The 56220-nt window shown below is 73.5% G+C and carries 52 protein-coding genes and 1 riboswitch (2 of these 53 running past the window's edge); of the genes, 29 read left to right on the forward strand and 23 right to left on the reverse strand.

Features of this window, described 5'->3' with window-relative positions:
- Nucleotides 1-379, reverse strand: partial view of a hypothetical protein gene (locus AVL61_RS05195; protein ID WP_058873298.1) — the 5' end (the start) only. It extends 494 nt beyond the left edge of the window; 379 of the gene's 873 nt are visible here — the first part of the coding sequence; the start codon lies at nucleotides 377-379; the stop codon falls past the left edge of the window.
- Nucleotides 380-538: 159 nt separating this feature from the next.
- Between AVL61_RS05195 and AVL61_RS05200 the strand changes: the two genes are divergently transcribed.
- The 4 genes from AVL61_RS05200 to AVL61_RS05215 all read left to right on the forward strand — a co-directional run bounded on the left by AVL61_RS05200 (nucleotide 539) and on the right by AVL61_RS05215 (nucleotide 4517).
- Nucleotides 539-1084, forward strand: coding sequence for a peptidylprolyl isomerase (locus AVL61_RS05200; RefSeq protein WP_058873299.1), 546 nt, complete (start codon nucleotides 539-541; stop codon nucleotides 1082-1084).
- A gap of 138 nt (nucleotides 1085-1222) precedes the next feature.
- Nucleotides 1223-2023 (forward strand): rhomboid family intramembrane serine protease, encoded by an 801-nt coding sequence (locus AVL61_RS05205; RefSeq protein ID WP_058873300.1) that lies wholly within the window; start codon nucleotides 1223-1225, stop codon nucleotides 2021-2023.
- A 356-nt stretch (nucleotides 2024-2379) separates the two neighbouring features.
- Nucleotides 2380-3072 carry a response regulator transcription factor gene (locus AVL61_RS05210; protein WP_058873301.1) on the forward strand — a complete coding sequence of 231 codons (693 nt, stop codon included), beginning with the start codon at nucleotides 2380-2382 and terminating at the stop codon, nucleotides 3070-3072.
- Between the two features lie 35 nt (nucleotides 3073-3107).
- Nucleotides 3108-4517, forward strand: coding sequence for a sensor histidine kinase (locus tag AVL61_RS05215; protein ID WP_058873302.1), 1410 nt, complete (start codon nucleotides 3108-3110; stop codon nucleotides 4515-4517).
- Nucleotides 4518-5085: 568 nt separating this feature from the next.
- Here AVL61_RS05215 and AVL61_RS05220 read toward each other — a convergent pair.
- The 3 genes from AVL61_RS05220 to AVL61_RS17320 form a co-directional block, all read right to left on the reverse strand.
- Complete coding sequence (locus AVL61_RS05220; RefSeq protein WP_058873303.1) at nucleotides 5086-5886, reverse strand: GntR family transcriptional regulator; 801 nt, start codon at nucleotides 5884-5886, stop codon at nucleotides 5086-5088.
- A complete protein-coding gene (locus tag AVL61_RS05225; RefSeq protein ID WP_058873304.1) occupies nucleotides 5883-6884 on the reverse strand; it encodes a zinc-binding dehydrogenase in 1002 nt (333 codons plus the stop codon). Before AVL61_RS05225 ends, AVL61_RS05220 begins: the two co-directional genes overlap by 4 nt.
- A gap of 86 nt (nucleotides 6885-6970) precedes the next feature.
- Nucleotides 6971-7816, reverse strand: a complete 846-nt coding sequence (locus AVL61_RS17320) for an MSMEG_6728 family protein (protein WP_082696976.1) — start codon at nucleotides 7814-7816, stop codon at nucleotides 6971-6973.
- A gap of 82 nt (nucleotides 7817-7898) precedes the next feature.
- Here AVL61_RS17320 and AVL61_RS05235 point away from each other — a divergent pair, with 82 nt between their 5' ends.
- On the forward strand, nucleotides 7899-9299 hold the full coding sequence (locus tag AVL61_RS05235; protein WP_058873305.1) for an MFS transporter: 1401 nt from the start codon (nucleotides 7899-7901) through the stop codon (nucleotides 9297-9299).
- A 101-nt stretch (nucleotides 9300-9400) separates the two neighbouring features.
- Here the strand turns inward: AVL61_RS05235 and AVL61_RS05240 are convergent, their stop codons facing one another.
- The 4 genes from AVL61_RS05240 to AVL61_RS05255 form a co-directional block, all read right to left on the reverse strand.
- On the reverse strand, nucleotides 9401-11074 hold the full coding sequence (locus AVL61_RS05240) for a thiamine pyrophosphate-dependent enzyme (RefSeq protein WP_058873306.1): 1674 nt from the start codon (nucleotides 11072-11074) through the stop codon (nucleotides 9401-9403).
- A 277-nt stretch (nucleotides 11075-11351) separates the two neighbouring features.
- Entirely contained in the window at nucleotides 11352-12767 is a 1416-nt protein-coding gene (locus tag AVL61_RS05245; RefSeq protein ID WP_058873307.1) for a sugar porter family MFS transporter, read from the reverse strand.
- Nucleotides 12768-12936: 169 nt separating this feature from the next.
- Entirely contained in the window at nucleotides 12937-14130 is a 1194-nt protein-coding gene (locus tag AVL61_RS05250; RefSeq protein WP_058873308.1) for an ROK family transcriptional regulator, read from the reverse strand.
- A 104-nt stretch (nucleotides 14131-14234) separates the two neighbouring features.
- Nucleotides 14235-14567 (reverse strand): glutaredoxin domain-containing protein, encoded by a 333-nt coding sequence (locus AVL61_RS05255; RefSeq protein ID WP_197412643.1) that lies wholly within the window; start codon nucleotides 14565-14567, stop codon nucleotides 14235-14237.
- Nucleotides 14568-14993: 426 nt separating this feature from the next.
- On the opposite strand from AVL61_RS05255, the gene AVL61_RS05260 reads away from it, so the two are divergent.
- Nucleotides 14994-15827 carry a phosphatase PAP2 family protein gene (locus AVL61_RS05260; protein WP_231738281.1) on the forward strand — a complete coding sequence of 278 codons (834 nt, stop codon included), beginning with the start codon at nucleotides 14994-14996 and terminating at the stop codon, nucleotides 15825-15827.
- A 121-nt stretch (nucleotides 15828-15948) separates the two neighbouring features.
- On the opposite strand, the gene AVL61_RS05265 is transcribed toward AVL61_RS05260, so the two are convergent.
- The 3 genes from AVL61_RS05265 to AVL61_RS05275 all read right to left on the reverse strand — a co-directional run bounded on the left by AVL61_RS05265 (nucleotide 15949) and on the right by AVL61_RS05275 (nucleotide 20207).
- The gene (locus AVL61_RS05265) at nucleotides 15949-18180 is read right to left on the reverse strand and encodes an MMPL family transporter (RefSeq protein ID WP_058873310.1); all 2232 of its coding nucleotides are present in this window, start codon (nucleotides 18178-18180) and stop codon (nucleotides 15949-15951) included.
- Nucleotides 18181-18306: 126 nt separating this feature from the next.
- Nucleotides 18307-18696, reverse strand: a complete 390-nt coding sequence (locus tag AVL61_RS05270; RefSeq protein WP_058873311.1) for a universal stress protein — start codon at nucleotides 18694-18696, stop codon at nucleotides 18307-18309.
- 47 nt (nucleotides 18697-18743) lie between these two features.
- Nucleotides 18744-20207, reverse strand: a complete 1464-nt coding sequence (locus tag AVL61_RS05275; protein ID WP_058873312.1) for an APC family permease — start codon at nucleotides 20205-20207, stop codon at nucleotides 18744-18746.
- A 127-nt stretch (nucleotides 20208-20334) separates the two neighbouring features.
- On the opposite strand from AVL61_RS05275, the gene AVL61_RS05280 reads away from it, so the two are divergent.
- Nucleotides 20335-21414, forward strand: a complete 1080-nt coding sequence (locus tag AVL61_RS05280) for a nitronate monooxygenase (RefSeq protein ID WP_058873313.1) — start codon at nucleotides 20335-20337, stop codon at nucleotides 21412-21414.
- A 22-nt stretch (nucleotides 21415-21436) separates the two neighbouring features.
- On the opposite strand, the gene AVL61_RS05285 is transcribed toward AVL61_RS05280, so the two are convergent.
- From AVL61_RS05285 to AVL61_RS05295, 3 genes are all read right to left on the reverse strand, one after another.
- On the reverse strand, nucleotides 21437-22963 hold the full coding sequence (locus AVL61_RS05285) for a peptide MFS transporter (protein WP_058873383.1): 1527 nt from the start codon (nucleotides 22961-22963) through the stop codon (nucleotides 21437-21439).
- A gap of 256 nt (nucleotides 22964-23219) precedes the next feature.
- On the reverse strand, nucleotides 23220-24059 hold the full coding sequence (locus AVL61_RS05290; RefSeq protein WP_058873314.1) for an aldo/keto reductase: 840 nt from the start codon (nucleotides 24057-24059) through the stop codon (nucleotides 23220-23222).
- Nucleotides 24060-24264: 205 nt separating this feature from the next.
- Complete coding sequence (locus AVL61_RS05295; RefSeq protein WP_058873315.1) at nucleotides 24265-25104, reverse strand: SIR2 family NAD-dependent protein deacylase; 840 nt, start codon at nucleotides 25102-25104, stop codon at nucleotides 24265-24267.
- Nucleotides 25105-25216: 112 nt separating this feature from the next.
- On the opposite strand from AVL61_RS05295, the gene AVL61_RS05300 reads away from it, so the two are divergent.
- The 8 genes from AVL61_RS05300 (at nucleotide 25217) to AVL61_RS05335 (ending at nucleotide 32278) form a co-directional block, all read left to right on the forward strand.
- Nucleotides 25217-25603 carry a hypothetical protein gene (locus AVL61_RS05300; protein ID WP_058873316.1) on the forward strand — a complete coding sequence of 129 codons (387 nt, stop codon included), beginning with the start codon at nucleotides 25217-25219 and terminating at the stop codon, nucleotides 25601-25603.
- Between the two features lie 90 nt (nucleotides 25604-25693).
- Nucleotides 25694-28624, forward strand: a complete 2931-nt coding sequence (locus tag AVL61_RS05305) for a DUF4040 family protein (RefSeq protein WP_082696977.1) — start codon at nucleotides 25694-25696, stop codon at nucleotides 28622-28624.
- Nucleotides 28624-29079, forward strand: a complete 456-nt coding sequence (locus tag AVL61_RS17325) for a sodium:proton antiporter (RefSeq protein ID WP_082696978.1) — start codon at nucleotides 28624-28626, stop codon at nucleotides 29077-29079. Before AVL61_RS05305 ends, AVL61_RS17325 begins: the two co-directional genes overlap by 1 nt.
- A complete protein-coding gene (locus tag AVL61_RS05315; RefSeq protein ID WP_058873317.1) occupies nucleotides 29076-30581 on the forward strand; it encodes a monovalent cation/H+ antiporter subunit D family protein in 1506 nt (501 codons plus the stop codon). The genes AVL61_RS17325 and AVL61_RS05315 overlap by 4 nt, the downstream gene beginning before the upstream one ends.
- Nucleotides 30578-30955 (forward strand): Na+/H+ antiporter subunit E, encoded by a 378-nt coding sequence (locus AVL61_RS05320; protein WP_058873318.1) that lies wholly within the window; start codon nucleotides 30578-30580, stop codon nucleotides 30953-30955. Before AVL61_RS05315 ends, AVL61_RS05320 begins: the two co-directional genes overlap by 4 nt.
- A complete protein-coding gene (locus AVL61_RS05325) occupies nucleotides 30952-31209 on the forward strand; it encodes an MrpF/PhaF family protein (protein WP_058873319.1) in 258 nt (85 codons plus the stop codon). Before AVL61_RS05320 ends, AVL61_RS05325 begins: the two co-directional genes overlap by 4 nt.
- A gap of 2 nt (nucleotides 31210-31211) precedes the next feature.
- Nucleotides 31212-31604 (forward strand): cation:proton antiporter, encoded by a 393-nt coding sequence (locus AVL61_RS05330; protein WP_231738282.1) that lies wholly within the window; start codon nucleotides 31212-31214, stop codon nucleotides 31602-31604.
- Complete coding sequence (locus tag AVL61_RS05335; RefSeq protein ID WP_058873320.1) at nucleotides 31601-32278, forward strand: MOSC domain-containing protein; 678 nt, start codon at nucleotides 31601-31603, stop codon at nucleotides 32276-32278. Before AVL61_RS05330 ends, AVL61_RS05335 begins: the two co-directional genes overlap by 4 nt.
- A gap of 48 nt (nucleotides 32279-32326) precedes the next feature.
- Here the strand turns inward: AVL61_RS05335 and AVL61_RS05340 are convergent, their stop codons facing one another.
- A complete protein-coding gene (locus AVL61_RS05340; RefSeq protein WP_058873321.1) occupies nucleotides 32327-33079 on the reverse strand; it encodes a hypothetical protein in 753 nt (250 codons plus the stop codon).
- A 74-nt stretch (nucleotides 33080-33153) separates the two neighbouring features.
- On the opposite strand from AVL61_RS05340, the gene AVL61_RS05345 reads away from it, so the two are divergent.
- The 4 genes from AVL61_RS05345 (at nucleotide 33154) to AVL61_RS05360 (ending at nucleotide 36970) form a co-directional block, all read left to right on the forward strand.
- Nucleotides 33154-33639, forward strand: coding sequence for a MarR family winged helix-turn-helix transcriptional regulator (locus tag AVL61_RS05345; RefSeq protein WP_058873322.1), 486 nt, complete (start codon nucleotides 33154-33156; stop codon nucleotides 33637-33639).
- A gap of 64 nt (nucleotides 33640-33703) precedes the next feature.
- A complete protein-coding gene (locus tag AVL61_RS05350; protein ID WP_082696980.1) occupies nucleotides 33704-34189 on the forward strand; it encodes a DoxX family protein in 486 nt (161 codons plus the stop codon).
- A gap of 360 nt (nucleotides 34190-34549) precedes the next feature.
- Nucleotides 34550-36397, forward strand: coding sequence for an ABC transporter ATP-binding protein (locus AVL61_RS05355; RefSeq protein ID WP_408669410.1), 1848 nt, complete (start codon nucleotides 34550-34552; stop codon nucleotides 36395-36397).
- Between the two features lie 3 nt (nucleotides 36398-36400).
- On the forward strand, nucleotides 36401-36970 hold the full coding sequence (locus AVL61_RS05360; protein WP_058873324.1) for a DUF421 domain-containing protein: 570 nt from the start codon (nucleotides 36401-36403) through the stop codon (nucleotides 36968-36970).
- 165 nt (nucleotides 36971-37135) lie between these two features.
- On the opposite strand, the gene AVL61_RS05365 is transcribed toward AVL61_RS05360, so the two are convergent.
- The gene (locus tag AVL61_RS05365; RefSeq protein WP_058873325.1) at nucleotides 37136-38143 is read right to left on the reverse strand and encodes an AsnC family protein; all 1008 of its coding nucleotides are present in this window, start codon (nucleotides 38141-38143) and stop codon (nucleotides 37136-37138) included.
- Between the two features lie 124 nt (nucleotides 38144-38267).
- Between AVL61_RS05365 and AVL61_RS05370 the strand changes: the two genes are divergently transcribed.
- From AVL61_RS05370 to AVL61_RS05380, 3 genes are read left to right on the forward strand one after another with little or no spacing between them, the layout of a single operon-like run.
- Entirely contained in the window at nucleotides 38268-39023 is a 756-nt protein-coding gene (locus AVL61_RS05370) for a DUF5058 family protein (protein ID WP_058873326.1), read from the forward strand.
- 32 nt (nucleotides 39024-39055) lie between these two features.
- On the forward strand, nucleotides 39056-39805 hold the full coding sequence (locus AVL61_RS05375) for a hypothetical protein (protein ID WP_058873327.1): 750 nt from the start codon (nucleotides 39056-39058) through the stop codon (nucleotides 39803-39805).
- Nucleotides 39806-39834: 29 nt separating this feature from the next.
- On the forward strand, nucleotides 39835-41061 hold the full coding sequence (locus tag AVL61_RS05380; RefSeq protein ID WP_058873328.1) for an amidohydrolase: 1227 nt from the start codon (nucleotides 39835-39837) through the stop codon (nucleotides 41059-41061).
- 100 nt (nucleotides 41062-41161) lie between these two features.
- Here AVL61_RS05380 and AVL61_RS05385 read toward each other — a convergent pair whose 3' ends face one another.
- The 7 genes from AVL61_RS05385 to AVL61_RS05415 all read right to left on the reverse strand — a co-directional run bounded on the left by AVL61_RS05385 (nucleotide 41162) and on the right by AVL61_RS05415 (nucleotide 49702).
- Nucleotides 41162-42592, reverse strand: a complete 1431-nt coding sequence (locus AVL61_RS05385) for an L-serine ammonia-lyase (RefSeq protein ID WP_058873329.1) — start codon at nucleotides 42590-42592, stop codon at nucleotides 41162-41164.
- A gap of 123 nt (nucleotides 42593-42715) precedes the next feature.
- Entirely contained in the window at nucleotides 42716-44086 is a 1371-nt protein-coding gene (glyA, locus tag AVL61_RS05390; protein ID WP_058873330.1) for a serine hydroxymethyltransferase, read from the reverse strand.
- Complete coding sequence (gcvH, locus tag AVL61_RS05395; RefSeq protein WP_058873331.1) at nucleotides 44083-44460, reverse strand: glycine cleavage system protein GcvH; 378 nt, start codon at nucleotides 44458-44460, stop codon at nucleotides 44083-44085. The genes glyA and gcvH overlap by 4 nt, the downstream gene beginning before the upstream one ends.
- 64 nt (nucleotides 44461-44524) lie before the next feature.
- Complete coding sequence (gene gcvT / locus AVL61_RS05400; RefSeq protein WP_058873332.1) at nucleotides 44525-45646, reverse strand: glycine cleavage system aminomethyltransferase GcvT; 1122 nt, start codon at nucleotides 45644-45646, stop codon at nucleotides 44525-44527.
- 52 nt (nucleotides 45647-45698) lie between these two features.
- Nucleotides 45699-48569 (reverse strand): aminomethyl-transferring glycine dehydrogenase, encoded by a 2871-nt coding sequence (gcvP, locus tag AVL61_RS05405; protein ID WP_058873333.1) that lies wholly within the window; start codon nucleotides 48567-48569, stop codon nucleotides 45699-45701.
- A 150-nt stretch (nucleotides 48570-48719) separates the two neighbouring features.
- Nucleotides 48720-48822: riboswitch (glycine riboswitch) on the reverse strand.
- 68 nt (nucleotides 48823-48890) lie between these two features.
- Nucleotides 48891-49127: a DUF6953 family protein gene (locus AVL61_RS05410; protein ID WP_058873334.1), complete on the reverse strand. Its 237-nt coding sequence runs from the start codon at nucleotides 49125-49127 to the stop codon at nucleotides 48891-48893.
- A 47-nt stretch (nucleotides 49128-49174) separates the two neighbouring features.
- Entirely contained in the window at nucleotides 49175-49702 is a 528-nt protein-coding gene (locus tag AVL61_RS05415) for a 2'-5' RNA ligase family protein (protein ID WP_058873335.1), read from the reverse strand.
- A gap of 118 nt (nucleotides 49703-49820) precedes the next feature.
- On the opposite strand from AVL61_RS05415, the gene AVL61_RS05420 reads away from it, so the two are divergent.
- The 7 genes from AVL61_RS05420 to AVL61_RS05450 all read left to right on the forward strand — a co-directional run.
- Nucleotides 49821-50930 carry an ABC transporter ATP-binding protein gene (locus AVL61_RS05420; protein WP_058873336.1) on the forward strand — a complete coding sequence of 370 codons (1110 nt, stop codon included), beginning with the start codon at nucleotides 49821-49823 and terminating at the stop codon, nucleotides 50928-50930.
- Nucleotides 50927-51601 carry an ABC transporter permease gene (locus tag AVL61_RS05425; protein ID WP_058873337.1) on the forward strand — a complete coding sequence of 225 codons (675 nt, stop codon included), beginning with the start codon at nucleotides 50927-50929 and terminating at the stop codon, nucleotides 51599-51601. The genes AVL61_RS05420 and AVL61_RS05425 overlap by 4 nt, the downstream gene beginning before the upstream one ends.
- Entirely contained in the window at nucleotides 51598-52269 is a 672-nt protein-coding gene (locus tag AVL61_RS05430; RefSeq protein WP_058873338.1) for an ABC transporter permease, read from the forward strand. Before AVL61_RS05425 ends, AVL61_RS05430 begins: the two co-directional genes overlap by 4 nt.
- A 41-nt stretch (nucleotides 52270-52310) precedes the next feature.
- Entirely contained in the window at nucleotides 52311-53249 is a 939-nt protein-coding gene (locus AVL61_RS05435; protein ID WP_058873339.1) for an ABC transporter substrate-binding protein, read from the forward strand.
- Between the two features lie 504 nt (nucleotides 53250-53753).
- Nucleotides 53754-55652: an amylosucrase gene (locus AVL61_RS05440; RefSeq protein ID WP_058873340.1), complete on the forward strand. Its 1899-nt coding sequence runs from the start codon at nucleotides 53754-53756 to the stop codon at nucleotides 55650-55652.
- 4 nt (nucleotides 55653-55656) lie between these two features.
- Nucleotides 55657-55974: a DMT family transporter gene (locus AVL61_RS05445; RefSeq protein WP_058873341.1), complete on the forward strand. Its 318-nt coding sequence runs from the start codon at nucleotides 55657-55659 to the stop codon at nucleotides 55972-55974.
- Nucleotides 55964-56220 carry the 5' portion of a DMT family transporter gene (locus tag AVL61_RS05450; protein ID WP_058873342.1) on the forward strand. Its footprint extends 124 nt past the window's final position, so the window shows 257 of its 381 coding nt (coding positions 1-257); the start codon lies at nucleotides 55964-55966; the stop codon falls past the right edge of the window. The genes AVL61_RS05445 and AVL61_RS05450 overlap by 11 nt, the downstream gene beginning before the upstream one ends.

A 56220-nucleotide genomic window follows, 5' to 3' on the forward strand; every position in this document is an offset into this window, starting at 1 on the left:
CGGCGAGCAGGGCGGCGGCACCGGCGTACTTCGCCTGCATCGCGGTGCGGCTCTCGGAGGCCCGGTCGGCGGCCTTCGCGGCCACGGGGCCCGCGGTCTTCGCGGCCTTCGCCGCGACCGGAGCGGTCACCGCGGCAGCCTTCAGCTTCGCGGAGCCGGAGAGCTCGTGGGCGCGGCCCAGTCCCTCCTGCACCTTCGGGCCGGCGGTCGCGACACCGCCGGCGAGGGCCGCGGCGCCCGCCTCGACACCGTGCTGGAGCCGGGGCGCGAGGTCACCGATCTCCTTGGACGCCCACTTGCCGGCGTCCAGGACCCTGCTCTCCGCGGCCTTCTGCGCCGCGACGGCCTTCTTCTCGCTCTTGGACTTCTTGAAGCTCATGAATCCATCCCTCCTCGGGTCGTGACAATCCTTTGTCAGCATACGGGCAGAGCCGTTCCGGCAGGAGGGTGCGCCGCGCAATCCCGGGCCTTTTCACTGTGCGCTGAACCCTGGGACCCCGCCGGGGACGGCCTCCGGGCACCGTGCAAGAATGAGCCCATGACTTCTGCCATTCCCACCGCCAAGGCGACCATCCACACGAACCACGGCGACATCGTCGTGAACCTGTTCGGCAACCACGCCCCGAAGACCGTCAAGAACTTCATCGGCCTCTCGGACGGCACCCAGGAGTGGAGCGACCCGCGCACCGGCGAGAAGCAGACCGGGCCCCTGTACCAGGACGTGGTCTTCCACCGCATCATCCGCGACTTCATGATCCAGGGCGGGGACCCCCTGGGCCAGGGCATCGGCGGACCGGGCTACGAGTTCGACGACGAGATCCACCCCGAGCTGAACTTCAACGAGCCCTACATCCTGGCGATGGCCAACGCCGGCAAGCGCAACGGCAAGGGCACCAACGGGTCCCAGTTCTTCATCACCACCGCCCCCACCACCTGGCTGCAGGGCAAGCACACCATCTTCGGCGAGGTGGCCGACGACGCGTCCCGGAAGGTCGTCGACGAGCTCAACGACGTCCGCACCGGCGCCATGGACCGTCCGGTCGAGGACTGCGTGATCACCTCGATCGACGTCGAGCAGCTCTAGATCCGAGCGACGTCCCCGTCCCGGCGCCGCCGGGACGGGGACCAGCGGCGCAGGCCCGTCCGGAGCGATCCGGGCGGGCCTGCGCCGTTCCCGTCCCGTCCAGCGACCCGGGCCCGGACCGGCCCAGGAGGAGTTCCAGTGAGCGGCGAGCGACCGCAGTACGGCGCGTCCACCGGGGGCGAGACCCCGGTGTGCCCGCGTCATCCCGACCGGCCGGCGTACGTCACGTGCCAGCGCTGCGGCCGTCCGACGTGCCCGGAGTGCCAGCGCACGGCCGCGGTGGGCGTCCACTGCGTCGACTGCGTGCAGGAGGCCGGGCGCTCGCGCCCGGCCGTGCGCACGAGCCTGGGCGGCCGGGCCGCCCGGGGCTCCTCGATGCTCGTCACCTGGTGGCTCATCGGCGCCAACGCGGTGGTCTACGCGCTGCAGTGGCTCCTGCAGGCGGTGGGCGTGAGCCTGCTGCAGCTGTTCGCCTACGCCCCCGTCACCACCACCTCCGAGCCGTGGCGGATGCTCACGAGCGGGTTCCTGCACTCGATGTCGAGCCCGCTGCACCTGCTCCTGAACATGTACATGCTCTACCTGTTCGGGCGGATGCTCGAGCCGGCGCTGGGCCGCGGCCGGTTCCTGCTGCTGTTCCTGCTCTCCGTGCTGGGCGGCTCGGTGGGCGTCCTGCTGCTCTCGCACCCGCTCAGCCTCGTGGTCGGCGCGTCCGGAGGAGTCTTCGGCCTCTTCGGCGCGCTCTTCGTGCTGCAGCGCCACCTGGGGCAGTCCATCACGCCCATCGCGGTGCTGATCGGCGTGAACGTCGTCTTCGGGTTCCTCTTCCCCGGCATCGCCTGGCAGGCGCACCTGGGCGGGCTGCTCACCGGGGCGCTGGTCGCCTTCGGCTACACCGCGGCCACCCGCAGGCGTCGCGGTGCCGGCCGCCGCCGCTGACACCGTCCCCACTGACTCCGTCCCCGCCCCGCCCGTGCGCGCTCGGGCACCGGGGACGGACGGTGTTCTCCACAGGGGTTGTCCCCATCTGTCGACAAGTTGCACCGGTGGAATTCCACACCTGTGATCAACGGTGTGGACAGCGCCGGGGCGGCTTCCACAGCTGTTAATAACGCTGTGGAGAGCGAGCTGTGCACACGGTTCTCCACACCTGTGGACAACTTTGTGCACCGGTTGGGGAGAAGATCGCGGCGCGGCCCGTCCGGAACGGTCTTCTCAACCGATCCTCAGCCCGCGTGCGGAAGACTGGGCCGGGGCGGGACCCTCCGCGCCCACGGACGAGAACGGGAGGACGCGTGCGCGTGCTGCTGGTGGAGGACGAGGCGGACCTCGCGGAGTCGTTGCGCCGCGGCCTCACGAACGAGGGCTTCGTCGTCGACGTCGCCCACGACGGGATCACCGGGGAGTGGCTGGCCCGGGAGAACCCCTACGACGTGGTGGTCCTGGACCTGATGCTGCCGGGCCGGAACGGCTACGCCGTGCTCGAGAACCTGCGGGCCGCCGAGAACTGGGTCCCCGTGCTGATGCTCACGGCCAAGGACGGCGAGTACGACCAGACCGACGCCTTCGACCTCGGCGCCGACGACTACCTCACCAAGCCCTTCAGCTTCCTCGTGCTCGTGGCCCGGCTGCGCGCCCTCATCCGCCGCGGAGCGCCCGAGCGGCCCGTGGTGCTCGCGGTCGGGTCCCTCCGGCTCGACCCCGTCCGCCGGACCGTGACCCGCCGCGGGCAGGCGCTCGAGCTCACCGCGAAGGAGTACGTCATCCTCCAGTACCTGATGCAGAACGCGGAGCAGGTCGTCTCGAAGCACCAGATCATGGACAACGCCTGGGACGCCGGCTTCGAGGGCTCCGAGAACATCGTCGAGGTGTACGTGGGCTACCTGCGCAAGAAGATCGACGCCCCCTTCGGCCTCTCGACGCTGCAGACCGTCCGCGGCATGGGCTACCGACTGGTCGCCGACGAGCCCGGGACACCGGCGGCGTGATCCGCCGCGGAAGGCGTCCCCTCGACCGGTGGGGAGTGCGGGAGCGCAGCACGGCGGCCGCGGCGCTGCTCATCCTCCTCGTGATGGCCGTGGCCGGGGCCGTGCTGCTCGAGGTCCTCAGCCGCGCGGCGGTGGGGGCCGCCCACGACCAGGCCGTGGCCCGCCAGACGGAGATCCTGCGGGACCTGGGTCTGCCGTGGGGGCCGCGCAGCGCCGGGGGCACGGCAGGGGAGACGGCCGTGTTCACGCGGACCGGCCTCGGCGAGCTGATGCTGCGGCTCGGCCGGCCGGGGGTCATCGTGCAGCTCCAGGACGTGGAGGGGCAGGTGGTGGCGGCGTCCCCCGCCAGCGCGCTGGACACGGACCTGTCCGTGCCGGTCCTGGAGCCGGGGGAGTCCTCCGACTCCGCGGCGACCGGGGAGGGGCCGGTGCCCGGGACCGACGACTTCGTGTATGTCGCTCACGGCATGTACATCAACGGGGAGCCCCTGACGCTGACGGTGGCGGTGCCCATGGCGCTGCAGCAGGGCACCCTCCGGACGGTGTCCCTGTTCCTGCTGGTCGGGGGGCCGGCGCTCGCGCTGCTCGGGGCCGCGCTCATGTGGTTCCTCGTCGGCCGCTCCCTCGCCCCGGTGCGGCGCATCACCGGGCAGGTCCGGCGGATCGGGACGGCCCGCCTGGGGGAGCGGGTCGACGTGCCGCCCACCCGGGACGAGATCGCGGAGCTCGCCACCACCATGAACGGGATGCTGGACCGGCTGGAGGCCTCCGACCGCGCCCAGCGCAGGTTCGTCGCGGACGCCTCCCACGAGCTCCGGAGCCCGCTGACCACCCTCACCACCACGATCGAGGTCGCCGCCTCGGACCCGTCCGGGGCGGCGTGGCCGGAGGTCGCCCCCGTGCTCAGGTCCCAGTCCCGCCGGATGGGGCGGCTCGTGGAGGACCTCCTGACCCTCGCCAAGATCGACGACGCCGGACTGCGGCTTCGCACCGCGGACACGGACCTGGACGAGGTGGTCCGGGAGGAGCTCGCCCGGATGCGTCCGGCCTCGCGGCACGAGGTGCGCGTGCAGGTGGACCCCGTGCGGGTGCGCGGGGACGCCAGCCGGCTGCAGCAGGTGGTGCGCAACCTGCTCTCCAACGCGGAGCGGCACGCGGACACCTGGATCGAGGTCTCCCTGCGGGCGGAGGGGGACGAGGCCGTCGTGGACGTGGTCAACGACGGCGACACCATCGCCCCGGAGGACCGGGATCGGGTCTTTGAGCGGTTCGTGCGGCTCGACGACTCCCGGGCGCGGGACACGGGCGGATCCGGACTGGGCCTGGCGATCAGCCGGGAGATCGCCGCGGCCCACGGGGGCACGATCAGCGCGGGCGAGGACCCGCGGGGACACTGCCGCTTCGAGGTGCGCCTCCCGCGGGAGAGCGGGGACGACGGGGGCTGAGCGCCCGGGCGGGCCGGCCACTGCCGTCCAGCGTCCGGCCGCACCTGTTCCCGCTGCTCCGTTCCCGCTGTTCTGTTCCCCCCTCCTCCTCGGGACGGTGCCACCAGGGTGCCCGGCCCGGACGGCACTCCGGTGACCGGAGGGTGGACCGGAGGCGACGGCTGCGCCGCCGGGGACGTCCGCCCGCACGACGACGCCGAGGACCCCGGCACCCGGTGTTCAGCTGCCGTTCGTCGTGGCGCCACCAGGGACTCCTACGGTGGTGCCGGTCGGCAGGAGCCCCCCATTCCTGCTCGGCCGGCACGGGTGCACCCCCGGGCAGCCGTGCCGGATGCCCCAGCCCGCCGACGGGCCGGCTGGGGCATCCGACCGCCCGTCGGCGCAGACGCGCTCAGCCCCGGACGGGATCGGCGGGAGCGCACCCCCGTTCGGTCCCCGTCGTGGCGCCAGCCCCGGACCCCGGCCCAGCACCGTGGCCCGGCCCTGCGGCCCGGCACCGTGGCCCGGCCCTGCGGCCCGGCACCGTGGCCCGGCCCTGCGGCCCGGCACCGTGGGCCGGCGCCTCGTCTCAGTACCCTGCGGAGGCGGCGTCCCACACCTGCGCGGTGAGCTCCTCGACGCGCTCCGCGGGCGTGCGCCGGGCGAGCAGCGCCTGGGCGACGAGCCGTCGCGCGGTCGAGGCGAGGTGCTCGCGCATGGCGCGCGCCGCCGCCTTCTCGTCGCGGGCGAGCACGGCCCGCACCAGGGCGTCGTGCTCCCGTGCGAGCTCGTCGACGGGCCGCCGCGACGCGGCGGCCACGACGCCCAGGAAGGCCGTGGTGGTGCGCAGCCGCTCGACGAGCTCGAGGGCCTGGGAGTTGCCGGCGAGCAGCAGCAGCAGCCGGTGCAGCCCCTCGTCGGCCCGGGCGGTCGCCTCGAGGTCCCCGGTGCGGGCCGCGTCGTGCATCGTCTGCCACTGGGCCCGGACGCGGTCCAGCTCCTCGGGCCCCGCGAGCCGGGCGGCCCGCCGGGCGGCGGGCACCTCCAGCGCCGTGCGCACCGCGAGGATCTCCGCGACGTCCGTGGGGCTGACCTCGACGATCTCGAAGCCGCGGTTGCGGTGGAACCGGATCAGTCCGGCCTCGCCCAGCCGCAGCAGGCCCTCCCGCACCGGGCTGCGGGAGACGTCCATGGCGGAGGCCAGCTGCTGCACCGAGTACAGCCGCCCGGGCTCCATCTCCCCAGCGGTGATCGCCCGGCGCACCGCGGCCATCACCTGCACGGCGAGCGAGCTCCCGGTCGTGGCGGCGACGGAGGGCAGCGCGGGCAGGGCCGCCCCGGGGCGGCCCTCGTCCGGCGACGGGGCGACGGCGCGGGGTGCGGTGGTCACGGGGTGATCGTCAGCTTGATGTCCCCGGGCCGGTGCTCCTCGGCCCGCTGCATGGCCTCCGCGATCCGTTCGAGGGGGTACTCGGGCCCGAGGCAGTGCTCCACGTCGATCTCGCCCTCGGAGATCCGGCGGAGGGCCTCCCGGAAGGACGTCAGGCCGGGCTCGGCCTGCGCCGCCACGGAGCACTGCAGTCGCAGGTTCTTGCGGAACGCCGTCCACAGCGGGACCTCGGTGGGCCCGTGCCGCTCCGGCAGGCCGAAGAAGCCGACGATGCCCCGGTCGGCCGCGAGCTCCACCGCCTGGTCGCGCAGCACGTCGTGCCCCACGGCCTCGATCACGAGATCGGCCCCACGGCCGCCGGTCACCTCGGCCACGACCGCGGCGAGGTCCTGCTCCGGCACCCGCACGGGGACCGCGCCCAGCCTCCGGGCGACCTCGAGCCGCCCGGCGTCCAGGTCGGAGGCGACGACGTGCTCGAAGCCCAGTCTCCGGGCCTCCTCCACGAAGAACAGCCCGGCGGAGCCCGCGCCCATCACCACGCACGTGTGGGAACGCCGCGCGGGCGTCTCCACGGGCCAGAACTGGCGCATGGCGTAGAGGCAGGTGCCGTACTGCTGCGCCATCATGAGCCGCCGCAGCTGCCGGGAGTCCGCCGGGTCCGTGCCGGCGGGCAGCTCGACGACGTGCAGGTCGTCCAGCAGCTGGAGCTCCGCGAAGCACCCGCCCATCTCGCCCTGGGGGACCGTCAGCACCAGGGCGCCCTCCGGAACCCGCTCCGACCGGGACGCGACCACCACGCCGACCCCCTCGTGGCCGGGGTAGCCGGGGCGGCGCGGCCCCTCTGCGTGGAGCAGCCCGTGGAAGGTCGCGTGCAGGTCGGACCCGCAGATCGAGGCGTGCAGCATGCGCACCACCAGCTGACCGGGTTCCCGGGCCTGCGGGTCGGGCCAGTCGGTGACGGTGATCGTGCCCGTCGCGGGGACGTGGGACCCTCGCATGCGCGCCTCCTCGTGTCGGGCGCGCCGGGCGCCGGTGGGTGACATGCTACCCACGGAGGTGCGTGCGGGACCTGCGTGACGCGGGATTAAACCCGGGGCGCGCCCGCGGCCGCGCCGACGGACCCGGCGGGGACGGCGAAGAGGGGCCGGGGGGACTGCAGCCGGGCCGGGGCCGGCAGCTCCCGGCGCAGGACCCGGTCCCCGCGCTCGAGCTCGAGGGAGAACCCTGCGACGGCGTGGTGGACGTTCTCGCTCAGCACCGTCCGTTCCACCACCTGCTCAGGGCCGGGCGCCCCGTGCAGGAGCAGCACGGGTTCGCCCTCCCGCAGCTCGTGCTCCACCCGGGCCACCGCCTGCATCCAGTGGCTCTCCCGCACACCCTCCGGGACGCGGAACGGCACGAGGACGGCGCCGCCCGCCGCCTCGTGCGCCGCCGGGGCCAGGACCCACGCCCGCCGGCCCTGCGGCGGTTCGGCGGGGGGAGTGCGGCCCTCCGCGGGCACGGGCCACACGTAGTCCAGCCCGGCGGGGTCGTCGGGGAAGACCTCGCGGTAGAACTCCTCGTCCTTGCGCAGCAGGTTCGACCGGTGGGAGCGGTGCAGCGCCTCGTCGCCGAGCCACGGGGGCGGCGGGGCCACGTCGTCGCCGGGACGGCGGTCCCAGGCCTCGGGGGCGAACTCGCGGATCTGCCACCCCGTGCTGTCGGCTCCGCCGCGTGCGGTCCACTCGTCGACCATCGCGCGGCCGTAGGCGACCAGGGCGGGAACGTGCCCCGCCCACATCGCCGTGGCCGGGTGGCGGTACCACCCGTAGCCGGGCACGGTGGCCGCGCGGAGCACCTGCAGGGTCTCCACCCGCTGCTTGCCGAGCCGCTTGCGGTCGAGGACGCGGGCGGAGCGGGCGAAGTCCGGGTACGGGAGGAACGTCTGCACCGCCCCAGTGTCCTACGGATCCGCGGCCACCACCACCGGAGCGGCCCGTGCGCAGGGGACGGCACAGGGGGACACTGGGGGCATGCCCCTGCCCCGTGCGCTGGAGCCGTTCCGGCTCGGCCGGTACCGCGTGCTCGCCTTCGCGATGTTCCTCAGCGTGTTCGGCACGGGGATGTGGGCGGTGGCCCTCGTGAACCAGGTCCTGCAGCTGGACGGGACGGCCGTGGACCTCTCGGCCGTGACGGCCACGGGCGCCCTCGGCATGCTCGTCTTCGTGCTCGTGGGCGGGATCGCGGCCGACCGCTTCCCCCTGGCCTCGGTGCTGCGCCTCGTCGAGGCGGCCAACCTCCTGACGGCGGCGGCGGTCACCGTCCTGGCCGTGGCCGGCGGGCTGCGGATGTGGCAGCTCGCCGCCGCGGCGTTCGTGTTCGGTGCCGGCTTCGGCTTCTTCTACCCGGCCTACTCGGCCTCGCTGCCCCGGATCCTGCCGGCTCGGCAGCTGCTCGCGGCCAACGGGACGGAGGGCACGGCCCGCCCGCTGCTGCAGCAGGCGGCGGGGCCGGCCGTGGCCGGCGTGCTCATCGGGGTGGCCGCGCCCGGTGGTGCGCTCGCCCTGATCGCGCTCTGCCACGCGGCCGCGCTCGCCCTGCTGCTGCGCCTGGACGTGCCGGGCCAGGACGCCGGACCGGGCGCAGAGCCCACCGGGGGAGCGACCGCGGAGCCCGCCGCGGGGTCTGCCGGGGGAGCGGCCGCGGAGCCCTCCGCAGAGCCCGCCGGGGCGCCGCACGCCGGGGAGCCGCTCCCGGCACCCGGCGCGGGGAAGCGCTCCCCGCCGCGGGAGCCCGCCGGCGCGCTCCGCTCCGTGCGGGACGACCTCATGGAGGGCGTGAGCTACACGGTGCGGACCCCGTGGCTGCTGTGGACGCTCCTGTGGGCGGTGCTCGCGGTGTTCCTGCTGCTGGGGCCCCTGGAGGTGCTCGTGCCCTTCCTGGTCCGGGACCGCCTGGGCGGGGACGCCTCCGTGTTCGGCTATCTGCTGGCGTGCTACGGCGGTGCCAGCGCGCTGGCCTCGCTCGTGGTCGCGTCGTTGCCCCTGCCGCGGCGCTATCTCAGCTGGATGATCGTGCTGTGGGGCTTCGGGACGCTGCCCTTCGGTCTCGTCGCCACCACCGACTCGTTCTGGGTCATGGCGCTGTGCCTGGCCTTCGTCGGCGCCGGGGACGGCGCGGGCATGGTGCTGTGGGGCACGCTCCTGCAGCGCCGGGTGCCGCGCCACCTGCTGGGGCGGGTCTCGAGCCTCGACTTCTTCGTCTCGATCGCCCTCATGCCGGTGTCGATGGCGGTCGCCGGGCCCGTGGCCCAGGTGGTGCCGCTGCCGGTGATCTTCTGGACCGTGGCCCTGCTGACCCCGGCGCTGGGGCTCGGTGCCCTGTGGGCCGGACGGATGCGCGAGGACGAGCTCGCGCATCCGCTGGCCGGCTGAGCGGCACCGCCGCGGACCACAGGCGCACGGGCCGGGGCCGCGTCCCGGGCGGGCGCGGCCCCGGCCCGGGACGCCGTGCGGGGCGGTGGACGTCCGGCGGGTCAGTACGCCTTGACGCGCTGCTCCACGATCAGGTGGATCAGAGCGAAGCGGCCCTGCTCGTCGATCGCCTTCAGGGCGGCCTCGAGCGCGCCGGGGATCTCGGCGTCGGTCTCCACGCGCACGCCGTACCCGCCGAAGGCCTCGGCCATGAGGGCGAAGTCGGGGTTGACCAGCTGGGTGCCCGAGACCCGGTGCGGGTAGTCGCGCTCCTGGTGGGTGCGGATCGTGCCGTACTCCTGGTTGTCCATCACGATCACCAGCGGGGTGGCCCCGTACTGGGTGGCGGTGGCCAGCTCCTGGCCGTTCATCAGGAACTCCCCGTCACCGGCGATGGTCACCACCCGCCGGCCGGGGTGGCGCAGGGACGCGGCCACCGCGGAGGGCACCGAGTAGCCCATGGAGCCGTTGCGGGCCGAGATCATCGAGGCGTAGCCGCGGGTGGGGAAGTAGCGGTGGGCCCAGTTGGTGTGCTCACCGGCGCCGAAGGTCACCATCGCGTCGGCGGGGAGGTCCTTGACCAGCTCGGCCATGAGGGTGTCCATCCGCGCCGGGCCGTCACCGGGGGTGGCGGTGGGGGTGGAGAACTCGACCTGCTGCGCCCGCAGCCGGGCGGTCCACTCCTTCCACGCCTCCTTGGCCGGAAGGTCGATGCGCACCAGGTCGCGGACGAACACGTCGGGCTTGGCCACGATCTGGTAGGACACCGGCCCGGAGCGCCCGCGCAGGGAGGGGTCGATGGTGACCAGGAAGTTCTTCTTGTTCCAGTCCTGGCGGACCAGGAACCCGTTGGTGATCACGTCCCCGGGCACGGTGCCCACGAAGACCAGCAGATCGGTCTCCTCGAGCATGTCGAAGGTCGGCTGGGGGCGGCCGTAGCCGATCGGGCCCACGTAGGAGTCCGAGTCGAACGGGACGGTGCCCTCGGTGCGCCACTCGGCCGCGGCCGGCAGGTGGTGCTCCTCCAGCCAGGTGGTGAGCCCGGCCGCGCCCTCGTGGGTCCAGTCGTTGCCGCCGGTCACGAACAGGGGCTTCTCCGCCGCCGAGAGGGCCTCGCGCAGGGCCTTCCAGTCGTTGACGGTCATCCCGCCGTGGGCCACGGGGATCGGCGGGTGCAGGGTCGCGTCGATCTCGGCCTTGATGATGTCCTCGGGCAGCCCGACCACCACCGGGCCGGGCCGGCCGGAGTTGGCGGCGAACATGGCCTCGGCCACGATCTCGGAGGCCCGCTCGGCGTGGTCGAGGACCATCACCCGCTTGGCCCCGGAGTCGAACCAGGCGTGCGGGTCGAACTCCTGGAAGGCCTCCTTGTCGCGGTGCTCGAAGGGGATCAGGCCCACGAACAGGACCATCGGGGTGGAGTCCTGCCAGGAGGTGTGCAGGCCCACGTGGGCGTTGGCCGCGCCGGGGCCGCGGGTCACCATCGCCACGCCGGGCACGGGGCCCATCTTGCCGTCGGCCTCGGCCATGTAGGCCGCACCGCCCTCGTGGCGGCACACGACCGTCTCGATCGGGGACCGGTGCAGCCCGTCGAGCACGTCCAGGTAGGACTCGCCGGGCACCACGTAGGTGCGCTGCACGCCGTGCGCCACGAGCGTGTCCACGATGACGTGGCCCGCCGACTTGCGGGCAGTGGTCTGTGCGGGGGATGCGGGGTCCGCGGTGGTCTGGGTCAACGTGGGTCCTTTTCGCCGTTGAAAATGGAGTGGTGGGGCTGGGCAGGCCGGAGCCGGGTCGGGGATCCCGGCCTCGCGCAGTTCTCTCGAAAATACCCGATGAAGGGGACGAACCGTGTCCTGGGGGTCACGGAGCGGTAAAGAAGCACGCACGGCGGCCGGGGTGCGCCGTGCGGTCCCGGGCCGGCACGGTGCTCCGTGCGGCCGGGCCCGGGAACGACGACGGCGGTGGTCCTCCCGTGAGGGGAGGTCCACCGCCGACGGTCCTGCGGGACGCTCAGTCCATCATGTCCTCGAGCTCGATGCCGGTGGTCTCACGGACCATCTTGACCGTGAAGAGCAGGGACATCAGCGCGAAGAAGGCGTAGAGACCGTAGGCGACGCCCAGGGAGAAGGCGGCCAGGGCGGGGAAGGTCACGGTGACCAGCCAGTTGGCGATCCACTGCACGAACCCGGCCACGGCCAGCGCGGCGCCGCGGATCCGGTTCGGGAACATCTCGCCCAGCAGGACCCACATCATGGGTCCCCAGGAGACGCCGAAGAAGACCACGAAGAGGTTGGCGGCCACGAGCGCGACCGGGCCGGAGGTCGGGCCGAGATCGGGCTGGCCGTTCACGACGTCCGCGGTGGCGAACACGACCGCGAGGGTGGCCAGCATCAGGGTCATGCCCGCCGAGCCGACGAGCAGGAGCCGGCGCCGTCCCACCTTCTCGACGAGGGCGATCGCCACGATGGTCACCGCGACGTTGACCACGGACGTGATCACGGTGATGGTGAACGAGTTCGACTCGGTGAAGCCCACGGCCTGCCAGAGCACGTTCGAGTAGTAGAAGATCACGTTGATGCCCACGAACTGCTGCAGCGCCGCCAGGCCGATGCCGACCCACACGATGGGCTTGAGGCCGGCCATCCGGCCCCTCAGATCGGACAGCCGGGGCTTGTGCTCGCTGCGGAGGGACTCCTTGATGAGGCGCACGCGCTCGGTCGCCGAGGCGGAGCCCTGCAGGTTGGCCAGCACGGCCTGGGCCTCTTCCGGCCGGCCGTCCTCCACCAGGTAGCGGGGGGACTCCGGGATCGTGAAGGCGCCGATCAGGTAGGCGAGAGCCGGAACGGCCTCCGCCATGAACATCCACCGCCAGGCGTCGAGGCCGAGCCACAGCTCCTCGGTGGAGCCCCCGGCGAGCCCGGCGAGCCAGGCGTCCACGGCGAGGGAGATGAAGATGCCGAGCACGATGCCCATCTGCTGCAGCGAGCCGAGCCGCCCGCGCACCGCGGCGGGGGCGACCTCCGCGATGTAGGCGGGGGCGATGACGGAGGCCACGCCCACGCCGACGCCGCCCACGATGCGCCAGAAGATCAGCCAGCCGAAGCTGTCGACCACGCCGCAGCCGATCGCGCTGACGAGGAAGAGCACCGCGGCGATCTTCATGACGGGGACGCGGCCCAGGGCGTCGGCCACCCGGCCGCCGAAGAAGGCGCCCGCCGCCGCGCCGAGCAGCGCGGAGGCCACGGCGAAGCCGAGGGGGCCCGGGCTGACGCCGAACTCCTCCTGGATCGCGGAGACCGCGCCGTTGATGACGGCGGAGTCGTAGCCGAAGAGGAAGCCGCCGAAGGCGGCGATGATGCTGATCCGGAGGACCGCCGAGGTGTTCGGGTGCTCCTCGACCGTGGGGGTCGTGGCGTCTTGGCTCATCGGACAGCTCCCTTGCTGGTGGGGAGATCGGCGTGGAGCCGGCCCGTGCCGACCGCCGCACCCCGGGGTGGACGCGCCCGCCGACGCCGACGGGTTCTTGTGACGCGGTCCACACTAAAACTCGGTGCGCAGAATGTCCATTAGTCGAAGACGAGCGTGGCGCGGCGCGTCATCCGCCCGGACCGGCCCCGGAGGGCAGCTCCGCGTGCTGCAGCGCGAGGATCACGGCGCCCGCCACGTGCGCCTCGATCCCCAGCCGGGCGGCCTCGATCCGCAGCTCCTGCACGCTGCCGCGCACGCCCTGGCGGGAGACGACCTCGCGCATCGGGGCGAGCAGCAGCTCACCGGCCCGGGCGATCTCACCGCCGACGACCACGAGCTCCGGGTTGATGGTGTTGCACAGGTTGGCCACCGCCGTGCCGAGCAGGCGGCCGGTGTCCCCGATGACCCGTCCGCAGCCCACGTCGCCCGCGAGGGCCGCCGCCACGAGATCGGGCACCGTCAGGTCGGCGCCGTGGGTGGCGGCCAGCAGCTGGGTGACGTCCCGGGAGGAGACGTAGGTCTCGAGGCACCCGCGGTTGCCGCACCGGCACACCCTGCCGTGCTCGTCGACGGTGGTGTGGCCGAGCTCCCCGGCGGACCCGGTGGCGCCGCGGAACAGGGTGCCGTTCAGGATCAGTCCCGCGCCCACGCCGTGGCCGATCTTGAGGTAGGCCATGTGCTGGGCCCCGCGTCCGGCGCCCCGGGCGTGCTCGCCCAGGGCGCCCGCGTTGGCGTCGTTCTCGACGACGACGGGCAGCCCGAGCCGGCGGCCGGCCTCCTCGCGCACGTCGATCCCGCTCCACGCGGGCAGGATCGCGCTCGCGCTGACGAGCCGGCCCTCGAGGTCCACGGGGGCCGGGAGGGTGAGCCCGGCGGCGAGCAGGCCGGACCGGGGCGTGCCGTGCTCCCGGAGCAGGGCGCCGAGGGTGCGGCCGACCAGCTCGAGGTCCTCGGCGAAGCGGTGCTCGTCGGGCAGCTCGTGGCGCCGCTGGGCGAGGATCCGCTGGTTCAGGTCCGCGACGGCCACCGTGACGTGGCGGTGGCCCACGTCGATGCCGACCACGTGGCCGGCCGAGCTGCGGAAGCCGACGAGCTGGCCGCGGCGGCCGGCGCCGTCCGTCTCCATGACGAGCAGTCCGGCGTCGATCAGCTGGTGCACGATGTTGGACACGGTCGAGGGCGCCAGCGCGGTGCGCCGGGAGATCTGGGCCTGGGTCAGATGCCCGTCACGGCGCACCGTGTCGAGCACGCGGCGCTGGTTCGCGTTGCGCAGGGACGTCTGCGAACCGGGCGGAACGGGGAACCCCACGGGCTCGGACATCAGCGCCCTCTTTCACCGGTGAACGTCGAGAGGAATGTCATCCTAATCCGTGTTCACGGCTTGAAGACAGGGGGACGACCCGGTTTCTCCCGTCCGCAGGGGGCTCAGAGCACCTTGGCGGCCTCCGCGATGAGTGCCCTGGTCGCGGCGACCTGGGCGGGGGAGGCCGCGACGAAGTGCTCGCTGCGGGTCACCACCGTGGGGACGGTGGCGTTGCCGTCGTTGAGGGACTCGACGAACGCGAGGGCGTCCCGGTCCTCCCAGATGTTCGTCCACGCGGCCCGCCCGGCGTCGGCGCCGAGCCCGCGCTCGAGCATGCCGCAGAAGGGGCAGCCGGGCCGCCAGTAGACGGCCACCCCGCCCTCCTGCACGTGCTGCACGGCCTCGGCGTGGGAGAGGGCCGGTCGGGTGCTGCGGGACGGGTCCTTCTTGAACACGGGTGCTCCTCGCGGGTCGGCGGCGGGGTGGGAGTGGCGGCCCAGTCTAGCGGCGCTCGGGACCGGCACGAGCTGTCCCCTGATCGGGGGACAGGTCCCTCGGGCGGCGTCGGACGCCAGTTCCCCGGCGGATGGGGTGTCCGCCGTGCTGATCAGCCTTTTTAGTTTGACCATGAACTTCTTTCGCGCGGTTCCACGTGGAACGGCACGGAAGAACAGAGACATCACTCTTTTCCGGATGATGGGGAGCGAACAGGGGCCGCAGGGGACGCAGAACGTCACACGAACGCCCGGGCAGAGGAATTCCCGGCCGCAAGCTTCATGATTTGTCATTCTCTGTACCGATTCGGGCAATTCTTCCCGAACTCTCTTGCCAACCGGGCGCGCGGGAATCCGGCCGACGTGACGTGTGCCATGGTGGTGGGCATGGCACAACCGGCGCAGCATTCTTCCCCCCGGCCGGCCCGCTCCACCTGGTCCCTCCCCCAGCTGCACCAGTGGGTGGTCGTCCCCTTCATCGTCGTGCTGGCCACGGCGACCGTGGGACGGCTCCTGGTGTACTCCCCGGGGATCGCGGCCCAGGAGACCGAGGTCCTGCACCGGCTCGACGCGGCACGCCTCGGCGTCCTCGACGCCCTGGCGCTCGTGCTGCACCACGCGTTCTCCACCCCCGGGGCGTTCGCGATCATCGCCGCCCTCACGGCCTGGCTCGCCCTCGCGCGCCGGCGCCCGTGGGACGCCGCCGGTTTCGCGGTCACCGCGCTCGCCGGCTGGGCCGCGGTCGGGATGGTGCAGGTCGCCGTCGGCCGCCCCCGGCCGGCGGCCGCGGCGTCCCCGGAGCCGCTCGTCCTCGTGGAGGGCCTCACGTCCTTCCCCTCGGGGCACGCGGGAGCCGCCCTGGCCATCGCGGTGGCCTTCGGCCTCGCCGTGCGCCGGTCGAGGCTCGCCTCCACCGCGCTCGTCGCCGGGCTGGTCACCGCCGTGCTCGTCGGGCTGTCCCGGCTCTACCTGGGCGTGCACTACCCCCTCGACGTCCTCGCGTCCTTCCCCGTCGCGTGGGCCGGTGTCGCCGTGGGCTGCGGGCTCGCCAACCACCTCGTGCCCGCCCTGGCCTACGGATTCGGCTGGCGGCAGGAGGACGCGGTGTGGCACGACGTCGACCAGGAGCCCGTCGTCGCGGGAAACCCCGCGGAGACCGCTCGTCCCGACACCGCCCGGGTGCCGGTCGTGGCCCGGCGGGCGGACCACCGCGCCGCCTGACGCACCGCCCGGCCCGGCCGGGAGGAGCGCCGGCCGCCGGATCGGCAGGGCCGCCCGGGACGCAGGGGCGTCACGGGTCCTGCGGCGGGGGCGCCCGGTGCGACGGCTCGGGCGCCACCGCTCAGGGCTCGGTCCGCCGGTGGAAGGGCCACCAGATGGCCCGGCCGATGTCGTAGGTCAGTGCCGGCACGAGCAGCGACCGGACGATCAGGGCGTCCAGGAGCACGCCGAACGCCACGATGAACGCCAGCTGCACGAGGAACATGATCGGGATGACGGCCAGTGCCGCGAACGTGGCCGCGAGCACGATGCCGGCCGAGGTGATCACCCCGCCGGTGAGGGTCAGTCCCCGGAGGATGCCCGCCCGGGTGCCGTGGACCAGCGTCTCCTCCCGCACCCGGGACATCAGGAAGATGTTGTAGTCGATGCCCAGCGCCACGAGGAAGACGAAGCCGAAGAGCGGGACCGAGGGATCCGCCCCGGGCAGGTCCAGGACGTGGTTGAACACCAGGGCGGAGACGCCCAGGGCCGTGAAGAAGGAGACCACGGTCGTGAGGATCAGCAGCACCGGCGCCAGGACGGAGCGCAGCAGCAGCATGAGGATCAGGGTGATGACCCCGAGGATCACGGGGATGATCAGCGTGCGGTCGGCGATCGAGGTCTCGTTGGTGTCGATGTTCGTCGCCGTGGTGCCGCCCACGAGGATCTCCTCGTCGGCCGCGTGCAGGCTCTCCCGCAGCTCGCGGACGGTCTGCTCGGCCTCCGGGGAGTCGGCGGCGTCGGACAGCGTGGCCTGGAGCTGGTAGAGCCCCTGGGCCTCGGTCGGCTCGGCCCCGGCGAAGGGCCCCGCCGGCGGGGGAGCGTCCTCCCCGAGGGGCAGGGTGCCGGAGGGCGAGTCCGCGGAGACGGCGACGACACCGGCGACCCCCTCGGTGTCCTCGACGACCTCGACCGCGGCGTCCAGGGAACCGGTGGGCACCAGCAGGACCGCGGGGCTGCCGGAACCGCCCGGGAAGTGCTGGGCCAGGGCCTCCTGGCCGTCCCGGGCCTGGGACTCGCCGAGCACGAGCTCGCTCTGCTCCACGCCCGAGGCCTGGAACTGGGTGCTGAACCCGGCGAGGGCGAGGAGCACCACCGTGGTCACCACCCAGATCGCCCGCGGGGCCCGGGCCACGAACCGGGCCACCGAGGCCCACACGCCCCGGCCCTCGACGGTCGGGCGGCTGCCGGGACCGTGCTCGACCACGCGCACGCGCTCCGTGCCGGAGGCGTCGTAGCGGGGCCGGAACGGCCAGAAGGCCGCCCGTCCCGTGGCGTGGAGGACGGCGGGCAGGAAGGTCAGGGCCGCCAGGATGGACATGACGATGCCGACGGACGCCACCGGGCCCAGCGCCTTGTTGGAGGCGAGGTCGGACAGCAGCAGGCACAGCAGGCCCGCGATGACGGTGGCGCCGGAGGCGACGATCGGCTCGACCGAGCCCCGGAGGGCCGCCCGGGTGGCGTCCGTCCGTCGCCGGTGGTGCAGCAGGGCGTCCCGGTACCGGGCCGTGTACAGCAGCGAGTAGTCGGTGGCGGCGCCGACCACCAGGATGAACAGGATGCCCTGCACCTGTCCGCTGATGGTCACGAGCTCGTTGGCCGCCAGCCAGTACACGACCAGGATCGCGGCGCTGAGGGCGAAGACGGACGTGAGCAGCACCAGGACGGGCAGCACGGGGGACCGGTACACCACGAGGAGGATCACGAAGACCACGGCCAGGGCCACGCCCAGCAGGAGCCCGTCGATGCCGGCGAAGCCGGCCACGAGATCGGCCGTGAAGCCGGCGGGGCCCGTGATGTAGCTCTGCAGGCCCTCGGGGCGGTCCTGCTCGAACCGGTCCGCGAGGGCCTCGACGTCGTCGACGACCTCGCCGTCGGGCAGGGGCACGACGAGCTGGAAGGCCTCCCCGTCCTCCGACGGGATCAGCGGCGAGGTCTGGCCCTCGGCGAGGCCGCTCTCCTGCACGGCGGCGGCGGCCTCCTCGGCCCACGCCCGGTCCGCGTCGTCGAGCCCGCCCTCCCGGACGAGGAGGACGATCGCCGGGATCGCCTCCGAGTCCCGGAACTCGCTCTGCAGCCGCGTGACCTGCGTGGACTCGGTGGACTCGGGCAGGAAGCTGGACTGGTCGTTGGTGGAGACCTCGGAGATCTTCCCGAAGTAGGGCCCGCCCACGCCCGCCACCGCGAGCCACCCCACGATCAGCAGCGCCGGCAGCAGGATCCGCAGCAGCGTGGCCCAGCGGGGACGCCGGGGCGGCTCGGGGGCCTCGGCCCAGGGGGCAGGGCGGGATGCAGGAGGGGCCGAGGTGGTCATGGCGGGCCTTTCGGGTGCGGCTGGAGCAGGTCGGAGCCGCGGAGACCGACGGACCCCCGCGCGGGACCGGAGGCGCCGGGGTCTGGGACCAGCCTAATATTTCGAAAACAGAAATAAAATCCCGGATCAGTCGTAGACGGCCTTGACGCACAGCACCGGGCAGGGGCTCTCGAGCAGGACGCGCTGGGCCGTGCTGGCCATGATGATCTTGCCCACGGGCGAGCGCCGCCGGATGCCCAGCACGATGAGCTCGGCCCGGGAGTCACGGGCGGTGTCGAGGATGACGTCGGCGGGGTCGCTGTCGTGCTCGGGCTCCCGCAGCTCGTAGCGCAGCCCCGAGCGGGTGAGCTTCTCCTGCTCCACGTCGATGTCCGCGCCGATCTCGGGGGGCTGGTGGCGCTTCGGCCGCGGCTGCACCACCATCAGGTCGGTGCCGCGGCGCTCGGCCTCCAGGATGGCCGCGTCCAGGGCGGCGTGTCCGGGGGCGGTGGGCATGTATCCGACGACGACGGTCACGGGTTCTCCTCGGGTAGCGGCGCGGCAGGGGGCGGTGGACGGCCGGCTCAGGGGCCGCGGTGCGGGTCGGTCCCCTCGGGTTCGTCCTCCATGCGGGCGAGGTCCTCCGGGTGCTCGAACCGGACCTTGCGGCCGAGGAACAGGCGGTCGTAGAGGAAGTTGACGAGCCACAGGGCCAGCCCGATCAGCAGCAGGACCACGGCGATCTGGTACTCGATGAGGTCCTGGGCCCACGGCCCCACGAGATAGGCGCAGGTGATGGCGCCCAGGTAGGGCAGGACCCGGGGGGCGTGGAAGTAGTCGTGGGTGGGGGAGTGGTCCTTCCGCAGGATGATCGCCGCGATGTTGACGATGGTGAACACGCCCAGGAGCAGGAGGGCCGTGGTGCCGCCGAGGGCGCTGGCCGTGCCGCTGCCCAGGAGGTTGTTGATCACGACGATCAGGGCCATCGCCAGGAGGGTCGTGAACACGATGGCCGACCAGGGGGTGCGCCGGCCGCGCAGCACGTGGCCCAGGAAGTCCGGCAGCACGCCCTGGCGGGACATGCCGTAGAGCAGCCGGGAGGCCATGAGCATGTTGATCAGGGCGGTGTTCGCCACGGCGAAGATCGTCAGGAACGGATAGATGGTGTCGATCGGGATGTTCGGGGCCCCGATCCGGACCATGTCCAGCAGCGGCGTGGTGGACTCGCCGAGCACCCCGATGGGCACCACCGCCACGGTGAAGATGGACACCAGGATGTAGACGACGCCTGTCAGGCCCAGGCCGAAGAGCATCACCCGCGGGAAGTCGCGGCTGGGGTTCTTGGTCTCCTCGACCATGTTCACGGAGTCCTCGAAGCCCACGAAGGAGAAGAAGGCGAGCGAGGTCACGGCGGTCAGCGCGAGGAAGATGCCCTTGTCCTCGGAGGTCTCGAAGACCATCGTCTGGCTGAAGTCGGCCTGGCCCTGGAAGGACGCCCAGAAGCCCACGAGGATCACGATGAGCAGCCCGGTGAGCTCGATGGACGTCAGCACCACGTTGAAGGCGAGACCCTCGGTGACGCCGCGGATGTTGATGGCGCACAGGATCGCGATGAAGACCACGGCGATCACGGTGATGGTCGTGGTGGTCACCTCGAGGCCGAAGCCGCGGGCGAAGTTCGACGCCACGGCCGAGGCGGCCGTCGAGGCGGAGGTCAGGCCCGAGCTGAGCACCGCGAACGTCACCAGGAAGGTGACGAAGTGGACGCCGAACGCCTTGTGCGTGTACAGCGCGGCACCCGAGGCGCCGGGGTACTTGGTCACGAGCTCGAGGTAGGAGAACGCCGTGATGGTGGCGACGATGAACGCCACGAGGATCGGGGCCCAGGCAGCACCACCGATCTCGCCGGCGATGTTGCCGGTCAGGGCGTACACGCCGGTGCCGAGGATGTCGCCGACGATGAACAGCAGGAGCAGGCCGGGGCCCATGACGCGCTTGAGCTCGGGCTGCGGGCGGGACCGGGTCTTGGAGTCGGCGGACTGGGCCATCGGATGCCTCGAATCGGTGGTGTCGGGCGGCGGACCTCGGCGGCGGGTGATCGTGGCCACAGCCTATGCCACGTCCTGTGCCGCGCCCAGGGGTGACGCGCCCCCTCCGTCTGCCTAGCCTGGTGGCATGGTGAGCACCCCGTACCTCTTCCGGCTGAACGACCTGTCCGTCCCGTTCGTGGGCGCGCCCATGGCCGGAGGGCCCTCGACCCCCGCGCTCGCCGCGGCCGTCACGGCCGCCGGCGGACTGGGGTTCCTGGCCGCGGGCAACCGCCCGGTGGACGGCGTCCGCGCCGACGTCGAGACGGTGCGGGAACTGACCGACGGCCCCTTCGGCGTGAACCTGTTCGTCCCGCAGGCGGCGAACACCGCGGCGCCCGGGACGGCGGTCGATCCCGCCGTGCACCTGTCCGTCGGGGCCTACCGGGAGGCCCTGCAGGACACGGCCCGCCGGTACGGCGTGGAGCTGCCGGACACGGACCCGGCCGACGACGACGGATGGGCGGCCAAGCTCGAGCTCGTGGAGGAGCTGCGGGTGCCGGTCGTCTCCTTCACCTTCGGGCTGCCGGCGGCCCCCGTGCTGGAGCGGCTCGCGGCGGCGGGTGTTGCGACGTCCGTCACGGTGACCTCGGTGCCGGAGGCCGAGGCCGCGGTGCGGGCCGGCGCCCACCTGCTGACGGTGCAGGGCCCGGCCGCCGGCGGGCACCGGGGCACCCACCGCACGGAGGACGTCCCGGGCGAGGAGCCCCTGGCCGAGCTCGTCGCCGCGGTCCGCGCCGCCGTGGAGGTCCCGCTCGTGGCCGCGGGCGGCATCGCCTCGGCGGCGGAGGCGGACGCGGCCCGGGCCGCCGGCGCGGACGCCGTCCAGGTCGGCACGCTGCTGCTGCGCACGCCCGAGGCGGGGACCTCCGCCGCGTACCGGGAGGCCCTCGGCTCGGGCCGCTACACGGAGACCGCCGTGACCCGGGCGTTCTCGGGCCGGTTGGCGCGGGGCGTGCGCAACGGCTTCGTCGAGCGCTTCACGAACATTGCTCCAGCGGCATATCCGCAGGTCAACCAGTTGACGAAGCCCATCCGGGCGGCTGCGGCCGCGGCCGGGGACCCCGAGGCCATCTCTCTGTGGGCCGGCCCGCACTTCGCGGCCGCCCGGGAGGTCCCCGCCGCGGAGGTCGTGCGGGACGTCGTCGGCGGCCCGTCCGGCCCCTGACAGCGGGTGCCCGTCCCGGCCGTCAGCGCACTCCGCGCATCATCCGCCGGATCCAGCGGGACAGCACGAGCAGGGTGGCGCCGATGACGATCGTGACGGCGCCCAGCGTCCCGAAGTACGCCGCCTCGGTCTGCTCGCTGTAGTAGCCGGCCAGCGCGCCGGACAGGGCCGTGCCGAGGGCCACCGACAGGTAGAAGAGGGCGACCATCAGCACGGGATAGGCCCGCGGGGCCAGCCGGGTGGACAGGGACAGGCCCACCGGGGAGACCATCAGCTCGCCCAGGGTGGCGACCAGCAGGATCAGCGCGGCCCACAGGACGGGCACCGAGGACACCCCGACCATGGGCAGGAAGATCAGGAACGCCGATCCCATCAGCACGATGCCGAGGCCGAACTTGGTGGGCGTGCCGGGCTGGCGGTCGCCCAGCTTCGTCCACAGCACCGCGAACACCGGCGCGAGCAGGATGATGAAGAAGGGATTGAAGGACTGGACCCACGAGATCGGCATGGTCCAGTCGCCGAGTGCGCGGTCCAGCCGGGTGTCCGAGTAGATCGTGATCACCGTGAACTGCTGCTGGAACAGCGCCCAGAAGGCGGCCGAGCCGATGAACAGCGGGATGAACGCCCGCACGCGGGAGCGCTCGTCGTCGTCGACCTTCCTGCTCGTGAGCAGGAGGGCGAACAGCGCCACGGCCGCCACCACGATCACGCCCACGACCACGTCGGCCAGGTTGGCCGCGTTCAGCGCCCCCGTGAGGACGGCGGCCACGACGACGACGACGGCGGCCACGGCGATTCCCACCCACTTCCCGTACTGCTCGCGCGGCAGGGGATTGGGCACGTGGTGGACCTCGTCGGGGAGCCGCCGGCGGCCCAGTGCGTACTGGGTCAGGCCGAAGGCCATGCCGACCGCGGCCAGGCCGAAGCCCAGGTGGAAGCCCCAGGTCTTCTGCGCGAAGCCCGTCAGGAGCGGTCCGAGGAGCCCGCCGATGTTCACGCCCATGTAGAAGATCGAGAAGCCGGCGTCGCGGCGGGGGTCCTGGCGGTCGTAGAGGGCGCCCACCAGGTTGGTGATCGTGGCCTTGAGCCCGCCCGAGCCGATCGCGATGAGGATCAGGCCCGCCGTGAGCCCCGCGACCGCGGGGACGAGCGCGAGCGAGACGTGCCCGGCCATGATGAGCACGCCGCTGACGAACATCGTCCGCTCGGAGCCCAGCAGCCGGTCGGCCACCCACCCGCCCAGGATGGCGAACAGGTAGACGGCGCCGCCGTAGGCGCCCACGATGCCCGCGGCCGTGGCGCGGTCGATGCCCAGTCCGCCCTCGGTCGCGGCGAAGTACATGTACAGCAGGACGATGCCCTGCATGCCGTAGAAGGAGAAGCGCTCCCACAGCTCGACGCTGAACAGGTTCGCCAGCATGCGGGGCTGGCCGAAGAACGTCTTCTCGTCGGGGCGGGGCAGGTCCGCGCCCGGGATGTTGTCGGGGTTGCCGTGCGGAGCGGTGGCGCTGGTGGTGCCGTCGCCCTCACGGGACGTGTCGTGGTTCATGACCATCATGGTTCACCCGCCGGCGCGGTTCGCGCCAATCGGCGCGCGGAGCCCGGCGCTCGGACTCCGGCGCGCGGAGCCCGGCGCACGGACTCCGCGCGGGCGGCCCCGCCGCGCGCCCGTGCCGTCCGTTCCGGTCGGTGCCTCCACGGACGGCGCCCGGGGCGACGGTGCTCCCGCCGCCGCCCCGGTCGTCGCGCCCGGGGCGTCGCGCCCGGGTCGTCGCGCCCCGGTCGTCACCGGGTGGAGCCCCGGATCAGTTGAAGTCCTTCGGGTCCGCGCCGATCCGCCCTCCGTTGTCGAGGCCGTTGATCGCCTGGACGTCCTCGTCGTCCAGGCGGACGTCGAGGGCCGCGTAGTTCTCGCGGATCCGCTCCGGGGTGACGGTCTTGGGGAAGACCACGTTGCCGAGCGCCAGGTGCCAGGCGATGATGACCTGCCCCGGGGTGGCGCCGTGCTTGCGGGCGATCGAGCTGATCACCGGGTCCTTGAGCAGGTCGCCGCCCTGGCCCAGCGGGGACCACGCCTCGGTGAGGATGCCGTGGGAGGCGTTGAAGTCCCGCAGCGCGGCCTGGTTGAAGTACGGGTGCAGCTCCACCTGGTTCACCACGGGAACCACGCCCGTCGCGTCGATGATCTCCTGCAGCTCCTCGCGGGGGAAGTTGGAGACGCCGATGGACCGGGCCTTGCCGCTGTCGCGGATCTCCTGGAGCGCCTTCCAGGTCTCCACATACTTGCCGCGCTGCGGCGTGGGCCAGTGGATGAGGTAGAGGTCGACGTGGTCCAGGCCGAGGCGCTCCAGGGAGGCGTCGATCGCCTTCAGGGCGGCGTCGTGGCCGTGGTCGTCGTTCCAGAGCTTGGTGGTCACGAAGATCTCGTCGCGCGGGACGCCGCTCTTCGCGATCGCCCGGCCCACGCCCTCCTCGTTGCCGTAGATCATGGCGGTGTCGATGTGGCGGTAGCCGGCCTCGAGGGCCTGGCCCACCACGTCCTCGGCGATGTCGGCGTCGACCTGCCACACGCCGTAGCCGAGCTGCGGGATGGTGTGGCCGTCGTGCAGGGGGAGGGTCGGGGACTGCGTCGTGGACTGGGTCATGGACCGTGCCTTTCGTGGAGGGACAGCCCGGGGCTGTCGGGGAGGGCCGGGAGCAGGGCACCCGGCCCGGTGTCCGTCGATCAGTCTCCGCCCGCCGCCGCGCGCTGACAAGAAGGACAGCGTGCTTTCTGCTCTCAGCAATCGGTCCCCGGGCCGTCGCTCCAGGGCCGTCGGTCCCCGGTGCTCAGCAGCAGGCGGCCGGCGGTCAGCGGCCGGTGCCCGGAGGCGGGGCCGACGGGGACCGGTCGTCCCGCGGGGGCAGCAGGCGGGGGAGGGCCTCGGCGGCCCCGGCCCGCACGGTGTGGTCCGCGTGCGGGGTGAGCACGGTGTCCTCGGGGTTGATCTCGACCACGGGCGTGCCCTGGCCGGCGGCGAGGAGCGGCAGGGACGCGGCGGGCTGCACGAGTCCGGAGGTGCCCACGACGAGCACGAGGTCCGCCGCCGCGACGGCCGAGGCGGCCCGGTCCACGGCCCCCTCCGGCAGCAGCTCGCCGAACCACACGACCCCGGGCCGCACCGGCCCGCCGCAGGCGCGGCACGCCGGGGGCAGCACGCGGGCGGGCTCCTCGGGCAGGGGCTCCCCGGCGCCGGGCGGCGACTCCGGGCCGTCCGGCGCCGCCAGGCCGGGGACGAGGTGCTCCGGGAACGGGGCGTCGCAGACGGAGCAGCGGAACGCGAACAGGCTGCCGTGCAGGTGGGCGAGCACCGTGGAGCCCGCCTGCTCATGGAGGTCGTCGACGTTCTGGGTGACCACGTGGACGTGGGCCCGGTCCGCCCACCGGGCGACCGCCCGGTGCCCGGCGTTCGGGCGGAGCCGGCGCAGCTGACGGGCCCGCCAGAGGTACCAGGACCAGACGAGCTCCGGATCGGCGTCCCACGCCTCGGGGGTGGCCAGCTCCTCGGGGGACCAGCGCGCCCACAGCCCGGTGCCGGCGTCGCGGAAGGTGGGCACCCCGCTCTCCGCCGACATCCCGGCGCCGGAGAGCACGGTCACGGTGCGGGCGGAGCGCGCCAGCTCGAGCAGCCCGGGGTCGAGGTCGTCCATGCCGCTGACGGTATACGCCAGGAGGCGCCCCGGCCAGGGCTCCCGGCGCCGCACCGGAGAAACGCCCGGCCGCGTTGGTCGATCCCCGCGCGCGCGTGGTGGAATGGAAACCATGAAGTTCAACGTCCAGCGCGTTCTGACCCCCGCCTACCTGACCTCCATCGCCCTCGTCGTGGTCGGAGTGGTCCTCGCCCTGGCGTGGTACCCCAGGACGGCATGGGTGTTCGTGCTCGCCGGCCTCGCGCTCAACGCGATGGCCGTGTCCGTCACCGAGATCAACGACGCCCCGCGCGCGCCCGGCGCGACCGCACGCCGCCGTCCGTCCCTGCCCTCCCGTCGCACCGGCGCCGGCCAGCACGGCGGCGAGCACGGGGACCGGGGGCCCACGAGCCCCTCCGAGCAGGCCGAGGGCGGGGCGGCCGTCGAGCCGGAGGCCGAGACGCAGGCCACCCCGGTCGTCCCCTCGGCGGGGTCGAGCTCCCTGAAACCGCGGCGCTGACACCGGGCGGACCCGTTCCGGGGTCCGCACCGAGGCCTCCGCCGGATCCGCCCACCTCGTTCCCTCCCTTCGACCGGACGGTTGCCAGGCGTGTCCCTCCTCGTCATCCTCGCTCTCGCGGTTCTGCTGGTGCCTGCGGCCGGCGTGCTCGGCCGCCTCGCGGGCCGGGACGCGGGCTGGCCGCTCGCCGCGGGCCTGCTCGCCCTCGCGGGTGGTCTCGGGTCCGTGTGGAACGACCGGACGGACCCGGAGGACGTGCTCCAGCAGGTCCCGTGGATGCCCACCCTCGGGATCTCCCTCCACCTGCGCCTCGACGGGCTCGGGCTGCTCTTCGGGCTGCTCGTGCTGGTGATCGGCGCGGTGGTCCTCGCCTGGTCCAGCCGCTACCTGGGCGACGGCGGCCACGCGTCCTTCTACACCCTGATGACGTTCTTCGCGGCGGCGATGCTCGCGCTGGTCCTCGCCGACGACCTCGTGGTCCTGTTCGTGGCGTGGGAGCTCACCACGCTGTGCTCGTTCCTGCTGATCGCCCGCTCGGGGCCGGAGGGCCGCGACCCCGCGATCCGGACGTTCCTGGTCACCGCGGCCGGCGGGCTGTGCCTGCTCACCGCGGTGGCCGTGATGTGGGCCGCGACGGGGACCACCCGGCTCAGCGCCGTGCTCACGGACGGTGTGTGGGACGCGTCCCCCGGCCTCGCGGCGCTGGTCGCCGTGCTCGTGGCCCTGGCGGCCTTCACCAAGTCCGCGCAGTTCCCGTTCCACGCCTGGCTCCCGGACGCGATGGTGGCGATCACGCCGGTGAGCGCCTACCTGCACGCGGCGGCGATGGTGAAGGCCGGCATCTACCTCATGCTCCGCTTCACGGAGGCGCTGCACGACGTGCCGGTGTGGAACGTGCTGCTCGTGTCGGTCGGGCTGCTCACGGCACTGATGGGGGCGGTCCTCGCGCTGCAGCGCCACGACCTCAAGGAGCTGCTGGCCTACTCGACGGTGAGCCAGCTGGGCTTCCTGACGGCGACCATCGGCATCGGCACCGAGTACGCGGCCGTCGGCGCCGCCGTTCACGTGGCCGCCCACGCGCTGTTCAAGGCGGCGCTGTTCATGGCCGTCGGCGTGATCGACCACCAGGCCGGCACCCGCGACCTGCGCGCACTGTCCGGGCTGGCCCGCAGCATGCCCGTGACCGCCGGGACCATGGTCCTCGCCGCGGCCTCGATGGCGGGTCTGCCCCCGCTGTTCGGCTTCGTCTCCAAGGAGGCGATGTTCAAGGCCATGGCCCACGGTCCCGCCCCGGCCGCGGCCGCGTGGCTCGTGGGGGCCGTGGCGGTGCTCGCCGCGGCCTGCACGTTCGCGTACTCGGCCCGGATGCTCACGGTGCTGCCCGGCCGGGTCCCGGCGGACGCTCCCCGGGAGGCGTCGGCGGCCTTCCTGGCGCCCGTGGCCGTGGTCGCCCTGGCGGGGCCGGTCCTCGGCCTCGCGGGCGCCGCCGCCGAACCGCTGCTGGGCGCCGCCTCGACCGCCGTGGCGGGGGACGGGGCCGAACCGCACCTCGGCCTGTGGCACGGGTGGTCCCCGGAGCTGTTCATGTCGCTGGCCGTGTTCGTCCTCGGCGGCGTGCTCGTGCTCGGGCGCCGGCCCGTGGACCGCCTCCTGGGAGGGCGGTCGTTCCCCGTGACCGGCGTCGCCGTGGTGGAGGCCTTCCGCCGCGGGTCCATCGCCCTGGGGGAGCAGGTCGGCCGGCCCACCCGCTCCGACGTGCCCCGCCGGCACCTGATGCCGCCCGTCGTCGCGCTCGTGGCGCTCGCCGCCGTGGGCCTGCTGACGGTGGAGGTGCCCGGACTCTACGGCGACCCGTCCACCCTCACCGACTGGGTCCTGCTGGTCCTCGTGCTCATCGGGGTGGCGCTCGCCCTGCGGGCCCGCAGCCGGGTGGGACTGCTGACCATCGCGGGCGACGTCGGCTTCGCGGTCGCCCTGTGGTTCTACGCCCTCGGGGCCACCGACGTCGCCCTGACGCAGCTGCTCGTGGAGGTGCTCACCGTGGTGGTCATCGTCCTGCTGCTCAACCGGCTGCCCTCCACGTTCCACCGCACCGGCGAGGTCCGGGGATGGGTGGCGGCGGCCGTGGCGGTCCTGGCGGGCGCGGGCGCGGCGGCCGCCACCTGGCTGCTCACGGACCGGCGGGGCCTGTCCCCCGCCGGTCGGTACTTCCTCGAGCAGGGCGAGGAGCAGACGGGCGGCACGAACGTGGTCAACACGATCCTCGTGGACTTCCGCGCCCTGGACACCCTCGGCGAGCTGACGGTGCTGGGCGTGGCCGGCCTCGCCATCGTGGTGGCCATCGAGTCCCGCGGCCTGCTCCCCAAGCGGCCGAGCCCGATCACCGAACCGGACGACTCGCCGATCCGCAGCCCCCGGGAGAACATGGTGGTCCTGCGCGTCACCGCCCGCACCCTGGGCCCCGTCATCGTGGCGCTGTCCCTCTTCTTCCTGCTGCGCGGGCACGACGCCCCCGGCGGGGGGTTCATCTCCGCCCTGATCGGCGCCGCCGGCATCGCCCTGGTCTACCTCACGGCCGCCGACGACCGCGTCAGCCGCATGCGCCTGCCCTACACGCAGTTCATCGGCGCGGGCGTCGTGGTCGCCGTCGTCGTCGGGTTGCTGGGTCTGCTCGAGGGCTCCTTCCTCCGCCCCCTGCACGTCGACGTGCTCGGGCTGAAGGTCACCACGGCGCTCGTGTTCGACGTCGGCGTCTACCTCGCCGTGGTCGGGGTGATCGTCGCCGCCATCAGCCGGCTCGGCGTCGACGAGAAGGAGCCCCTTCCCCTGCGCCGCGCGGGCTCCGTCTCCTCGGTGCTGCGCTCCGGGCCCCCCGCCACGAGCACCACGTCCCGACCGCACAGCAGCGAGACGGCACCGGCCGGCACGGTGCACGACGAGCACGACCGCACCCGTCCGCCGCTGCCGGAACGCCCGGACCCCTTCCGCGCGGCGGGCCGCGCCCCCCGGAAGGAGCCCTGATGGCGATCGCCCTGACCGTCGGCGTGCTCGTGGCCGGAGGAGTGTTCATGATGCTGCGCCGGGGCATGGTCCGCGTGGTCATCGGCTTCATGTTCCTCAGCCACGCTGTGAACCTGATCATCCTGGCCGCCGGCGGGGCCGACCGGCGCGGCGAGGCGCTCGGGGGCGGCCCCGACCCGGCGACCACGGCCGACCCGCTGCCCCAGGCCTTCGTGCTGACCGCCATCGTCATCTCGTTCGCCGTGACGATCTACCTGCTGGTGCTCGCGGTGACCGGCGACGCCGACGACGACACCGATCTCGAGCTCACCGGCCGGGAGACGGAGACCCCGACCTTCATCGACGACGCCGGGGGGTCCTCGGCGCTCGCGGCCGACGAGCTCCGCCCTCCTGCCGCGCGCCGCCGCGGCAGCCACCCGGCCGGGAGGAGACGGTCCCCGGGTGGTCGTCCGTGAGCGCGGAGCTGCTCCCGCTGTTCGTCGTCGTCCCGCTGCTCGCGGCGGGGGCGCTCGTGCTGCTGGGCGATCCCGGGCGCCTCGCCCGGACCACGCTGCTGGGCGTGCTGGGGGCGGACGTCCTGGCGTCCCTGTGGCTCGTGATCGCCCTGCGGGACGGACCGGCCGTCCTGGCCCACGCCGTGGGCCGGTGGCCCCCGGGGGTGTCCATCCCCTTCGCCGCGGACATGCTCACGGCGCTGATGCTCACGATGACGGGCAGCCTCACCCTGGTCTGCGCGAGCTTCGGGGTGGTCTCCCACCAGGCGCGCAAGCGGTTCTTCGCGCCGCTGGTGCTCGTGCTGACCGCCGGGTTCAACGGAGCGCTGCTGACGGCGGACCTCTTCAACCTGTTCGTGTTCGTCGAGACGATGCTCCTGCCCTCGTACGGGCTGATCATCCTCGCCCACCGGGGCCGCGGGCGGCTGATGCAGGTGACGTCCGCGCGGATCTACGTGACGGTCAACCTGCTGGCCTCGACCGTGCTGGTGGCCGGGGTCGCCCTCGTCTACGGCGTGGCCGGCACCGTGAACCTGGCCGAGCTCGCCGGCCGTGCCGCGGAGGACTCCGCGGTGGCGATCGCGGCCGCGGTCGTGCTCCTCGCCCTGTCGGTCAAGGCGGCCGTGGTGCCCGTGCACGGCTGGCTGGCCCGGAGCTACCCCTTCATGTCCCCCACGGTCACGGCCCTCTTCTCCGGGCTGCACACCAAGGTGGCGATCTACGCGATCTACCGGATCTACGCCGTGGTGTTCGACGGCGCGGAGGAGTTCCTGTGGGTCGGTCTGCTGCTGTTCTCCGTGACGATGGTGGTGGGTGTGCTGGGGGCGGTGGGCGAGCAGGACGCCCGCAGCGTCCTGGCCTTCCACATGGTCAGCCAGATCGGCTACATCCTGCTGGGGGTCGCCCTCTTCGGCCCCGCGGGCCTGACCGCCGGGATCTTCTACCTGCTGCACCACACGGTCGTGAAGGCCTCGCTGTTCCTGTCGATCGGCGCGGTCGAGATCGGCTACGGGCGCTACCCCCTGGGCCACGTCACGGGACTGCTCCGGCGCGAGCCCCTGGTCGCGGTGGCCTTCTTCGCGGCGGCCATGTCCCTGGTCGGCCTGCCGCCGTTCTCGGGCTTCGTGGCCAAGCTGTCCCTCGTGCTCGCCGCCTTCGGGGAGGGGCGGGCGGCGGTGGCGGTGCTGGCGGTGGTGGTGAGCCTGTTCACGCTGCTGTCCATGCTCAAGGTCTGGGGGAAGATGTTCCTGGGCGAGCCGGAGGACTCGGCCCGGGAGGTCCTCGAGGCCGCCGGCGTGCGGGAGCGGCGGATCCCCGCCCGGCTCGTGGCGCCGGCGCTGGTCCTGGTCCTGGTGACCCTGGTGCTCGGCGTGGGCGGGGAGCTGCTCCTGGGGGTCGCCGCCGTGGCGGCCGAGGGGCTCGTCGACACCCGGGCGTACGTGGAGGCGGTGTTCGGGACGTGAAGTGGGTGACGTGGTTGCCGCGCATCGTGGGGTTCCTGCTGTGGTTCGCCCGGGAGGTCCTGGTCTCCAACCTCGCGGTGATGCACGATGTGTTCACCGTGCAGCAGCGGTCGTCCCCGATCGTCGTGCGCTGCCGGAGCCGGTGCCGCACCGAGTTCGAGACCGCCACGCTGGCGGTGCTCATCTCCCTGACCCCGGGGACCCTGACCCTCGCCACCGCCGCCCGTGCCGGGGGCGAGGACGGGCTCCCCCCGGGGCACGACCTCTACGTGCACGTCATGTACGACAACGACCCGGACTCGGCCCGGCGCCGTCTCCGCGAGTTCGAGACCCGCCTGCTGCGCGCGGTCCGGGTGGAAGGAGCACCTCCGTGATCGGCATCCTCTTCGGCGTGCTGGTGCTGACGGCGTCCGTCGTGGTCGCCGGCGTCCGCATGTTCGTGGGCCCCAACGACGCCAACCGCGTGATCGCCTCCGACCTGCTGTTCTTCTCGGTGATCGGGCTGATCGCCCTGATCGGGGTCCTGGTGCGCAGCCGGGCCGTGTTCGACCTGGTGCTCGTGGCCACGCTGGTGGGCCTGCTGGCCACGGTCTCGCTCGCCCGGGCGCTGACCAACGGGAGGCGGTGAGCGTGGTCTTCGACCCGGTCCTGCACGAGCACCTGTGGATGAGCGTCGCCGGCCAGGTGCTGATCGTGCTCGGCTCCCTCGTGTTCCTCACCGCCATGGTGGGGATCGTGCGGCTGCCCGACCTCTACACCCGGTCCTCGGCCGTGGCCACCGCCGCCGGCGTGGGCATCGCCCTCATCCTCCTCGGCGTCTTCTTCTTCATCCCGGGGGTCACCACCGCGGTCAAGCTGATGGCCGCGGTGCTGCTCCAGCTCGTGACCTCCTCCGTGGGGGCCATGGCGGTCGTCCGGTCGGGCTACCTGATCGGCTCGGCGGTGTATTCTCCGACCCACCACAACGAGCTCGAGGAGCGCACCGGCGGGGCTCCGGGCCCCGGGAAGGAGGACCGCTCATGACCGCCCGCGTCGAGAGCGTCAACGTCGGCCGGGCGGAGGCGAACCCTGCCAGACGGAACCGGCCCACGGGCATCCGCAAGCGCCCCGTGGACGGTCCGGTGCAGGTCCGCGAACCCGGACCGCGCCGGGGCGGTCTCGGCTCGGGCCTGGCCGGGGACTTCATCGGGGACGGCAAGTACCACGGCGGCACCGACCAGGCCGTGTACGCGTTCGCGCGCGAGGAGCTGGACTTCTGGGCACAGGAGCTGGGGCGGGAGATCCCCGACGGCTCGTTCGGGGAGAACCTCACGCTCTCGGGCTTCGACGTCGACGGAGCGCGGCTGGGCGACGTCTGGCGGATCGGCGAGGTGCTGCTGCAGGTCACGGACGCCCGCATCCCCTGCGGCACGTTCCGCGCGAGCATGGAGGTGCGCGGCTGGCTGCGCCGGTTCACGGAGCGGGGCCGCTCCGGGGCCTACCTCAAGGTCCTGTCGCCGGGCACGGTGCGGGCCGGCCTGCCGGTCGAGCTCGTCCGCCGCGCGGGGCACGGAGTGGGCGTGGCGGACGCCTTCCGGGCGCAGACCACCGACCGGGAGCGGATGCCGGAGCTGCTGCGCGCGGGGGAGGACCTGTGCGAGCAGCTCCGGCGGCGGGTCGAGGAGGCGCAGCGGGCGGCCGCCCGGCGCAGCGGCTGAGCCGCCGCCTCCGGAGCCCGCGGTCCGGCCGCGGAACCGTCCGCCCCCTCAGTTGAGGGCGGCGCCCCGGTAGACCTGGGCGACCTGCTCCTCGGAGAGCCGGGTGTCGATCACGGTGGTCCCCTCGGGGTCGTCGCGCAGGAAGCGGACGGGTCCGTGCGAGCCGACCTCCAGGAGCAGCGCGGCCTCGGCGTCGTAGACGGCCTCCACGACCGTGCTGAAGCGGTCCCCCTGCACCGGGGTCACGGACAGCCCCAGCCGGGCACGGACCCGGCCGCCGTCCACGGCGGCGCTCCCCGCGCCGTCCTCGGTGACCTCCCCGGTGACCTCCCCGGTGCCGTCCTCGGTGGAGCTCGTGCTGGAACTCGCGGTGGAGCTCGCAGGGGAACTCCCGGTGGCGGCCCCGTCCTGGCCGACCGGCTCGAGGGCGAGCTCCCGGACCACGCCCACGCCGTGGTCCACGACGTTCGCCAGGCGTGCGCCCAACCGGCCCTGCGCGGTCGCGAAGGCCCGCCGGAGCCGGGCCGTCCACCACAGGGCGGTGGCCACGAGCAGCACGGCGATGAGGGCGAGGAGCAGCAGGGAGCCGGACCGGGACCACTGCTGCCACAGCAGGACCACGGCGAGCGCGGTCAGCACGGGGACCACCAGCAGCAGCGACGTGCCCAGGCGCTCGCCCAGGGAGGGCCGGCCGGCGGCCCCGTCGTCGCCGGAGGCGGTGCGCAGCCGCCGCATGACCTGGACGTCGAAGTCGCGATCGTCCGCGGGTACGGGCCGGGGCCAGGTGCCGAGGGAGTCCATGCGTCCCATTATGGGGCGCGCTCGGCGGCCGCGTTCCCATGATGCGTCAAGGACCGGCTCGTAGAATCGGCCCCATGACCGAGACCCGATGGCTGTCCCCCGAGGAGCGAGAGGCCTGGCTGGCGCTCGTCTCCATCATGTTCACGCTGCCCGGCAGCATCGAGTCCCAGCTGCAGGCGGAGGCGGACCTCAGCCTCGCCGAGTACCTGGTCCTCGCGATGCTCTCGGAGGCCCCCGACCGGCGGCGGCGCATGTCGGACCTCGCGACGGCCACCAACACCTCCCAGTCCCGGCTGTCCCGGATCGTCGCACGCCTCGAGCGCGACGGCCTGGTGGTGCGCGCGGGCGGCGAGAAGGACAAGCGCGTGGTGCTCGCCGAGATCACCGACCGCGGTCTGGAGCGGGTCGAGCAGGTGGCCCCGGGCCACGTGGAGCACGTCCGGCGGACCGTGATCGACCGGCTGACGCCCGTCCAGGTGCAGCAGCTCGCCCTGATCGGCCGGATGGTCGACGACTCCGCGTCCGGTCCCACGGCCCGGGAGCTGGCCGCGGACCAGTAGTGACCCGCGGCACCCGCGAACCAAAAGCTTGACAGGGAAAGTAGTTTTCCCCTACGCTTGTGACATGTCCACAACTCAGGTGCCGCAGCGCACGTCCCCCGTCCGTTCCTCCGCCCCCGCCGCCGCCGAGTCCTCCGCGGCCTCCCTCGGCCTGACCGTCCTGCGCGTCGTCCTCGGCGTCACGTTCCTCCTGCACGGCTGGCAGAAGTTCACCGAGTGGACCCTCGCCGGCACCCAGGCCGCCTTCGCCCAGATGGGCGTCCCGGCCGCCGAGCTCGCGGCACCGGTGGTCGCCGTCCTCGAGCTCGTGGGCGGGCTGATGCTCCTCCTGGGTCTCGGCACCCGCGTGGTCGCCGCCCTGCTCGCCCTCGTCATGCTGGGCGCCCTCGTGCTCGTGCACCTGCCCGCGGGCTTCTTCGTGGCCGACGGCGGGATCGAGCTCGTCCTGCTGCTCGCCGCCGCGTCCGCCCTCTTCGCCCTGGCCGGTGCCGGCCGCTGGTCGCTGGACCACGTCGTCGCGGCGAAGCGCCGCGCGGCCGCCCGCGCCTGATCCCGCCCGAGCCCTCGTCCGGGGACGCCGTGCCACCGGAACGACGAGCCCCCCGGCCCAGCAGCACCCTGCGGGCCGGGGGCTCGTCGTCGTCCCGGTGCCGCACCCCGTGCCGTCCTCCCGCGCCGATTTCCTGCACCGGCACCCCGTGCCGGCTCCCCGCGGGGAGGGCCCGTGCGAGGTCCGGGTCCGGTTCCGGCGGCGCTGCGCCGCGGCGGGTGCGGAGGTGTCGGCGCGGACGCGTAAAATCGTTCCCGGCGCGGCGCGCACGAGACCACCACCACGAGACCGCGCCGGATCCAGCGCGGGTGTTCCCCCGCAGATCGGGGCAGGCCCATGAGCATGCAGAACTCGCCGTACATGGTGCTGTGGCGCACCGTCCAGGGCCAGGAGGTCAAGGACCGGAAGATCGACCGCGGCACGCTCCGGCGCATCGTCGCCTTCGCGCGCCCGCACCGGTCGCGGCTCACGGTGTTCCTGGTCGTCTCGGTGCTCACGGCCCTGCTCGGCGTGGTCACCCCGATCCTGGCCGGTGACGTGGTGCGCGCCATCAACGCCGGGGACGAGGTCTCCGTGGTGGTGTGGCTCGCGGTGGCCATCGCGGTGGTGGCGATCGTGGACGCGGGGCTGAACGTCCTCAACCGGTGGCTGTCCTCCCTGATCGGGGAGGGGCTCATCCTGGACCTGCGCACGGCCGTCTACGACCACGTGCAGCGGATGCCGATCGCCTTCTTCACCCGCACCCGCACGGGGGCCCTGGTCTCCCGGCTCAACAACGACGTCATCGGCGCCCAGCGGGCGTTCTCCAACACGCTCTCGGGCGTGGTGAGCAACATCGTTTCCCTGATCCTCACGGTGATCGTCATGGTCTCGATCTCGTGGCAGGTCACCGCGCTGTCCGTGCTCCTGCTGCCGATCTTCCTGGTCCCGGCCCGGGCCATGGGCGGAAGGCTGGCGAGCCTCCAGCGGGAGGCGGCCCAGCACAACGCGTCCATGTCCACGCAGATGACCGAACGGTTCTCGGCCGGCGGCGCCACCCTGGTCAAGCTCTTCGGCCGGCCCGACGCCGAGGCGGCCGAGTTCGAGCGCCGCGCCGGCCGCGTCCGGGACATCGGCGTGCGGGTGGCCATGCTGCAGACCGTGTTCGTCACGGCCCTCACGCTGGTCTCCGCGCTCGCCCTCGCCCTGGTCTACGGGCTCGGCGGCGCGCAGGCGATCCTCGGCAACCTGGACGCGGGCGCGGTGGTGACCCTCGCCCTGCTGCTCACCCGGCTGTACACCCCGCTGACCATGCTCGCCAACGCCCGGATGGACGTCATGAGCGCCGTGGTGAGCTTCGAGCGGGTCTTCGAGATCCTCGACCTCGTCCCCCTGATCCAGGAGCGGCCCGGGGCCCGGGCGCTGCCGGCCGGTCCGGCGTCGGTGGAGTTCGACGACGTCCGGTTCGCCTACCCCTCCGCCGAGGAGGTCTCGCTGGCCTCGCTCGAGGACGTGGCGGTGCTCGACAGCCGGGGCGGCGAGGAGGTGCTGCACGGGGTGGGCTTCACCGTGCTGCCCGGGCAGACGGTGGCTCTCGTGGGGTCCTCCGGCGCGGGCAAGTCGACCATCGCCCAGCTCGTGGCCCGGCTCTACGACGTCACCTCGGGGGCCGTGCGGATCGGCGGGACGGACGTGCGGGACGCCACCTTCGCCTCGCTGCGGGAGACCATCGGGATGGTGACCCAGGACGGGCACCTGTTCCACGAGTCGATCCGGGACAACCTCGCCCTGGTGCGCCCGGAGGCCACGGACGACCAGCTGTGGGACGCGCTGGCCCGGGCCCGGATGGAGCACGTGATCCGTTCCCTCCCGGACGGGCTGGACACCGTGGTGGGCGAGCGCGGCTACCGGCTCTCGGGCGGGGAGCGGCAGCGGCTGACGATCGCCCGCCTGCTGCTCGCGGCCCCGCGCGTGGTGATCCTCGACGAGGCCACGTCGGCGCTGGACTCCACCAACGAGGCCTACGTCCAGGCGGCCCTGGGCGAGGCGATGGCGGGGCGCACCGCCCTGGTCATCGCCCACCGGCTCTCGACCATCCGCTCCGCCGACCAGATCCTGGTGGTCGAGGACGGCCGGATCGTGGAACGCGGCCGGCACGCCGAGCTGCTCGCCGTGAGCGGGCGCTACGCGGAGCTCTACGAGACGCAGTTCGCGGACCAGGAGGTCTGACCCGTGCTCGAGGACGCCGTGGCCCTCCTCGGCGTGGACGCCCCCGGGGCGCTGGCGGTGGTGGCCTCGGCCGTGGGCATCTATCTCGCGTTCCTGCTCATGGTGCGGCTCTTCGGCCAGCGCGTGCTCTCCCGGCTGTCGACCTTCGACGCGGTCGTGGCGGTCATGCTCGGCGCCGTGGCCGGGCGCGCGGTCCTGGGGGACACGCCCACCCTCGCCGCGGGCGTCCTGGGGCTCGGCACACTGTTCGCGCTCGAGGCGGCCTTCGGCCAGCTCCGCGCGGGGATCCGCGTGTCGGCGCTGATGAACAACCAGGCGGTCCTGCTGATGGCCGGCGGGCGGGTGCTGGAGGCCAACCTCCGCCGGGTCCACGTGGTGGAGTCGGAGCTCTTCGGGGCCCTGCGGGAGGCGGGCGTGCGCAGCCCCGGCGAGATCGCGTGCGTGGTCTTCGAGGCCTCCGGCACGATCAGCGTCCTGCGGCGCGGCACGCCGCTCGACCCCCGGCTGCTCGCCGGCGTCAGGGACGCCCACCTGGTCCCGGAGGAGCTGCTGGGGGACCCGCACCGGGACTGAGCCCGCCGCGCCCCGTTCGCGGGACGCTCCGTCCGCCGCACCCCGTGGCGAGGTCCCGTTCGCCGTGCGCCTCGCACCGAGTGGCCCTGTCTCCGGTGCGTCCGCCCCGCGGTGCGTCCGCCCCGCCGTGTGTCCGGCCCGCGGTCCCGCGCGGCCGGGGCGGCCTCACCGGGCGGCCGGGGCGAGCTCGGTCACCACCTCGCCGGTCGCGGTCGAGTCGTCGCGCAGCATCCAGCCCATGCGCTTGTGGGTGCGGACCCCCACGTCGGACTCCACGACCTGGACCCCCGGCGCGGCGGCCTGCAGCTCCGCCTCGACGTCGAAGATGTCCCCGGGGGTGCGCAGCCAGAGCAGGAACGTGAGGTTGGTGTCGCCGGTGGTGGAGGCGCACAGGCGCAGCGTCCGGTAGGTGCGCAGGGTGCGCACGGCCGCCTCGAGCTGCGCCGGCGGGACCCGGACGTACCACTGGCACGACACCGGGTAGCCGGAGTACTGCTGGGCCAGTTCGCAGCGGAGGGCCACGAGGCCGGTCTCGAGCACCTGGCGCAGGTGCCGGGCGGCCGTCGTCGGATGGGTGCCCGTCGCGGCCGCGATCTCGGCGGCGGTGGCGCGCCCGTCGCCCTGGAGCACGGCCGTCAGCTCCTCGAGGCGGGCGGGAACGGCGCCGTGGGGACGGTGCGCCTCCGTCCGCAGGGCGCCCACGCGGCGCTGCTGCTCCGGGGAGAGGACGTCGAGGCGCCAGTTGTTGCCGATCGCGTGGAGCCGGGTGGCCACCGTGAGCTGGGCCCGCAGGATCGCCGGGTCCGCCCGCACCAGCGGCAGCACGTCCTGGGTCATCTGCTCCCAGCTGCGGGTGAGGACGGTGAGCCGGACGTCCCAGGCGCGCGCGGACTCCTCCACGGTGCCGATCTCCGGCACCGCGCACAGCCGCTCCAGCACCTCGGCCCGGCGGCCCGGGCGGCACTCGAGGCCGATGAAGGTGGCGCAGCCCTGCGTGCCGGAGGTGCCGAGGTGGGCGGTGACCCAGGTGCGGCCGTCGGCCCGCAGCCGGTCCCAGCGAGCGGCGAGGGTGCTGGGGTGGCGGCCGAGCGCGGCCCCCAGCTGGGTCCAGGTCGCCCGCGGAGCGATCTGCAGGGCATGGACGAGCTCGAGGTCCTCCACGGGCAGTTCCATGCTGGTTCCTTCGGTCAGAAGCGGAATCTGTGCAGGATTTCAGGATATCGGGTCGAGGTGATCGGCGTCACGTCACGCTCGGAGAAAGCACCCGCCACCGATCCGACCACCACTGGGAGCTCCCATGAAACTGCGCACCGTTGTCGACGGCGCCTCCACCGACATCCTGTCCGTGGCGAACCTGCCCGTGCTGTGGATCTGCGCCCTCGGCGTCTTCGCCGTCATCGTCGTCCAGACCCTCATCTACGTCCGGGCCGCCCGCACGGCGGCTCCCGCCGCCGGGGTGAGCCCCGCCGAGCTCAGGACCTCCTTCCGCGCCGGGGCGGTCTCGGCGGTCGGCCCGTCCCTGGCCGTGGCCCTCGTCGCCGTGGCGCTGCTGACCGTCTTCGGCACCCCGGCCGTGCTCGTGCGGATCGGGCTGATCGGGTCGGTGTCCTTCGAGACCGGCGCCGCCAGCATCGCCGCGGGCAGCATGGGCGCCGATCTCGGCGGTCCGACCTACACGCAGGGCGTGTTCGCCGTGGCGTTCATGGCGATGAGCCTGGGCGGGGCGATGTGGATGCTCGCCACGCTGATCCTCACCCCGCTGCTCAAGCGCGGCGACGTCAGCCTGCGCAAGGTCAATCCCGCGGTGATGACGGTGGTCCCCGGGGCGGCCCTGCTCGCGGCCTTCTTCGCCCTCGGGCTCGGGGAGCTGCCCAAGTCCGGCAACCACGTGGTGGCCTTCGTCGCCTCCGCGGCCACGATGGCCGCCTTCCTCGGGATCGCCAAGGTGCTCCGGCGCCAGTGGATCCGCGAGTGGGCCCTGGGCATCGCCATCCTGACCGCCTTGGTCGTCACCTACTTCACTGTCGGCGCCGGCGTCTTCCCCAGCGCCTGAGCCCGCGCCCGAGACCACCGAAGGACTCCGCCATGACCACCGTGACCCACACCGACTCCGCCCTGCAGCGCTTCGACGCGACCACCGCCCGCTGGGGCCGTCTGACGATGATCGCCGGGCTGGTCTTCGCCCTGGCCGGCCCCGCCTACCTCGTCCTCTTCAGCGGCCTGGACGTGGACCAGGCCCGGATCTGGACCGCCCTGCTGGCGATCGCCGGCACCTTCGGGGTGCTCTGGGTCGTGGAGCCGCTGACCTACTACCCGATCCTGGGCCAGGCCTCGATGTACCAGGCGTTCATGATCGGCAACATCTCCAACAAGCTGCTGCCCTCGGCGCTGATCGCCCAGGCGGCCATCGGCGCCAAGCCGGGCATCCGGCGCGGTGAGCTCGCGGCGGTGATGGCCATCGGCGGCGCGGCGACGGTGCACCTCGTCTCGCTGCTGGTCTTCGTCGGCGTCCTCGGGACCTGGCTGGTCAGTGTCGTCCCGGCCGACGTCGTGGCCGTGGTGCAGACGTACATCCTGCCCTCGGTCCTCGGCGCGGTGCTCGTGCAGGCGATCGTCTCCACGCGCAGCCTGCGCATGACGGTCATCGCCGGCGTCGTATCCGCCGCCGTCGTGTTCGTCCTCGTGCCCACCATCCCCTCGCTCGCCTTCTTCGGGACCGCCATCGCGGTGATCAGCACCGCTGTGCTGGCCTGGTTCCTGCGCGACCGCTCCGCCCCGGCCGACCCGGTCGCGGACAAGGTGCAGGACCCCGCGGACGAATTCCCCATCGACTAGTGCCGTTCCCTCGAAAGGACCCCCACGCCATGAGCACCACCACGGACCTGACGCCGACCGACGAGCTGCGCCGGCAGATGCACCAGCTGTACCGCGAGCTGCACGCGAGCCCGGAGCTGTCCATGCAGGAGCACGCCACCGCGGCCCTGATCGAGCAGCGGCTCGGTGCCCTGGGCATCGAGAACTTCCGGTGCGGCGGCACCGGCGTCGTCGGGGTGCTGCACAACGGCGACGGGCCCACGGTGGCCTTCCGCGCCGACACCGACGGCCTGCCGCTGGCCGAGGACACCGGCGTGGACTACGCCAGCACGGCCACCGGACGGCTGGAGGACGGGACCGAGGTCCCCGTGATGCACGGCTGCGGTCATGACACCCACGTGGCGGTGCTGCTCACGGCCGCCGAGCTGCTGGCCGGCGCGCGCGAGGCCTGGGCCGGGACCGTGGTGCTGATCTTCCAGCCGGGGGAGGAGACCGCCGCCGGCGCCCGGGCCATGCTCGAGGACGGCCTGTGGGAGCGGGCGCCGCTGCCGGAGGTCGTCCTCGGCCAGCACGTGATGCCCTCCCGGGCGGGCACGGTCAGCTACTCGGTGGGCGATGCCATGGCGCTGGCCGACTCGTGGCGGGTGACCGTGCACGGCGAGGGGGCGCACGCGTCCCAGCCGCAGGACGCCACCGACCCCATCGTGCTCGGGGCGCACATGATCACCCGGATCCAGACCATCGTCTCCCGCGAGATCGACGCGCGCCGGGCCGCGGTGGTCACCGTCGCGACCTTCCACGGCGGGCTGAAGGAGAACATCATCCCGGCGTCGGCCGAGTTCACGCTCAACGTGCGCACCTTCGATCCCGCCGTCCGGGAGCACGTGCTGGGCGCGCTGCGGCGGATCATCGCCGCGGAGGCGGCCGCCTCCGGCGCCCCGGAGCCGGAGATCGAGGAGATCTCGACCTTCCCCCGCAACTACAACGACCCCGGGGCCACCACCGCTCTCGTCGAGCGGTTCCGGCAGGTGCTGGGGGAGGACAACGTGCTGGAGATCGAGCCGCCGATGGGCTCGGAGGACTTCGGTGCCCTCGGCGCGGCGATCGGCGTGCCCTCGGTGTTCTGGATGTTCGGCGGCCACGACGACGCCGCCCTCGCGGGAGAGGGCCCCGTGCCGGTGAACCACTCCCCGTTCTTCGCCCCGGTGATCGAGCCGACCCTCTCCACCGGGCTGCGGGCCGCCCTCACCGCGATCCTCTCCCGCGTGGGCCGCTGACCGAGGCCCGTGCCGGCGGCCTGCTGCGGCGGTGCGAGAACGCCGGCCCGGTTCCGGGAGGAACCGGGCCGGCGCTCGCACGTGCTCGGCCGGGACGGGCTCAGCACTCCACGACGTTGACGGCGAGTCCGCCCAGGGCGGTCTCCTTGTACTTGTGGCTCATGTCCTTGCCGGTCTCGCGCATGGTCACGATGACCTCGTCGAGGCTGACCCGGTGGGTGCCGTCGCCCCACATCGCCATCTTGGCCGCGTTGATCGCCTTGGCCGCGGCGATCGCGTTGCGCTCGATGCAGGGGATCTGTACGAGTCCGCCGATCGGGTCGCAGGTCAGCCCGAGGTTGTGCTCCATGGCGATCTCCGCGGCGTTCTCCACCTGGGCGGGCGTCCCGCCCAGGACCTCGGCGAGGCCGCCGGCGGCCATCGAGGACGCGGAGCCGACCTCGCCCTGGCAGCCGACCTCCGCCCCGGAGATCGAGGCCTGCTCCTTGTAGAGCACCCCGACCGCCCCGGCGGTGAGCAGGAAGCGGACCACGATGTCGCGCCTGGCCGCCTCGAGCGCCTCGGGGCTCTCCGCGGCGGCGGCGCGGGCCGCGGGGGAGTAGTGGGTGGCGTAGAACAGCACCGCCGGGATGATGCCGGCGGCCCCGTTGGTGGGGGCGGTGACCACGCGCCCGCCGGAGGCGTTCTCCTCGTTGACCGCCAGGGCCACGAGGTTCACCCACTCCGGCCAGAAGCCGGGGTCACGGTCCGGGTCCTCGGTGCGCAGCCGCCGGTGCCACTCGGGGGCGCGGCGGGCGACGTTCAGCCCGCCCGGCAGGGGGCCGGTGCGCCGCAGGCTGGAGTCCTTGCACTCCTCCATCACGGCCCAGATGTGCAGCAGCTGCTGCCGGATCTCGTCCTCGCCGCGCCAGGTCCGCTCGTTGGCCAGCATCACCCCGCTGATCGGCAGGCCGGTGCGCTCGCAGTGGGCCAGCAGCTCCCCGGCGGTGCGGAAGGGGTGGGGCACCTGGGCGCTGGCGGCGTCCAGGTCGGCCGCGGCGGCGTCCTCCTCGCCCTCCTGGACGATGAACCCGCCGCCCACGGAGAACCAGGTCTCGTCGGCCAGCACGGCGCCGGAGGCGTCCAGGGCCTGGAAGCGCACGCCGTTGGTGTGCCGCTCCAGGACCGTCAGCGGGTGCTGCACCATGTCCTCGACGCGGTAGGGGATGTCCTGGCGGCGCCCGAGGGCCGCGCACAGCCGCAGCGTCCCGGTGGCGGCGAGGTCGGCGAGCCGCTCGTCCACCTCGTCGGGCAGGACGGTCTCGGGGTCGTAGCCCTCCAGGCCGAGCAGGATCGCGGTGAAGGTGCCGTGACCGCGGCCGGTGGCGGCCAGGGACCCGTAGACGTCCACGCGCAGGTCCGCGGTGCGCTCCAGCAGGTCGCCCCCGGTCAGGGTCTCGGCGAAGCGTCGTGCGGCGCGCATGGGGCCGACGGTGTGGGAGCTCGAGGGGCCGATGCCCACGGTGAACAGTTCGAAGACGCTGATGGCCATGACGGTGATGCTCCAAAGGAGGGTGGTGCCCCGGTGCGGGGCGGGGTGGGTGGAACGGTCGTGGTGCGGGCCGGGGCCCGGCCCGCACCACGGTCCTCGGTGGTGCCCGGGTGCGGCTCCTGCTCAGCCCTCGCTCAGCGGGACCAGCCCCGGGTACAGCGGGTGGTCCGCAGCCAGCTTCCGGACGCGTGCCCTGAGGCCGGTCAGCACGGCCGGGTCGGCGCTCGCCGTCCCGGTGCCCTCGGCTCCGGAACCCTCGGCGGCGGCGTCCGCCCCGGCGATGAGGGTCTCGGCGATGATGTCGGCGACCTCGGCGAAGGCCTCCGCGTCGAAGCCGCGGGTGGCCAGCGCGGGGGTGCCGATGCGCAGTCCCGAGGTGACCATCGGCGGGCGCGGGTCGAAGGGCACGGCGTTGCGGTTGACGGTGATCTCGACCTGGGCGAGCAGGTCCTCGCCCTGCCGGCCGTCCAGCGCCGAGCCCCGCAGGTCCACGAGGACCAGGTGCACGTCGGTGCCGCCGCTGACCACGCTGATCCCGGCGGCCGCCACGTCCGGGGACAGGAGGCGTTCGGCGAGGATCCGGGCGCCCTCGAGGGTGCGCTCCTGCCGGGCGCGGAACTCCTCGGTCGCGGCGATCTTGAACGCCACGGCCTTGCCGGCGATCACGTGCTCCAGGGGCCCGCCCTGCTGGCCCGGGAACACCGCCGAGTTGAGCTTCTTGGCGATCTCGGCCTCGTTGGACAGGATCAGGCCGCCGCGGGGCCCGCCGAGGGTCTTGTGGGTGGTGGAGGTGACCACGTGGGCGTGCGGCACCGGGCTGGGGTGCAGCCCGGCGGCCACGAGGCCGGCGAAGTGGGCCATGTCGACCATGAAGCAGGCCCCGACCTCGTCGGCGATGGCACGGAAGGCGGCGAAGTCCAGCTGCCTCGTGTAGGCGGACCAGCCGGCGATGATCAGCTGCGGGCGGTGCTCCCGGGCGAGCCGGGCGACCTCGTCCATGTCCACCGTGCAGCTGCTCTCCTCCACGCCGTAGGGCACGACCTGGTAGAGCTTGCCGGAGAAGTTGAGCTTCATGCCGTGGGTGAGGTGCCCGCCGTGGGCGAGGTTCAGGCCCAGGATGGTGTCCCCGGGCTTGATCAGCGCGTGCATGACCGCGGCGTTGGCCTGCGCCCCGGAGTGCGGCTGGACGTTCGCGAAGCCGGCGCCGAACAGGTCCTTGAGGCGGTCGATGGCCAGCTGCTCGATCACGTCCACGTGCTCGCAGCCGCCGTAGTAGCGGCGCCCCGGGTAGCCCTCGGCGTACTTGTTGGTCAGCACGGAGCCCTGGGCCTGCATCACGGCCACGGCGGTGTGGTTCTCCGAGGCGATCATCTCCAGGCCCTCGCGCTGCCGGCCGAGCTCCTGGTCGATCTGCGCGGCGATCTCGGGGTCGAGCTCGGCGAGGTCCGCGTCCAGGGTCCCGAGATCCTGCTGCGTTCCCGGGTGCGTGCTCATGCCTGTTCCTCCTGGGCCTGCGCGTACTGCTCGGCGGTGAGCAGCTCGCCCTCCTCGGTGACCTCGACGGTGAACAGCCAGCCCTCGCCGTACGGGTCCGAGTTCACGAGACCGGGCTCGTCGACGACGGCCGCGTTGACCTCGGCCACGGTGCCGGAGACCGGGGCGAAGAGCTCCGAGACGGACTTGGTGGACTCCACCTCGCCGCAGACCTCGCCCGCGGTGACGGTGGCGCCGGCCTCGGGCAGGTCGAGGTAGACGACGTCGCCGAGGGCGTCGACGGCGACGGCGGACAGGCCGACCTTCACGGGGGAGGACTCGTCCACCCATTCGTGCTCGGCGGAGTAGCGCAGGTGGGAGGGGATGGTGCTCATGATCGGGAGCCTTTCAGCAGGAGGGGACGACGGGTGGTGGAACGGGGTGCCGAAGCCGGCCGGGTCACTGCCCGCGCTGGTAGAAGGGCAGGGACACGACCTCGAACGGCGCCGGCTTGCCGCGCAGGTCGACCTGCACCTCCGTGCCCGGCTCGGCGTGCGCGTTGTCGACGTAGCCCATGGCGATGGGGTAGCCCAGGGTCGGGCTCAGTGCCCCCGAGGTGACCTCGCCGACGACCTCGCCGTCCACGCTGATCGGGTAGTGGCCGCGGGCCGCGCGCCGGCCCGCGCCGCGCAGGCCGACCAGCTTGCGTTCCGCCCCGGCGGCCTTGCGGGCCTCCAGCGCCGTGCGGCCCACGAAGTCCTCCTCCTTCTTGAAGGAGACGATCGGGCCGAGCCCGGCCTCGTAGGGGGTGAGCTCCCGGGTGAGCTCCTGGCCGTAGAGCGGCATTCCGGCCTCCAGGCGCAGGGAGTCGCGGCAGGCGAGCCCGCAGGGAATCAGCCCGTGACCCTGTCCGCTCTCCAGGAGCGCCCGCCACAGCGCCACGGCCCGGTCCTCGGGCACGTAGAGCTCGAAGCCGTCCTCGCCGGTGTAGCCGGTGCGGGCGAGCAGCACGTCGATGCCGGCGACGGTGGCCGGTGCGGCGGAGTAGTACTTCAGCTCGGCGACCAGCTGCTGCTGCTCGGCGGGGACCAGCTCCTGCAGGACCGCCTGCGCGGACGGTCCCTGCACGGCGACCAGCGCGGTCCCGGCGGACTCGTCGGCCACGGTGACGTCGAAGCCGGCGGCCCGCTCCTGGAGGGCGGCGAGCACGGTCGGGGCGTTGCCGGCGTTGGGCACCACCAGGTACTCGTGCTCAGCCAGCCGGTAGCTGATCAGGTCGTCGATGATCCCGCCCTCGGGGGTGCAGATCAGCGAGTACTTGGCCCGGCCCACGGCGATGGCGGCGAGGTTGCCCACCAGGGCCGCGTTCAGGAAGGTCGCCGCGTCCGGGCCGGTCACCCGGATCTCGCCCATGTGGGAGAGGTCGAACAGGCCGGCGGCGCCGCGCACGGCGCGGTGCTCGGCCAGCTCGGAGCCGTACTTCAGGGGCATGTCCCAGCCGCCGAAGTCCGTGAAGGACGCCCCCAGCGCGGCGTGCTCGTCGTGCAGGGCAGTGTGTCTCGAGGTGGTGCTGTCGCTCATGTCGGTGCCTCTCATGAAAGTGCGGTGCGGTCCGTGGCGGTGCGGCGCCGGATCAGTTCTCGAAGGCCTCGGGGGCCGGGCAGGAGCAGACCAGGTTGCGGTCCCCGGCGGCGCCGTCGATGCGGCCGACCGGCGGGAAGTACTTGTCCTGGCGCAGCTCCGGGACGGGGAACGCGCCCTGCTCGCGGGAGTAGCGGCGGTCCCAGTCGCTCGCGGCCACGACCTCGGCGGTGTGCGGGGCGTGGCGCAGCGGGCTCTCCTCGGCGGTGAGCTCGCCGCGGGCGACCTGCTCGATCTCCTCGCGGATGGTGGTCATCGCGGTGATGAAGCGGTCGATCTCGGCCAGGTCCTCGGACTCGGTCGGCTCCACCATCAGGGTCCCGGCCACCGGGAAGGACAGGGTCGGGGCGTGGAAGCCGAAGTCGATCAGCCGCTTGGCCACGTCCTCGGCGGTCACCTTGGTGCGGGCCGTGAGCGCCCGCAGGTCCAGGATGCACTCGTGGGCGACCAGCCCGTTGTTGCCGGTGTAGAGCACAGGGAAGTGCTCGTTCAGCGCGGAGGCGACGTAGTTCGCCGTCAGCAGCGCCGTCTGCGTGGCCCGGGTGAGCCCGTCGCCGCCCATCATCGCGATGTAGGCCCAGGAGATCGGCAGCACGCCGGCCGAGCCGAACATCGTGGCCGAGATCGGGGCGCCGGCCGCACCGGCGGTCCCGGTGCCGGTGGCGTCGCCGGGCAGGAAGGGGGCCAGGTGGGCGGCCACGGCCACGGGCCCGACGCCGGGTCCGCCGCCGCCGTGCGGGATGCAGAAGGTCTTGTGCAGGTTCAGGTGGGACACGTCCCCGCCGAACTTCCCCGGCTGGGCCAGGCCGACCAGGGCGTTGAGGTTGGCCCCGTCGAGGTACACCTGGCCGCCGGCCTCGTGGACGGCGTCGCAGACCTGGCGCACGTCGGCGTCGTAGACCCCGTGGGTGGAGGGGTAGGTGATCATGATGGCGGCCAGCTGCTCGCGGTGGGCCTCGATCTTGGCGGCGAGGTCGGCATGGTCGATCGTGCCGTCGCCGGCCGTCTTCACCACGACGACCTTCATGCCGGCCAGGACCGCGGAGGCGGCGTTGGTGCCGTGGGCCGAGGCCGGGATGAGGCAGACGGTGCGCTGCTCCTCGCCGCGGGACCGGTGGTAGCCGCGGATGGCCAGCAGGCCCGCGAGCTCGCCCTGGGAGCCGGCGTTGGGCTGGAGGGACACGGCCGCGTAGCCGGTGATCTCCTCCAGACGGGCCTCGAGGTCGGCGATCAGCTCGCGCCAGCCGGTGGTCTGGTGGGCCGGGGCCAGCGGGTGGATCGAGGCGAACTCGGGCCAGCTCATGGCGGCCATCTCGGCGGTCGCGTTGAGCTTCATGGTGCAGGAGCCCAGCGGGATCATCGTCCGGTCGAGGGCCAGGTCCCGGTTCTCCAGGCGCGTCAGGTAGCGCAGCATCTGCGTCTCGGAGCGGTGGGTGGAGAACACCGGGTGGGTGAGGAAGTCCGTGGTGCGCCGCAGCCCCGCGTCCAGCTCGAGCCCGCGCGGCCCGGCGGCGACGGCCGCCGCCGCGTCCGCCACGCCGAAGGCCTCGGCGACGAGCACGAGGTGCTGCTCCGTGGTCGCCTCGTCGCAGGAGATCCCGACGTGGTCGGCGTCGACGTGGCGCAGGTTCACGCCGCGGGCCTCCGCCGCGCGGACCACCTGGTCGGCCCGGCCGGGGACCCGCACGGTGAGGGTGTCGAAGAACTGCTCCGCGACGAGCTCGTGACCGGCCCCCTGCAGCACGGTGGCCAGGGTCCGGGCGCGCTCGTGCACGCGCAGGGCGATGGCCTTCAGCCCGTCGGGGCCGTGGTACACCGCGTACATGCCGGCCACGACGGCCAGCAGCGCCTGGGCGGTGCAGATGTTGGAGGTGGCCTTCTCCCGGCGGATGTGCTGCTCGCGGGTCTGCAGCGCCAGGCGGTAGGCCGCCCGGCCCGTGGCGTCCTTGGAGACGCCCACCAGGCGGCCGGGGAGGTTCCGCTCCAGGCCGGTGCGCACCGCCATGTAGGCGGCGTGCGGACCGCCGAAGAACAGGGGGACGCCGAAGCGCTGGGAGGAGCCCACCGCTATGTCCGCGCCCTGCTCGCCGGGCGGGGTGATGAGGGTCAGGGCCAGCAGGTCGGCGGCGACCGTGACCATCGCCCCGCGCTCCTTGGCCTCGGCGATCACCGCGGCGTGGTCGACGACCCGCCCGGAGACCCCGGGCTGCTGCAGGACCACGCCGGTGATCTCGCCCTCGGGCAGCCCCTCGCGCAGGTCCACGACCTGCACGGCGAAGTCCAGCGCCTCGGCGCGGGCCTGCACCACGGCCAGGGTCTGCGGCAGCGTGTCGGCGTCGACCACGATCGCGCCGTTGCCGCGGGCCTTGTTGGCCCGGCGCATCAGCAGCACCGCCTCGACCACCGCCGTGGCCTCGTCCAGCAGCGAGGCGTTGGCCACCGGCAGCCCCGTGAGGTCGGCGACCATGGTCTGGAAGTTCAGCAGCGCCTCCAGGCGCCCCTGCGAGATCTCGGGCTGATAGGGGGTGTAGGCGGTGTACCAGCCCGGGGACTCCAGCACGTTGCGCAGGATCACCGGGGGCGTGTGGGTGTCGTAGTAGCCCTGCCCGATCATCTGCACGGCGGTGGTGTTGCGGTCCGCGAAGGCGCGCAGCTGCTCGAGCACCTCCTGCTCGCTGAGCGCCTCCGGCAGGTCCAGCGGGGCGCTCTGCCGGATGTCGGCGGGCACGGCGGCGTCGGACAGGTCGTCGAGGTCGGCGCGGCCCACCCGGTCGAGCATGGTGCGGACGGCGTCGGAGCCGGCACCGATGTGCCGGTCGGCGAAGACCGTGGTGGAGGACGTGGTGTCGAGCTGGATCGTCATGAGGAACTCCCGGGTGCTGCACGCCAGGTCGGCGTGGATCGGTTCGAGTTCCTCCCCGCTCTGTCTGGGACCTGAGAGATTCCGCGGCCGGGGGCCGCTTGCACCGTCGGTGAGACCGGCGACGCGCGCCGGGCTGCTTTCCAGAGTTGCCGAACCGTGGTGGTACAGGGGCCTGAGAGTTTCCTGGGGAGGAATTGCTCCTACGGCGCCCGCCGGTCGTGGTGCACCGGCAGGACTCTCCCACCACAGTTCATGGGCGTCTTCTGTGCCTCAGGATAGCCGGATCCGGAAGGGGGTGTCCACCATCACGCGCCCGGCGGCTCAGCCCCGGACGGACCAGAAGCGGCGGTCGCGGTCCCACTGCACCGTGCCGCCGTGGGTCTTGCGGAACGCCGCGAGGACCTCCTTGCTGATCCCGGTGTGTCCGTTCTCCAGGGTCCGGACCCACTCGGGCCCGAAGGTCTCGGGGATGTCCTGGACAGCCTGGTCCTGGGACAGCCGTCCCTCCGTCCGGATGCGGTCGATCATCCAGTCGGCGATGTCCTGTGCGCTCGTCATGCCCCGAGCCTACGCGGGTCCGCGCCGCCGGGCTCCCGGTCCGGCGCTCAGGCCAGCTGCACCACGGTGCGGGCGTCCGCGTCCCAGCGGCGCAGGGCCACCGCGCGCAGCGGCTCGGGGTGCGGGGCCAGGACGTCCAGGGCGGCCGCCACCTGCTCCGGGCGCATCCGGCGCGCCAGGGTGACGTGCGGTGTCCAGGCCCCGGGCTGCGAGGTGCGCGCCTGCCCGGGGACCGCGCCCACGGCGTCGCAGACCCGCCGGTGCAGCTCGAGCAGCTCGGGGGTGGTCACGACCTGCCGGACCACCACGTAGCCGCCCCGGCCCGGGCCGAACAGCAGCACGCCCGCGCTGGCCAGCGGCAGGTCCACGAACCCGGCGGCCGCGGCGACCCGCTCGTCGATCCCCGGCACGGTCTCCGGGGCCAGGGACGGTGCGGCCACCAGGGTGATGTGGGGCCGGTTGGACTCGGAGCGGTGCCGGCCGGAGCTGGGCAGCCCCGCCGCGGTCAGCCGGTCCCAGTCGGCGCGCACGGCCGCCTCGGCGTCCTCGCCGAGCAGCAGCTCCAGGCTGTGCATCGCCCACCTCCTCGCGCGTCGGCCGGAGGCCCCGCGGGTGCCGCTCCGGTGGACGCGAGTCTAGCGGGGCGTCCGAAGCGCTTGCCTATACTGGCCGGACGGCAACGGGAGGACCTCCATGACCGACATCGCGATCCGCTTCGCGGGCGCCGGCAAGACGTACCCGGACGGGACCACGGCCGTCGAGGCCCTCGATCTCGAGATCCCCCGGGGCTCGCTCACCGTGTTCGTGGGGCCCTCGGGCTGCGGGAAGACCACGTCCCTGCGGATGATCAACCGCATGGTGGAGCCCACCTCCGGCACCGTCACGGTGGAGGGCCGCGACGTGACGTCCGTGCCCGCCCACGAGCTGCGCCGTTCCATGGGCTACGTCATGCAGCAGTCGGGGCTCCTGCCGCACCGGACCGTGGTGGACAACATCGCCACCGTCCCGCGGCTCAACGGCGTGCCGAAGAAGCAGGCGCGGGAGCGGGCCCGTGAGCTGCTCGCCACCGTGGGGCTCGACGAGGCCCTGGGGACCCGCTACCCCTCCCAGCTCTCGGGCGGGCAGCAGCAGCGCGTGGGGGTGGCCCGGGCGCTCGCCGCGGACCCGCCGGTGCTGCTGATGGACGAGCCGTTCTCCGCCGTGGACCCCGTGGTGCGCCAGGACCTGCAGCGGGAGCTCCTGGACCTGCAGCACCGCCTGCACCGCACCATCGTGTTCGTCACCCACGACATCGACGAGGCGATCCTGCTCGGCAACCGGGTGGCCGTCTTCGCCACGGGCGGCCGGCTGGCGCAGTACGCCGCCCCGGAGGAGCTGCTGCGCGCGCCCGCCGACGACTTCGTGGCGGACTTCGTGGGCCGGGACCGCGGCTTCCGCTCCCTGACCTTCGACTCGGCCCACGACATCCCCGTGCACCCCGTGGCCACCGTGCGCCCGGACGGCGCGCCGGGCGTGGCCGGGGCCGGGGACGGTCCCGTCCCCGACGGGTGGACGCTGCGGGTCGACGACGACGGCGCCCCGCGCGGCTGGGTGCGGCCCGGCGCGGAGGACGATCCCGTGGTCGGCGGCACCCTGCACCGCCCCGGCAGCTCCCTGCGCAGCGCCCTGGACGCGGCCCTGTCCTCGCCGTCCGGCCTGGCCGTGGTCGTCGACGAGGCCGGCCGGGCGGTCGGGATCATGCAGCCGGGGGAGATCATCGCGGCCATCGAGGACGCGCGGCTCGGCGGACGGGCGCCTCGATGAACTGGACGAGCCGGAACTGGCCCTACGTCCTGGAGCTCACGGGCACGCACCTCGTCCAGTCGGTGCTGCCGCTGCTGCTCGGCGCGCTGATCGCGATCCCGGTGGCCCGGCTCGCGGCCCGCAACCGCACGCTGCGCCCGGTGTTCGTCACGGGCTCCTCGCTGCTCTACACGATCCCGTCGCTCACCCTGTTCGTGGTGCTGCCCCTGGTCCTCGGCACGCAGATCACCTCGGTGGTGAACGTGGTCGTGGCGCTGACCATCTACGTGGTGGCCATCCTGGTGCGCTCCTCCGTGGACGCCTTCGAGTCCGTGGACCGGGACGTCCTGCAGGCCTCCACCGCGATGGGCTACCGCCCGCTGCGGCGCTTCTTCGCGGTCGAGCTGCCGCTCGCCGTGCCGGTCCTGGTCGCCGGGCTGCGGGTGGCCTCCGTCAGCAACATCTCCATGGTCAGCGTGGGCGCCGTCATCGGGGTGCAGTCCCTCGGCACCCTGTTCACCGACGGGCTGCGCCGGTCCATCCTCGAGGAGATCGCGGTCGGCATCGTGCTGACCGTGGTCCTGGCCGTGCTCATCGACCTCGTGCTGCGGGGGGCCGGACACGCGCTGACCCGCTGGCAGCGGGCGGGCGCGGCCCCGGTCCCGCGCGTGCGCCGGGGGGCGGTCGCATGAGCCTCTTCGGCACCGCCCTGGCGTGGCTGACCGACCCCGAGAACTGGTCCGGGGCCGGCGGCATCCCCGCCCGGCTCCTCGAGCACCTGACGTACAGCGGCATGACCCTCGCCGTCGCCCTGGCCGTGGCGGTCCCGCTGGGCCTGTGGGTGGGGCACACGGGGCGCGGGTCCGGCGTCGTCGTCGGCCTCGCGGGCGCGCTGCGCGCCCTGCCCACGCTGGGCCTGCTCACCCTCTTCACCCTGCTGCTGGGGCTCGGGCTGGTGCCGCCGATCATCGCGCTCGTCCTGCTGGCCGTCCCGCCGATCCTCTCGGGCACCTACGCCGGGATCGCGAACGTGTCACCGGCCCTCAAGGACGCCGGGGCGGCGATGGGGATGACCGGGAGCCAGGTGCTGACCCGCGTGGAGGTGCCCAACGCGCTGCCCGTGATCCTGGGCGGGATCCGCAACGCCGCCCTGCAGGTCGTGGCGACCGTGACCGTGGTCGCCTACATCAACCTCGGCGGCCTCGGCCGCTACCTCATCGACGGCCTCGCGGTGCGCGACTACGACCGCATGCTCGGCTCCGTGGTGCTCGTGGCGGTCCTCGCGCTCGCCGTGGACGCCGTCCTGGCGCTGGCGCAGCGGCTGTCCACCTCACCGGGGCTGCGCCTGGCCGCCCCCTGACCGCCCGACCTCCCGTGCCACCGACCGACAGGAGAACCACCATGACCACCGCTCCCGCGCTCCGCCGCCGCGCCGCCGCCCCCGCCGCGGGCGCCGCCCTCCTCCTGGGCCTCACCGCCTGCGGGGGCGGCGGCGACCCCCTCGCCGGGGACGGGGGCTCCGGGGACGGCAGCACCGAGACCGTGACCGTGGGCTCCGCCGACTTCCCGGAGAGCCAGATCGTGGCCGAGCTCTACGCAGGGGCGCTGGAGTCCGCCGGGATCGGGACGGAGACGTCCCTGGGCATCGGGGCCCGCGAGGCCTACGTGGGGGCGGTGCAGGACGGGTCCGTGGACGTGGTCCCGGACTACTCCGGCAACCTGCTGCTCTTCGCGGACCCGGAGGCCACCGCGAGCTCCGCCGAGGAGATCATGGACGCCCTGCCCGATGCCCTCCCGGAGGGGCTCACCGTGCTGGAGCCGGCCGAGGCGCAGAACAAGGACGCGATGGTGGTCACCCCGGAGACCGCCGAGCAGTACGGGCTGACGAGCATCGCCGACCTGGCGGAGGTCTGCGACCAGCTCGTGATCGCCGGCCCGCCCGAGTTCGCGGAGCGGGCCTACGGCCTCGACGGCCTCGAGCAGAACTACGGGTGCGTGCCGAAGTCCTTCGAGCCGATCAACGACGGCGGCGGGCCCCTGACCGTCGAGGCACTGCTCAACGGCGACGTGGACGTCGCCGACATCTTCACCACCACCCCGGCGATCGCCGACAACGACCTCGTGGTGCTGGAGGACCCGGAGAACAACTTCATCGCCCAGCAGGTCCTGCCGCTGGCCGCGGCGGACCGGCTGCCCCAGGAGGCGGTGGACGCCCTCAACGAGCTGTCCGGCAAGCTCAGCACCGAGGACCTCATCGACCTGAACCGCAAGGTCAGCGGCGACCAGCCGGTCAGCCCGGCCGCGGCCGCCGAGGAGTGGCTCTCCGCCAACGGCTACTGAGCCCGGCCGCCGGGCCCGCCCCGTGCCCCGGCCGCCGCGCCACCGGGGCACGGAGGCCGGGCGCTCCCGTCGGCGTGTGCGGGGGATGCCGGCGCGGCCGGCGACGACGGTGCCGTGGCGGCCGCGCTGCACAGGGTTCTCCACACGCACAGCGGCCCGTCCCGGAGGCCCGGGCGGCCGGCCGGCCCGCGACGGCGCGGCGCCGCCGGGCCCGCTCCACAGTGTCCCCAGGACTCGTCCACACCTGTGGACAACTCTGTGCACAGGGATGTGGAGGCACGCCCGGTCATCCGGTGAAAAGCCGGGGGCGCATCAGTATGCTGAGGGGCGGACCGCTCCCGCCCGCCGGCGGGGGACAGGATCCAGACCATCCGAGGGCTCGTCGTCAAGGAGGATCTCGAGTTCGGAGACCGCCTCACCCCAGGGGTGGACGACCGAAGGAGCAGTGTGCCGAACACCAGTACGCCCGGAATCCCGGGCCTGTCGCCGGAGAACCAGGCACGCGTGATCACCGCGTGCGTACGCCAGAAGGTGCAGGAGGGCCGGCCGGCGGACCTGCCGGGCACGGGGTGGGCGGACTTCGACCGCCGGTTCGACGAGCACTTCCCCCGGCTGACGCTGCTCTTCGCCGAGGTCTACGGCCACCGCGAGGACTTCCTCGAACAGCTGACCGGGCTCGGGCTGCAGCTGGCCCGCTCGTGGGCCGAGCGCCCCGACGACCTCAAGGCCCTGGACGCGCGGCGCGAGCAGGACCCCGCGTGGTTCGGCGCCCGGCAGATGCTCGGCGGGGTCTGCTACGTGGACCGGTACGCGGGGAACCTGCAGGGGATCCGCGAGCAGATCCCCTACTTCCGGGAGCTGGGCCTCACCTACCTCCACCTCATGCCCCTGTTCGAGGCGCCGGAGGGCAACTCGGACGGCGGCTACGCGGTGTCGTCCTACCGCCGCGTGGATCCGGCGCTCGGGACCATGGAGGAGCTCGCCGAGCTGAGCCGCGAGCTGCGCCGGAACGGGATCAGCCTGGTCCTCGACTTCGTCTTCAACCACACGTCCGACGAGCACGAGTGGGCGCGCCGGGCCGCCGCGGGGGAGCGGGAGTACGAGGACTACTACTGGATCTTCCCGGACCGCACCGTCCCGGAGCAGTTCGAGCGCACCACCCGGGAGATCTTCCCGGACGACCACCCCGGCTCCTTCACCCGGATCCGCGCCACCGAGGAGGACCCCCGGTGGGTGTGGAGCACCTTCTACTCCTTCCAGTGGGACCTCAACTACACCAATCCCGCCGTCTTCCGGGCGATGGCCGCCGAGCTGCTCTTCCTCGCCGCCCAGGGCGTCGAGGTGCTGCGCATGGACGCCGTCGCGTTCATCTGGAAGCAGCTGGGCACCACGTGCGAGTCCCTGCCCCAGGCCCACGTGCTGCTGCGCGCCTACAACGCGCTGTGCCGGATCGCCGCGCCGGCCGTGCTGTTCAAGTCCGAGGCCATCGTCCACCCGGACGAGGTCGCCCGGTACGTCGAGCCCGGCCAGTGCCAGCTCTCGTACAACCCGCTCCAGATGGCCCTGACCTGGGAGGCGATGGCCACCCGTGAGCCGAAGCTGCTGGCGCAGGCCCTCGAGGAGCGCCACGCCCTCCCGCCCGGCACGGCGTGGGTGGACTACGTGCGCGGCCACGACGACATCGGCTGGACGTTCTCGGACGAGGACGCCGCCCGGCTCGGCGTGGACGGCCACGACCACCGCCGCTTCCTCAACGCCTTCTACACCGGACGCCACCCCGGCAGCTTCGCGGACGGCGTCCCGTTCCAGGAGAACCCCCGCACGGGGGACTGCCGCGTGTGCGGGACCACGGCGTCCCTGCTCGGCCTCGCCGAGGACCCTGGGCCCGCGGTGGACCGCGTCCTGCTCGCGCACTCCGTCGCGATGAGCACCGGCGGCATCCCCCTCCTGTACCTGGGGGACGAGGTCGGCCAGCTCAACGACCCCGCCTGGAACGAGGACCCGGCCCACGCCGGCGACGCCCGGTGGGTGCACCGCCCGCCGCGGCCCGTCCAGGACTACGAGCGCCGCCACGAGCTGTTCTCCGTGCAGGGCCGGATCTTCGGGGGCATCCGCCGGATGGTCGAGCTGCGCCGGAACTCCCCGGAGTTCGACGGCAACACGCTCGTCCCGTTCGACTCGCGCAATCCCCACGTGCTGGGCTACCAGCGCCCCGGCGGCAACACCGTGGTGCTGTGCCTGGCCAACTTCTCCGACTGGTCCCAGTTCGTCACGGGCGAGACCCTCTCCGGGTTCCTGCCCCAGGCCGTCGAGCTGCACGGCAACACGGAGCTCGACCTGCGGCACGGACTGCTGCTCGACGCCCACGGGTTCCTCTGGATCCGCGTGGTCCCGAAGCACTGACCCCGTGAGCGCGTGGCTGGTGCTGGTGCTCTCGGGCGTCCTCGAGGCGGTGTGGGCCTCCGCGCTCGCGGCCTCGGACGGGCTGCGCCGTCCCGTGCCCGCCGCGGTGTTCGTCGTGACGTCCGCCGTGAGCCTGGCCGGCCTGGCCCACGCCATGGCCGAGCTGCCCACGGGCACGGCGTACGCCGTCTGGGTGGGCATCGGCGCGGCCCTGACCGTGGCCTGGTCGATGCTGACCGGCCGTGAGTCCGCGACCCCCCTCAGGATCCTGCTGGTGCTCGGCATCGTCGGCTGCGTGATCGGGCTCAAGGTTGTCGGCTGAGCCCGGGCCGGCCGTGCGGGACCGGCGCGCCCGCGCCTGGGCCCTGCTGGTGCTCAGCGGGGTCCTGGAGGCGGTCTGGGCCACCGCGCTGGGGACGGCCGAGGGCTTCTCCCGGCCGGGCCCCAGCCTGCTGTTCGCCGTGTCCCTCGTGCTGAGCATGCTCACCCTGGCGCGCGCCGCCCGGGTGGTGCCGATGGGCACCGCCTACGCCGTGTGGACGGGCATCGGCGCCGTGCTCACGGTCGC

Origin of the sequence: Kocuria rosea subsp. polaris (assembly GCF_001483755.1) — a bacterium.
GTDB lineage: Bacteria > Actinomycetota > Actinomycetes > Actinomycetales > Micrococcaceae > Kocuria > Kocuria cellulosilytica.

Excerpts from the sequence above, each read along its gene's own strand:
- AVL61_RS05200 (WP_058873299.1), top strand. The coding sequence starts at position 539 with ATGACTTCTGCCATTCCCACCGCCAAGGCGACCATCCACACGAACCAC.
- AVL61_RS05225 (WP_058873304.1), bottom strand. The coding sequence starts at position 6,884 with ATGCGAGGGTCCCACGTCCCCGCGACGGGCACGATCACCGTCACCGAC.
- AVL61_RS05235 (WP_058873305.1), top strand. The coding sequence starts at position 7,899 with ATGCCCCTGCCCCGTGCGCTGGAGCCGTTCCGGCTCGGCCGGTACCGC.
- AVL61_RS05245 (WP_058873307.1), bottom strand. The coding sequence starts at position 12,767 with ATGAGCCAAGACGCCACGACCCCCACGGTCGAGGAGCACCCGAACACC.
- AVL61_RS05250 (WP_058873308.1), bottom strand. The coding sequence starts at position 14,130 with ATGTCCGAGCCCGTGGGGTTCCCCGTTCCGCCCGGTTCGCAGACGTCC.
- AVL61_RS05260 (WP_231738281.1), top strand. The coding sequence starts at position 14,994 with ATGGCACAACCGGCGCAGCATTCTTCCCCCCGGCCGGCCCGCTCCACC.
- AVL61_RS05265 (WP_058873310.1), bottom strand. The coding sequence starts at position 18,180 with ATGACCACCTCGGCCCCTCCTGCATCCCGCCCTGCCCCCTGGGCCGAG.
- AVL61_RS05275 (WP_058873312.1), bottom strand. The coding sequence starts at position 20,207 with ATGGCCCAGTCCGCCGACTCCAAGACCCGGTCCCGCCCGCAGCCCGAG.
- AVL61_RS05280 (WP_058873313.1), top strand. The coding sequence starts at position 20,335 with ATGGTGAGCACCCCGTACCTCTTCCGGCTGAACGACCTGTCCGTCCCG.
- AVL61_RS05285 (WP_058873383.1), bottom strand. The coding sequence starts at position 22,963 with ATGAACCACGACACGTCCCGTGAGGGCGACGGCACCACCAGCGCCACC.
- AVL61_RS05290 (WP_058873314.1), bottom strand. The coding sequence starts at position 24,059 with ATGACCCAGTCCACGACGCAGTCCCCGACCCTCCCCCTGCACGACGGC.
- AVL61_RS05295 (WP_058873315.1), bottom strand. The coding sequence starts at position 25,104 with ATGGACGACCTCGACCCCGGGCTGCTCGAGCTGGCGCGCTCCGCCCGC.
- AVL61_RS05300 (WP_058873316.1), top strand. The coding sequence starts at position 25,217 with ATGAAGTTCAACGTCCAGCGCGTTCTGACCCCCGCCTACCTGACCTCC.
- AVL61_RS17325 (WP_082696978.1), top strand. The coding sequence starts at position 28,624 with ATGGCGATCGCCCTGACCGTCGGCGTGCTCGTGGCCGGAGGAGTGTTC.
- AVL61_RS05335 (WP_058873320.1), top strand. The coding sequence starts at position 31,601 with ATGACCGCCCGCGTCGAGAGCGTCAACGTCGGCCGGGCGGAGGCGAAC.
- AVL61_RS05340 (WP_058873321.1), bottom strand. The coding sequence starts at position 33,079 with ATGGACTCCCTCGGCACCTGGCCCCGGCCCGTACCCGCGGACGATCGC.
- AVL61_RS05345 (WP_058873322.1), top strand. The coding sequence starts at position 33,154 with ATGACCGAGACCCGATGGCTGTCCCCCGAGGAGCGAGAGGCCTGGCTG.
- AVL61_RS05350 (WP_082696980.1), top strand. The coding sequence starts at position 33,704 with ATGTCCACAACTCAGGTGCCGCAGCGCACGTCCCCCGTCCGTTCCTCC.
- AVL61_RS05355 (WP_408669410.1), top strand. The coding sequence starts at position 34,550 with ATGGTGCTGTGGCGCACCGTCCAGGGCCAGGAGGTCAAGGACCGGAAG.
- AVL61_RS05365 (WP_058873325.1), bottom strand. The coding sequence starts at position 38,143 with ATGGAACTGCCCGTGGAGGACCTCGAGCTCGTCCATGCCCTGCAGATC.
- AVL61_RS05370 (WP_058873326.1), top strand. The coding sequence starts at position 38,268 with ATGAAACTGCGCACCGTTGTCGACGGCGCCTCCACCGACATCCTGTCC.
- AVL61_RS05375 (WP_058873327.1), top strand. The coding sequence starts at position 39,056 with ATGACCACCGTGACCCACACCGACTCCGCCCTGCAGCGCTTCGACGCG.
- AVL61_RS05380 (WP_058873328.1), top strand. The coding sequence starts at position 39,835 with ATGAGCACCACCACGGACCTGACGCCGACCGACGAGCTGCGCCGGCAG.
- AVL61_RS05385 (WP_058873329.1), bottom strand. The coding sequence starts at position 42,592 with ATGGCCATCAGCGTCTTCGAACTGTTCACCGTGGGCATCGGCCCCTCG.
- glyA (WP_058873330.1), bottom strand. The coding sequence starts at position 44,086 with ATGAGCACGCACCCGGGAACGCAGCAGGATCTCGGGACCCTGGACGCG.
- gcvH (WP_058873331.1), bottom strand. The coding sequence starts at position 44,460 with ATGAGCACCATCCCCTCCCACCTGCGCTACTCCGCCGAGCACGAATGG.
- gcvT (WP_058873332.1), bottom strand. The coding sequence starts at position 45,646 with ATGAGCGACAGCACCACCTCGAGACACACTGCCCTGCACGACGAGCAC.
- gcvP (WP_058873333.1), bottom strand. The coding sequence starts at position 48,569 with ATGACGATCCAGCTCGACACCACGTCCTCCACCACGGTCTTCGCCGAC.
- AVL61_RS05410 (WP_058873334.1), bottom strand. The coding sequence starts at position 49,127 with ATGACGAGCGCACAGGACATCGCCGACTGGATGATCGACCGCATCCGG.
- AVL61_RS05415 (WP_058873335.1), bottom strand. The coding sequence starts at position 49,702 with ATGCACAGCCTGGAGCTGCTGCTCGGCGAGGACGCCGAGGCGGCCGTG.
- AVL61_RS05420 (WP_058873336.1), top strand. The coding sequence starts at position 49,821 with ATGACCGACATCGCGATCCGCTTCGCGGGCGCCGGCAAGACGTACCCG.
- AVL61_RS05425 (WP_058873337.1), top strand. The coding sequence starts at position 50,927 with ATGAACTGGACGAGCCGGAACTGGCCCTACGTCCTGGAGCTCACGGGC.
- AVL61_RS05430 (WP_058873338.1), top strand. The coding sequence starts at position 51,598 with ATGAGCCTCTTCGGCACCGCCCTGGCGTGGCTGACCGACCCCGAGAAC.
- AVL61_RS05435 (WP_058873339.1), top strand. The coding sequence starts at position 52,311 with ATGACCACCGCTCCCGCGCTCCGCCGCCGCGCCGCCGCCCCCGCCGCG.